Annotated in this window: 49 protein-coding genes, 2 tRNA genes and 1 pseudogene (1 of these 52 cut by a window edge); 14 read left to right on the top strand and 38 right to left on the bottom strand. The window is 69.0% G+C overall.

Annotated elements, in window-relative coordinates; genetic code table 11:
• Positions 1 to 2,118 carry the 3' portion of an RNA degradosome polyphosphate kinase gene (locus ASG69_RS17380; RefSeq protein WP_231476464.1) on the top strand. 12 nt of this gene lie to the left of the window's left edge, so only the last 2,118 of its 2,130 coding nucleotides appear in the window; the start codon falls outside the window, past its left edge; it ends in the stop codon at positions 2,116 to 2,118.
• A gap of 9 nt (positions 2,119 to 2,127) precedes the next feature.
• Positions 2,128 to 3,063 (top strand): NUDIX hydrolase, encoded by a 936-nt coding sequence (locus tag ASG69_RS17375; RefSeq protein ID WP_056445456.1) that lies wholly within the window; start codon positions 2,128 to 2,130, stop codon positions 3,061 to 3,063.
• A 77-nt stretch (positions 3,064 to 3,140) separates the two neighbouring features.
• Here the strand turns inward: ASG69_RS17375 and ASG69_RS17370 are convergent, their stop codons facing one another.
• The 3 genes from ASG69_RS17370 to leuC form a co-directional block, all read right to left on the bottom strand.
• Positions 3,141 to 3,851: an HU family DNA-binding protein gene (locus tag ASG69_RS17370; RefSeq protein ID WP_027507003.1), complete on the bottom strand. Its 711-nt coding sequence runs from the start codon at positions 3,849 to 3,851 to the stop codon at positions 3,141 to 3,143.
• Positions 3,852 to 4,013: 162 nt separating this feature from the next.
• Entirely contained in the window at positions 4,014 to 4,622 is a 609-nt protein-coding gene (gene leuD, locus ASG69_RS17365) for a 3-isopropylmalate dehydratase small subunit (protein WP_027507004.1), read from the bottom strand.
• A 54-nt stretch (positions 4,623 to 4,676) separates the two neighbouring features.
• Positions 4,677 to 6,095: a 3-isopropylmalate dehydratase large subunit gene (leuC, locus tag ASG69_RS17360; protein ID WP_056445459.1), complete on the bottom strand. Its 1,419-nt coding sequence runs from the start codon at positions 6,093 to 6,095 to the stop codon at positions 4,677 to 4,679.
• Between the two features lie 61 nt (positions 6,096 to 6,156).
• Between leuC and ASG69_RS17355 the strand changes: the two genes are divergently transcribed.
• Positions 6,157 to 6,858 (top strand): IclR family transcriptional regulator, encoded by a 702-nt coding sequence (locus ASG69_RS17355; protein ID WP_027507006.1) that lies wholly within the window; start codon positions 6,157 to 6,159, stop codon positions 6,856 to 6,858.
• Positions 6,859 to 6,902: 44 nt separating this feature from the next.
• On the opposite strand, the gene ASG69_RS17350 is transcribed toward ASG69_RS17355, so the two are convergent.
• From ASG69_RS17350 to ASG69_RS17325, 6 genes are all read right to left on the bottom strand, one after another.
• A complete protein-coding gene (locus ASG69_RS17350; protein WP_200933843.1) occupies positions 6,903 to 7,733 on the bottom strand; it encodes a glycosyltransferase family 2 protein in 831 nt (276 codons plus the stop codon).
• 108 nt (positions 7,734 to 7,841) lie between these two features.
• Positions 7,842 to 7,914, bottom strand: a tRNA-Glu gene (locus tag ASG69_RS17345).
• Between the two features lie 83 nt (positions 7,915 to 7,997).
• Positions 7,998 to 8,069, bottom strand: a tRNA-Gln gene (locus tag ASG69_RS17340).
• Positions 8,070 to 8,156: 87 nt separating this feature from the next.
• Complete coding sequence (locus ASG69_RS17335) at positions 8,157 to 9,143, bottom strand: YihY/virulence factor BrkB family protein (protein ID WP_037187043.1); 987 nt, start codon at positions 9,141 to 9,143, stop codon at positions 8,157 to 8,159.
• Between the two features lie 36 nt (positions 9,144 to 9,179).
• The gene (gene gltX / locus ASG69_RS17330; protein WP_027507009.1) at positions 9,180 to 10,664 is read right to left on the bottom strand and encodes a glutamate--tRNA ligase; all 1,485 of its coding nucleotides are present in this window, start codon (positions 10,662 to 10,664) and stop codon (positions 9,180 to 9,182) included.
• Positions 10,661 to 11,431, bottom strand: a complete 771-nt coding sequence (locus ASG69_RS17325) for a fumarylacetoacetate hydrolase family protein (RefSeq protein ID WP_027507010.1) — start codon at positions 11,429 to 11,431, stop codon at positions 10,661 to 10,663. The genes gltX and ASG69_RS17325 overlap by 4 nt, the downstream gene beginning before the upstream one ends.
• A 131-nt stretch (positions 11,432 to 11,562) precedes the next feature.
• On the opposite strand from ASG69_RS17325, the gene ASG69_RS17320 reads away from it, so the two are divergent.
• Complete coding sequence (locus ASG69_RS17320; RefSeq protein ID WP_200933842.1) at positions 11,563 to 12,768, top strand: MFS transporter; 1,206 nt, start codon at positions 11,563 to 11,565, stop codon at positions 12,766 to 12,768.
• On the opposite strand, the gene ASG69_RS17315 is transcribed toward ASG69_RS17320, so the two are convergent.
• From ASG69_RS17315 to ASG69_RS17295, 5 genes are all read right to left on the bottom strand, one after another.
• Positions 12,757 to 13,770: a 3-isopropylmalate dehydrogenase gene (locus ASG69_RS17315; protein WP_056446202.1), complete on the bottom strand. Its 1,014-nt coding sequence runs from the start codon at positions 13,768 to 13,770 to the stop codon at positions 12,757 to 12,759. The two genes, ASG69_RS17320 and ASG69_RS17315, sit on opposite strands and share 12 nt — an antisense overlap.
• A 26-nt stretch (positions 13,771 to 13,796) precedes the next feature.
• Positions 13,797 to 15,392: a phosphoglycerate dehydrogenase gene (serA, locus tag ASG69_RS17310; protein WP_056445463.1), complete on the bottom strand. Its 1,596-nt coding sequence runs from the start codon at positions 15,390 to 15,392 to the stop codon at positions 13,797 to 13,799.
• A gap of 147 nt (positions 15,393 to 15,539) precedes the next feature.
• Complete coding sequence (ilvC, locus tag ASG69_RS17305; protein ID WP_027507014.1) at positions 15,540 to 16,541, bottom strand: ketol-acid reductoisomerase; 1,002 nt, start codon at positions 16,539 to 16,541, stop codon at positions 15,540 to 15,542.
• 79 nt (positions 16,542 to 16,620) lie between these two features.
• On the bottom strand, positions 16,621 to 17,124 hold the full coding sequence (ilvN, locus tag ASG69_RS17300) for an acetolactate synthase small subunit (protein ID WP_027507015.1): 504 nt from the start codon (positions 17,122 to 17,124) through the stop codon (positions 16,621 to 16,623).
• A complete protein-coding gene (locus ASG69_RS17295; RefSeq protein ID WP_051613648.1) occupies positions 17,121 to 19,049 on the bottom strand; it encodes an acetolactate synthase large subunit in 1,929 nt (642 codons plus the stop codon). The genes ilvN and ASG69_RS17295 overlap by 4 nt, the downstream gene beginning before the upstream one ends.
• Positions 19,050 to 19,323: 274 nt before the next feature.
• Here ASG69_RS17295 and ASG69_RS17290 point away from each other — a divergent pair, with 274 nt between their 5' ends.
• On the top strand, positions 19,324 to 19,815 hold the full coding sequence (locus tag ASG69_RS17290) for a PH domain-containing protein (protein ID WP_162246770.1): 492 nt from the start codon (positions 19,324 to 19,326) through the stop codon (positions 19,813 to 19,815).
• A 69-nt stretch (positions 19,816 to 19,884) separates the two neighbouring features.
• Here ASG69_RS17290 and ASG69_RS17285 read toward each other — a convergent pair whose 3' ends face one another.
• Positions 19,885 to 20,718 carry a DoxX family protein gene (locus tag ASG69_RS17285; RefSeq protein ID WP_197027855.1) on the bottom strand — a complete coding sequence of 278 codons (834 nt, stop codon included), beginning with the start codon at positions 20,716 to 20,718 and terminating at the stop codon, positions 19,885 to 19,887.
• Between the two features lie 58 nt (positions 20,719 to 20,776).
• Between ASG69_RS17285 and ASG69_RS17280 the strand changes: the two genes are divergently transcribed.
• Positions 20,777 to 21,919, top strand: a complete 1,143-nt coding sequence (locus ASG69_RS17280; protein WP_027507017.1) for a PQQ-dependent sugar dehydrogenase — start codon at positions 20,777 to 20,779, stop codon at positions 21,917 to 21,919.
• A 60-nt stretch (positions 21,920 to 21,979) separates the two neighbouring features.
• On the opposite strand, the gene gatB is transcribed toward ASG69_RS17280, so the two are convergent.
• From gatB to gatC, 4 genes are all read right to left on the bottom strand, one after another.
• Positions 21,980 to 23,497, bottom strand: coding sequence for an Asp-tRNA(Asn)/Glu-tRNA(Gln) amidotransferase subunit GatB (gatB, locus tag ASG69_RS17275; protein ID WP_056445465.1), 1,518 nt, complete (start codon positions 23,495 to 23,497; stop codon positions 21,980 to 21,982).
• A 44-nt stretch (positions 23,498 to 23,541) separates the two neighbouring features.
• A complete protein-coding gene (locus ASG69_RS17270) occupies positions 23,542 to 24,573 on the bottom strand; it encodes an ATP-dependent 6-phosphofructokinase (RefSeq protein ID WP_027507019.1) in 1,032 nt (343 codons plus the stop codon).
• Positions 24,574 to 24,670: 97 nt separating this feature from the next.
• Positions 24,671 to 26,167 (bottom strand): Asp-tRNA(Asn)/Glu-tRNA(Gln) amidotransferase subunit GatA, encoded by a 1,497-nt coding sequence (gatA, locus tag ASG69_RS17265; RefSeq protein WP_056445468.1) that lies wholly within the window; start codon positions 26,165 to 26,167, stop codon positions 24,671 to 24,673.
• A complete protein-coding gene (gene gatC, locus ASG69_RS17260; RefSeq protein WP_027507021.1) occupies positions 26,167 to 26,463 on the bottom strand; it encodes an Asp-tRNA(Asn)/Glu-tRNA(Gln) amidotransferase subunit GatC in 297 nt (98 codons plus the stop codon). Before gatC ends, gatA begins: the two co-directional genes overlap by 1 nt.
• A gap of 173 nt (positions 26,464 to 26,636) precedes the next feature.
• On the opposite strand from gatC, the gene ASG69_RS17255 reads away from it, so the two are divergent.
• Positions 26,637 to 27,287 carry an amino acid-binding protein gene (locus tag ASG69_RS17255; protein WP_027507022.1) on the top strand — a complete coding sequence of 217 codons (651 nt, stop codon included), beginning with the start codon at positions 26,637 to 26,639 and terminating at the stop codon, positions 27,285 to 27,287.
• Here the strand turns inward: ASG69_RS17255 and ligA are convergent.
• From ligA to ASG69_RS17215, 8 genes are all read right to left on the bottom strand, one after another.
• Positions 27,231 to 29,381 (bottom strand): NAD-dependent DNA ligase LigA, encoded by a 2,151-nt coding sequence (gene ligA / locus ASG69_RS17250; RefSeq protein ID WP_056446203.1) that lies wholly within the window; start codon positions 29,379 to 29,381, stop codon positions 27,231 to 27,233. The genes ASG69_RS17255 and ligA overlap by 57 nt on opposite strands.
• Before the next feature lie 62 nt (positions 29,382 to 29,443).
• A complete protein-coding gene (locus ASG69_RS17245; RefSeq protein ID WP_056445471.1) occupies positions 29,444 to 30,469 on the bottom strand; it encodes a methionine synthase in 1,026 nt (341 codons plus the stop codon).
• Complete coding sequence (mnmA, locus tag ASG69_RS17240; protein WP_056445474.1) at positions 30,466 to 31,575, bottom strand: tRNA 2-thiouridine(34) synthase MnmA; 1,110 nt, start codon at positions 31,573 to 31,575, stop codon at positions 30,466 to 30,468. The genes ASG69_RS17245 and mnmA overlap by 4 nt, the downstream gene beginning before the upstream one ends.
• Before the next feature lie 30 nt (positions 31,576 to 31,605).
• Complete coding sequence (locus ASG69_RS17235) at positions 31,606 to 32,814, bottom strand: cysteine desulfurase family protein (RefSeq protein WP_056445477.1); 1,209 nt, start codon at positions 32,812 to 32,814, stop codon at positions 31,606 to 31,608.
• A gap of 70 nt (positions 32,815 to 32,884) precedes the next feature.
• Positions 32,885 to 33,796 (bottom strand): lysophospholipid acyltransferase family protein, encoded by a 912-nt coding sequence (locus ASG69_RS17230; protein WP_156380554.1) that lies wholly within the window; start codon positions 33,794 to 33,796, stop codon positions 32,885 to 32,887.
• Positions 33,793 to 34,632, bottom strand: coding sequence for a GNAT family N-acetyltransferase (locus tag ASG69_RS17225; protein WP_056445480.1), 840 nt, complete (start codon positions 34,630 to 34,632; stop codon positions 33,793 to 33,795). The genes ASG69_RS17230 and ASG69_RS17225 overlap by 4 nt, the downstream gene beginning before the upstream one ends.
• Before the next feature lie 124 nt (positions 34,633 to 34,756).
• Positions 34,757 to 35,713, bottom strand: a complete 957-nt coding sequence (locus tag ASG69_RS17220; RefSeq protein ID WP_027507028.1) for an electron transfer flavoprotein subunit alpha/FixB family protein — start codon at positions 35,711 to 35,713, stop codon at positions 34,757 to 34,759.
• A gap of 50 nt (positions 35,714 to 35,763) precedes the next feature.
• A complete protein-coding gene (locus ASG69_RS17215) occupies positions 35,764 to 36,564 on the bottom strand; it encodes an electron transfer flavoprotein subunit beta/FixA family protein (RefSeq protein WP_056445483.1) in 801 nt (266 codons plus the stop codon).
• 256 nt (positions 36,565 to 36,820) lie between these two features.
• Between ASG69_RS17215 and ASG69_RS17210 the strand changes: the two genes are divergently transcribed.
• Genes ASG69_RS17210 through ASG69_RS17200 form a run of 3 tightly spaced genes read left to right on the top strand, consistent with a single transcriptional unit; the run spans position 36,821 to position 40,388 of the window.
• Complete coding sequence (locus ASG69_RS17210) at positions 36,821 to 37,606, top strand: class I SAM-dependent methyltransferase (protein ID WP_056445486.1); 786 nt, start codon at positions 36,821 to 36,823, stop codon at positions 37,604 to 37,606.
• 29 nt (positions 37,607 to 37,635) lie between these two features.
• Positions 37,636 to 39,144, top strand: a complete 1,509-nt coding sequence (locus ASG69_RS17205; protein ID WP_200933849.1) for a 1,4-alpha-glucan branching protein domain-containing protein — start codon at positions 37,636 to 37,638, stop codon at positions 39,142 to 39,144.
• Complete coding sequence (locus ASG69_RS17200; RefSeq protein ID WP_056445492.1) at positions 39,141 to 40,388, top strand: glycosyltransferase family 4 protein; 1,248 nt, start codon at positions 39,141 to 39,143, stop codon at positions 40,386 to 40,388. The genes ASG69_RS17205 and ASG69_RS17200 overlap by 4 nt, the downstream gene beginning before the upstream one ends.
• A gap of 1 nt (position 40,389) precedes the next feature.
• Here ASG69_RS17200 and ASG69_RS17195 read toward each other — a convergent pair whose 3' ends face one another.
• A complete protein-coding gene (locus tag ASG69_RS17195; RefSeq protein ID WP_027507033.1) occupies positions 40,390 to 41,133 on the bottom strand; it encodes an acyltransferase in 744 nt (247 codons plus the stop codon).
• A 126-nt stretch (positions 41,134 to 41,259) separates the two neighbouring features.
• Between ASG69_RS17195 and ASG69_RS17190 the strand changes: the two genes are divergently transcribed.
• A complete protein-coding gene (locus ASG69_RS17190; protein WP_081821448.1) occupies positions 41,260 to 42,585 on the top strand; it encodes an outer membrane protein assembly factor BamB family protein in 1,326 nt (441 codons plus the stop codon).
• Here ASG69_RS17190 and ASG69_RS17185 read toward each other — a convergent pair.
• From ASG69_RS17185 to ASG69_RS17165, 5 genes are read right to left on the bottom strand one after another with little or no spacing between them, the layout of a single operon-like run.
• On the bottom strand, positions 42,570 to 43,757 hold the full coding sequence (locus tag ASG69_RS17185; RefSeq protein WP_027507035.1) for a THUMP-like domain-containing protein: 1,188 nt from the start codon (positions 43,755 to 43,757) through the stop codon (positions 42,570 to 42,572). The two genes, ASG69_RS17190 and ASG69_RS17185, sit on opposite strands and share 16 nt — an antisense overlap.
• A gap of 7 nt (positions 43,758 to 43,764) precedes the next feature.
• Entirely contained in the window at positions 43,765 to 44,775 is a 1,011-nt protein-coding gene (locus ASG69_RS17180) for a class I SAM-dependent methyltransferase (RefSeq protein WP_027507036.1), read from the bottom strand.
• 33 nt (positions 44,776 to 44,808) lie between these two features.
• Positions 44,809 to 45,588, bottom strand: a complete 780-nt coding sequence (locus ASG69_RS17175) for an enoyl-CoA hydratase/isomerase family protein (RefSeq protein ID WP_056446209.1) — start codon at positions 45,586 to 45,588, stop codon at positions 44,809 to 44,811.
• Positions 45,589 to 45,598: 10 nt separating this feature from the next.
• Entirely contained in the window at positions 45,599 to 46,417 is an 819-nt protein-coding gene (locus tag ASG69_RS17170; protein WP_056445495.1) for an NUDIX hydrolase, read from the bottom strand.
• Entirely contained in the window at positions 46,414 to 47,250 is an 837-nt protein-coding gene (locus ASG69_RS17165) for an ABC transporter ATP-binding protein (RefSeq protein WP_027507055.1), read from the bottom strand. The genes ASG69_RS17170 and ASG69_RS17165 overlap by 4 nt, the downstream gene beginning before the upstream one ends.
• Positions 47,251 to 47,293: 43 nt before the next feature.
• On the opposite strand from ASG69_RS17165, the gene glgX reads away from it, so the two are divergent.
• Entirely contained in the window at positions 47,294 to 49,459 is a 2,166-nt protein-coding gene (gene glgX / locus ASG69_RS17160) for a glycogen debranching protein GlgX (RefSeq protein WP_056445497.1), read from the top strand.
• Between the two features lies 1 nt (position 49,460).
• Here the strand turns inward: glgX and ASG69_RS17155 are convergent, their stop codons facing one another.
• The 3 genes from ASG69_RS17155 to ctaD all read right to left on the bottom strand — a co-directional run bounded on the left by ASG69_RS17155 (position 49,461) and on the right by ctaD (position 53,365).
• The gene (locus tag ASG69_RS17155) at positions 49,461 to 50,249 is read right to left on the bottom strand and encodes a peptidyl-tRNA hydrolase (RefSeq protein ID WP_056445500.1); all 789 of its coding nucleotides are present in this window, start codon (positions 50,247 to 50,249) and stop codon (positions 49,461 to 49,463) included.
• Positions 50,246 to 51,496 carry a phosphoserine phosphatase SerB gene (serB, locus tag ASG69_RS17150; protein WP_027507041.1) on the bottom strand — a complete coding sequence of 417 codons (1,251 nt, stop codon included), beginning with the start codon at positions 51,494 to 51,496 and terminating at the stop codon, positions 50,246 to 50,248. Before serB ends, ASG69_RS17155 begins: the two co-directional genes overlap by 4 nt.
• An 81-nt stretch (positions 51,497 to 51,577) precedes the next feature.
• Positions 51,578 to 53,365 carry an aa3-type cytochrome oxidase subunit I gene (gene ctaD, locus ASG69_RS17145; protein ID WP_027507042.1) on the bottom strand — a complete coding sequence of 596 codons (1,788 nt, stop codon included), beginning with the start codon at positions 53,363 to 53,365 and terminating at the stop codon, positions 51,578 to 51,580.
• A 244-nt stretch (positions 53,366 to 53,609) separates the two neighbouring features.
• Between ctaD and ASG69_RS17140 the strand changes: the two genes are divergently transcribed.
• Complete coding sequence (locus ASG69_RS17140; protein ID WP_027507043.1) at positions 53,610 to 54,680, top strand: ABC transporter substrate-binding protein; 1,071 nt, start codon at positions 53,610 to 53,612, stop codon at positions 54,678 to 54,680.
• A gap of 24 nt (positions 54,681 to 54,704) precedes the next feature.
• A complete protein-coding gene (locus ASG69_RS17135; RefSeq protein WP_056445503.1) occupies positions 54,705 to 55,178 on the top strand; it encodes an NUDIX hydrolase in 474 nt (157 codons plus the stop codon).
• A gap of 290 nt (positions 55,179 to 55,468) precedes the next feature.
• On the opposite strand, the gene nrdF is transcribed toward ASG69_RS17135, so the two are convergent.
• Together nrdF and ASG69_RS17125 are read right to left on the bottom strand one after the other, a co-directional pair.
• On the bottom strand, positions 55,469 to 56,434 hold the full coding sequence (gene nrdF / locus ASG69_RS17130; RefSeq protein WP_056445506.1) for a class 1b ribonucleoside-diphosphate reductase subunit beta: 966 nt from the start codon (positions 56,432 to 56,434) through the stop codon (positions 55,469 to 55,471).
• 177 nt (positions 56,435 to 56,611) lie between these two features.
• Positions 56,612 to 57,652: pseudogene (locus tag ASG69_RS17125) on the bottom strand (hypothetical protein).
• Between the last annotated feature and the right edge of the window lie 19 nt (positions 57,653 to 57,671).

Here is a 57,671-nt window from a genome sequence, read left to right as displayed (position 1 = left end):
GCACCCTCCGCACCCACGGCACCGCCGGCCGCGACATCGGACACCGCGGTGCCGGTGGACCTGCTCCCGGAGGACCGCTATCTCAACCGCGAGTTGAGCTGGCTCGACTTCAACTCACGGGTGCTGGCACTTGCGGAGGACTCGTCGCTGCCGCTGCTCGAGCGGGCGAAGTTCCTCGCCATCTTCGCCAGCAACCTCGACGAGTTCTACATGGTGCGGGTGGCCGGCCTCAAGCGCCGCGACGAGACCGGCCTGTCCGTCCGCTCCGCCGACGGACTCTCCCCCCGCGAGCAGCTGGCGTTGATCGCCCGGCGCACCCAGGAGATCGCCGACCGTCACGCCCGCACCTTCATCGACCGCATCCTGCCGGAGCTGGCGAACGAGGGAATCTCGGTCATCCGGTGGTCGGAGGTCACCTCCGACGAGCGGACCCGTCTGACACGGTATTTCACCGAGCAGGTGTTCCCCGTCCTCACCCCGCTGGCCGTGGATCCCGCCCACCCGTTCCCGTACATCTCCGGACTGAGCCTCAATCTCGCTGTGACGGTGAAGGACTCGACCACGGGCGGCGAGCACTTCGCCAGGGTGAAGGTCCCGGACAACGTCGATCGGTTCGTGCAGTTGCACCGAGGCGACGTCGGCGCCGTGCCCGCGTTCCTTCCCATGGAGGAGCTCATCGCGGCGCATCTCGACGTTCTGTTCCCGGGACTCCAGATCGTCGAGCACCACGCCTTCCGCATCACGCGCAACGCCGATTTCGAGGTGGAGGAGGATCGGGACGAGGACCTCCTGCAGGCCCTCGAGCGCGAACTCGCGCGCCGCCGTTTCGGATCGCCCGTGCGCCTCGAGGTCGCGGACGACATGACCGACCACATGCTCAGCCTGTTGCTGCGCGAGTTGGACGTCGATCCCGGCGACGTCATCCAGGTGCCGGGACTGCTCGATCTGTCGTGCCTCATGCAGCTCTACGGCGTCGACAAGCCCGTCCTGAAGGACGCACCGTTCGTGCCGGCGACGCACCCCGCCTTCGGAGAGCGCGAGACTCCCAAGTCGATCTTCTCCACGCTGCGCGACGGGGACGTGCTGCTGCATCACCCGTACGACTCGTTCTCCACCAGCGTGCAGCGCTTCATCGAGCAGGCGGCAGCCGATCCGCACGTGCTCGCCATCAAGCAGACCCTCTATCGGACGTCGGGCGACTCCCCCATCGTCAACGCGCTGATCGCCGCGGCAGAGGCCGGCAAGCAGGTCGTGACTCTCGTGGAGATCAAGGCGCGCTTCGACGAACAGGCCAACATCGCCTGGGCACGCAAACTGGAGCAGGCCGGCGTGCACGTGGTCTACGGGTTGGTCGGCCTGAAGACCCACTGCAAGACGTGCCTCGTCGTCCGCCGCGAAGGCGACACCATTCGCCGGTACTGCCACATCGGCACCGGCAACTACAACCCCAAGACCGCCCGACTCTACGAGGACGTGGGTCTCATCACGGCCGCCGACGAGATCGGCGCCGACCTCACCGACTTGTTCAACTCGCTCACCGGTTACTCGCGCAAGGAGCAGTACCGGAACCTCCTCGTCGCGCCGTTCGGTGTGCGGGCGGGAATCGTCGAGCGCATCGAGGCCGAGGTGCGGGCGCACAAGGACGGCGCGAAAGCCCGAATCCGCCTGAAGGCCAACGCACTCGTCGACGAGCAGGTGATCGACGCGCTGTACTGGGCGTCCACCGAGGGCGTCCAGGTCGAGGTGGTCGTGCGCGGTATCTGCGCTCTCAAACCGGGCGTACCCGGTCTCAGCGAGAACATTCAGGTGCGGTCGATTCTCGGACGGTTCCTCGAACACTCGCGTGTGTTGCACTTCGAGGCGATCGACGAGTTCTGGATCGGCAGCGCGGACATGATGCACCGCAACCTCGATCGACGCGTGGAGGTCATGGCTCAGGTGAAGGACCCGAAGCTGTCCGGTCAGCTGAACTCGATGCTCGACTCGGCCATGGACGTCACGACCCGCTGCTGGGTACTGCAGTCCGACGGCGCCTGGACGGCGTCCCCCGCGAGCGGCGAGACGGTGCGGGATCACCAGGTGTCCCTCATGCGCCAGCGTCGCTACACCGGATCGTGAGGTGGGTCGATGAGCAGCTCACGCGCATCGAAGACGCCTGATCCGGTCCAGGCCGCGGGTGCGGTGCTGTGGCGTCCGGGCCCCGAGGGCGACGAGCCGATGGTGGCGCTGGTGCATCGACCGCGCTACGACGACTGGTCCCTTCCGAAGGGCAAGGTCGAGGCCGACGAGGTACCCGCTGTCGCCGCCGTCCGAGAAGTGTGGGAGGAGACCGGTTTCCGGTGCGTTCTCGGACACGGTCTCGGAACCACCACCTACCCGCTGCCGCGCTCGAAGAAGATCAAGCAGGTGGACTACTGGGCAGCTCGAGTCGTGGACGGCGAGTTCGCCGTCAACGACGAGGTCGACGAACTGCGTTGGCTCACACCCGCCGAGGCTCGTGATCTCGCGACCTACGAGGCGGACCGGGACGTCGTCGGCCGTTTCGCGCAGCACCCGGTCCCGACGAGTACGGCTGTGCTGGTGCGCCATGCGCGGGCGGGGAGCAAGGCTCGCTACAAGGGGGACGACGCCGAACGGCCTCTCGACAGCGTCGGGGTCCGCCAGGCGGCCGCACTGGTTCCTCTGATCCAGGCCTACGGCGGCACCGACGGATTCACCGCCGAGCGTGCTCGGTGCGTCCAGACCATCGCGCCGTGGGCCGAGTCCGTCGGAGTCGATCTGGCCCTGGAGCCCACGCTGACCGAGGAGGGGTACGCGCAGGATCCCGACAAGGGACGTCAGCGCGCACGCGAGATCATCGCCTCGACGTCCGGCGTCCCGGTGATCTGCAGTCAGGGCAAGGTGATTCCGAACCTGATGGAGTGGTGGGCCGAGAGCGACGGCGTCGAACTCTCCCGCACCCGATCACGCAAGGCCAGCGTTTGGGTGCTCAGCTTCGTCGGTGGTGTGCTGGTGGCAGCGGACTACACCGATTCGCCACTCCCGCGTAGCCGGCACGACTGAACTGCCGGCACGGCCGACACGAACACGAAGGAGCCCCGGACCGATGGTCCGGGGCTCCTTCGTGCCGAACGGGAACGTTACTTGCGTGCAGTACGTTTCGCCGGCGCCTTCTTGGCGGGCGCCTTCTTCGCGGGCGCGGCCTTCTTGGCCGGGGTGGTCTTCTTGGCTGCAGTCTTGGCCGGTGCCTTCGTCGCTGTGGTCTTCTTCGCGGCGGCCGTGGTGGTCTTCTTGGCTGCCGTCTTGGCGGGTGCTTTGGTGGCGGTGGTCTTCTTCGCCGCTGTCTTGGCCGGTGCCTTGGTGGCGGTGGTCTTCTTCGCCGCTGTCTTGGCCGGTGCCTTGGTGGCCGTGGTCTTCTTGGCCGCCGTCTTGGCGGGAGCCTTGGTCGCCGCCTTCGCGGGAGCCTTGGCCGCGGTCTTCTTCGCCGCTGCCGTCTTCTTCGCTGCCGCAGTCTTCTTCGCGGGGGCTGCGGAGGCGCCACGCTTCACGGCGGGGCCCGTGGCGGACAGCTTCTGGCCACCGGCGATGACGGCCTTGAACTGAGCACCGGGACGGAACGCGGGAACGGACGTCGGCTTGACCTTGACGGTCTCGCCGGTGCGCGGGTTACGAGCGACGCGGGCCGCACGGCGACGCTGCTCGAAGACACCGAAGCCGGTGATGGTGACCGACTCGCCGCGGTGCACGGCGCGCACGATGATGTCGACGATGTTCTCGACAGCGTCCGTGGCGCTCCGGCGATCCGCGCCTGTCTTCTCGGTCAGGGCGTCGATCAGTTCTGCCTTGTTCATCGGTGATTCCTCCGCATACTGATTGGCCCGTCGTCGGACCGACTGAGTACCACGGTAAACCGGAAATGCGCACGAGTCCACGAGCCACGCCAAAACAGTCTGTTCGGCTGTAATCGTCGCAGCCACAATGAGTGTCGCGGGAAGGACCTTTTCGGCCCGGAATCACCGAGCCTGATCGGGCGCCGGAAGTGTCTTCGGCTTCCATTCCGGACGCGACTTCTCGAACTCGGAAATGGCCTCTACCTGGCGTAACGTCAGCGCGACGTCGTCCAGCCCCTCCAGCAGACGCCACCTCGTGTAGTCGTCAATATCGAAGCGCACCACCAGTGTTCCGGCGCTGATCGTCTTAGTCTCAAGGTCGACGGTGAGTTCCGTCCCGGGGCGCTCGTCGAGCAATTTCCACAGCAGTTCCACATCCGATTGCTCGACAACGGCGGCCAGCAGACCCGCCTTTCCGGCGTTTCCGCGGAAGATGTCGGCGAATCTGGACGCGATCACGGCCCGGAATCCGTAGTCCGAGAGTGCCCACACGGCGTGCTCCCGAGAGGACCCGGTGCCGAAATCGGGTCCGGCGACGAGAACCGAACCCTTGTCGAACGGCGGGGTGTTGAGGACGAAACCGGGATCGGTGCGCCACCCCGCGAAGAGCCCGTCCTCGAAACCCGTTCGGGTCACGCGCTTGAGGTACACGGCGGGGATGATCTGGTCGGTGTCGACGTTGCTGCGGCGCAGCGGGACACCGATTCCGGTGTGCGTGGTGAACGATTCCATGACGAGCTCCTGACGGGGCGTACGAGGGACGGGGCGGACGGATTCTCGGTCGACTCAGCCGAGATCGGCGGGAGCCGACAACCGTCCACGCACCGCGGTGGCGGCGGCGACGGCCGGTGAGACGAGGTGCGTACGGCCGCCCTTGCCCTGGCGCCCTTCGAAGTTGCGGTTCGACGTCGAGGCCGATCGCTCACCCGGAGCGAGCTGATCGGGATTCATGCCGAGACACATCGAGCACCCCGCCTGGCGCCATTCCGCCCCTGCGGCAGTGAAGATCGCGCCCAGTCCCTCGTCCTCGGCCTGTGCGCGCACGCGCATCGAGCCGGGAACGACGAGCATCCGCACACCGTCGGCAACGGTACGGCCGTCCAAGATCTTCGCTGCCACACGGAGATCCTCGATCCGACCGTTGGTGCAGGACCCCAGAAAGACGGTGTCGACCGTGATGTCGCGCAACGGCGTGCCCGGCTCGAGACCCATGTAGGTGAGCGCCTTCTCGGCGGACTGACTCTCGCCCTCGTCGAGGATCTCGGCCGGATCGGGTACCGACGCACTGAGGGGGGCGCCCTGACCGGGGTTGGTGCCCCAGGTGACGAACGGGGTCAGCGCCGACCCGTCGATCCGCACTTCCTTGTCGAAGACGGCACCGTCGTCGGTGACGAGCGTGGACCAGTCGGCGACGGCCTGCTCCCACAGCTCACCGGAGGGAGCGTGCGGCCGACCCTTGATGTACTCGAACGTGATCTCGTCGGGGGCGATCATGCCCGCGCGCGCGCCCGCCTCGATGGACATGTTGCAGATGGTCATCCGCGCTTCCATCGACATCTTCCGGATGGCCTCGCCGCGGTACTCGATGACGTAGCCCTGCCCACCGCCCGTACCGATCTGTGCGATGACCGCCAGGATCAGGTCCTTGCTGCCGACGTCGTCACCGAGCTCGCCGTCCACCGTGACCGACATGGTCTTGAAGGGGCGCAACGACAGTGTCTGGGTCGCCAGCACGTGCTCGACCTCACTGGTGCCGATGCCCATCGCGAGGGCGCCGAACGCGCCGTGCGTCGAGGTGTGGCTGTCCCCGCACACGACAGTGGTTCCCGGCTGCGTCAGACCGAGCTGGGGCCCGATGATGTGCACGATGCCCTGCTCGATGTCGCCCATCGAGTGCAGGCGGATGCCGAACTCCTCGCAGTTGCGCCGCAGGGTGTCCACCTGCGTCCGGGAGACGAGATCCGCGATCGGCTGGTCGATGTCGACCGTCGGGACGTTGTGGTCCTCCGTCGCGATCGTCAGATCGGGCCGTCGCACTGGCCGACCGGCCAGACGCAGTCCGTCGAACGCCTGCGGGCTGGTGACCTCGTGCACGAGGTGGAGATCGATGTAGACGAGATCCGGCTTGGTCGCGTCACCCTCACCACCGCCGCGAACGACGACGTGCTGATCCCAGACCTTCTCCGCCAGGGTCTTCGCTGCCATGACTCCACCTTTCGACCGACGACGATCACCATCTCACGTTGTGAGACGCTAGTATCGCTACATGGGACAGCATAGCGGCATCGGCGTTCTGGACAAAGCAATGAGCGTTCTGCAGGCTGCGTCACTCGAACCGTGCAGCCTCGCCGACCTGTGTTCCGCCACCGGGCTCCCCCGCGCCACCGCGCATCGGCTCGCCATCGGACTCGAGACGCACCGCATGCTGAGCCGCGACGCCGACGGACTGTGGCGACCGGGGCCGGCGCTCGCCGAACTCGCGCACACCGCCGAGGACCCTCTTCTCGACGCCGCGGCCACGGTGCTGCCACGGCTGCGCGAGATCACCGGGGAGAGCGTGCAGGTCTACCGCATCGACGGCACGGTGCGCGTGTGCGTGGCCTCCATGGAACCTCCCACCGGGCTGCGCGACACCGTGCTCGTCGGCGCCCGCCTCCCCCTCACCGCCGGCTCCGGCGCCAAGGTGCTGTTGGCATGGGCCGACCCCGCACTACAGCGCAGCGTCCTCCCCGACGCAGCCTTCGGTGAGCGAGTGCTAGCCGAGGTACGCAAGCGCGGCTGGGCGCAGAGCGCCGCCGAGCGCGAGCCCGGCGTCGCCAGCGTCGCCGCACCGATCCGCGGACGCGACGACCGCGTGGTCGCCGCGATCTCCGTGTCCGGCCCGATCGACCGCATGGGGCGCCGCCCCGGAGCGCGCTGGGCCGCCGACCTTCTCGCGGCCGCGGACGCCGTGCAGAAGCGCCTCTGAGGCGGAGCCCGGCCGATCCGGGGGGTTCGGTCTCGCGTACCGGATCAGCCGTGCGAACGCTCGCCCCACCGTTGGCTCCGACGCTGCGCCGACCGGGTCACCGGAACGTGCCCTCTCGACGAGACGGCGTCGGAGCGCTCGAACTCGTGCACTGTCGGCTGCGGCGTGGACAGCCACTTCCTCACGTTGCCCCGGTGCAGGCGCAGCACACCGCCCACCATGCCCACCGCAGACTTGGCGAGATACTTGCGGTTGCCCATCATCGCGATGGCCGTTGCGCGGCCGAAGTGGTTGATGAACGCGCGCTCGGTGACATAGCTGCCGAATCCCTCTGCTGTGGCGCGGATGCAGAAGTCGACGTCCGCACCCCAGCCCGTGGACCCGAAGTTGCGTTCGTCGTACCCGCCGAGTGCGAGCCAGGTGTCCTTCGTGATCGTCACGGCGGTTCCGTCCACGGCGAAGCACTTGCGGTACCGGTCGACCGGGACGTAGTCCTTGGCGGGCCCCGAGTACGTCGTCTTCATGTCTCGGTGGCCATAGGCATCGTCGTAGACCGGCACGACGATGCCCGCATCGAACGGCAGTTGCGGGTCGGTCACCGCGTCGAGGAACCCGCGGGACAACCGCGTGTCGTTGTTCAGCGTCATCGCATGGGTGTGGCCGTCGCTGAAGGCGATGCGGAACCCGAGGTTCGACCCGCCGGCCCAGCCGAGATTGCGGCCGGGCGTGACGACGCGCTCGTCGGCGAGCGGGATGTAGTCACCGCGGTTGTCGATGATCACGAAGGTGGCGTTCTCCCGCCGCAGATCCTTCACCAAGGCATGGGTGTATTCGATCTGGCCGTAGACGGGAACAGCAATCAGTAGTGAAGACACACAAACAACGTACGACAATCGGACACTCGCCCACCAGTCGAACCAAACCATCTGGTACCGCATCGACGAAAACGAGGACCACCGCATCGCGGTGGTCCTCGAGTGTTGTAGCCCCGACGGGATTCGAACCCGCGCTACCGCCTTGAGAGGGCGGCGTCCTAGGCCGCTAGACGACGGGGCCAGGATCTTCATCTGTGAATCAGGTGGAGCAACCGGGAGAGCATAACCGGCCGAGAGCATCCGACGAAATCGGGTGTTTCTCTGCTGGGGTACCAGGACTCGAACCTAGAATGGCGGTACCAGAAACCGCTGTGTTGCCAATTACACCATACCCCAATGGCCTGGTCCGGCCGCGTTCTCCGGGCCGTTTCGAGCCGTGGAGAACACTACCAAACACCATCCCGCATTCACCAAATCGGCTGGTCAGCGGGCTGAGTCGGTCGACTGCGACCCGTCGGGCTCGCCGAAGGTGACCTCGATCTCCTCGAAACCCTTGCTTCGCTGCGCCTCCGCCTGCGCCGTGTACGCGTCTCGATCACCGTCGGTCAGTTCGACGTTGTCCGTGAACGGGGTGAGCAGAGCGCGCGGGTGCAACCTGTCGGTCCGCACGACGTTCACCTCGATGCACAGCACCAACACCAGCGAGGAGATGTAGAGGAACGCGAGCAGCCCGAGGACGATCGCGAACACACCGTTGGTGGTGTCCGCACCGCCGACGACGCGTTGGACGTACAGCCCACCGAAGGACTGCAGGGCCTGCCACAGCAGCGCGCCGATGACGGCTCCGGGAAGCACGTCGCGCACGCTCACCGCACGCGTGGTCCCGAGCCGGAACGCCACGACGAACGTGGCGGTGTTGAGCACGATCGCCGCGATCGTGACGAGCACCTGTGCGACCGTGCCGAAGAAGCCCGCCGCGTTGAAACCGTTCAGGACCGTGACGCCGATGACGGCCGTCCCGACGGTCAGCAGCAGGCCGAAGCCGCGCACCCGCGCCCGGACGGGATCGGGGCGATCGTTCTTCGGGACGGACCAGGCGACGTTCATCGCGTTCTGTGCGGCCACCGCCACACCCAGGCCGCCGTAGAGCGATCCCAGGACACCGATGACGATGGCCCCGGTCCCCCCGCTCAGCCCTTCCGGTTGGCCGAGTTGTTCACCGATCAAGGGGATCTGGCTCATGGCCGAATCGATGATGCGTTGCTGCAATTCGGGATCACCGGCCAGGACGATGCCCAGGACGGTGGAGAACAGCAGCAGCAACGGGAACAGCGAGATGAAACCGAAGTAGGCGATGAGCGCTGCCAGGTAGCCGCCCTGGTCGTCGAAGAACTTGTAGAACACGGCCAACGGGAATCCCATGGCGGGATGCCGCTGCTGAAATCTGTCGATCCGATCGGTGAAGCTCATCACCACACCCTTTCGCCCGAACTGCCCCTAGTCACCTCAGACGATCGACGCACGGGCCGACCGCAACCGGGCCAGCGTCAGCTCCCGGCCCAGCAGCACCATCGACTCGTACAGCGGTGGGCTGATGTGGGAACCGGTCACCGCCACGCGCACCGGCGCGAACGCCTTACGCGGCTTCAGCTCCATCTCGTCGATCAGCGCGACCTTGAGAGCCGACTCCAAGGCCTCCGCAGTCCACTCCGGTGCGCCCTCGACGGCGCTCACCGTCGCGTCCAGAACGGGTGCCGCGTCGGCGCCCAGATTCTTGGCTGCCGATGCCGGATCGACCGTGAACTCGTCGGCGGGGGCAAGCAGGAACTTCAGCAGTCCCCAGGCGTCGGACAGCACGACGATGCGCGTCTGCACCAGTTCCGCGGCCTCGGCGAACGCTGCGTCCGACACCCCGATCGGATGGCCGTGCGTCTCGAGATACGCCCGCAGGCGCGCGGCGAAGTCGGCCGGCTCGAGCAACCGGATGTGTTCGGCGTTGATGGCGTCGGCCTTCTTCTGATCGAAGCGGGCCGGGTTCGAGTTGACCGTCGAGATGTCGAAGGCACCCACCATCTCGTCGAGCGAGAACACGTCCCGGTCCTCGGAGAATCCCCACCCGAGGAGAGCCAGGTAGTTCAGCAGACCTTCAGGGACGAACCCGCGCTCCCGGTGCAGGAAGAGATCGGCCTCGGGGTCGCGCTTCGACAACTTCTTGTTGCCCTGCCCCATCACGAACGGGAGGTGCCCGAACTGCGGAATGCGTTCTGCCACACCGATGCGCACGAGGGCTTCGTACAGCGCGATCTGACGCGGGGTCGAGGACAGCAGATCCTCACCGCGCAGGACGTGCGTGATCTTCATCAGCGCGTCGTCCACGGGGTTCACCAACGTGTACAGCGGGACACCGTTGCCGCGTGTGAGCGCGAAGTCGGGGACCGTGCCGGCGCGGAACGTCGTCTCGCCGCGCACGAGGTCGTTCCACGACAGATCGTGATCGGGCATACGCAACCGGACGACGGGCTTGCGTCCCTCGGCGCGGAAGGCCTCCCGCTGCTCGTCGGTCAGCGTGCGGTCGTGATTGTCGAAGCCCAACTTCGGATCCCGGCCGGCCGCGAGATGCCGCGCCTCCACCTCCTCCGGTGTGGAGAAGCTCTCGTACGCCTCCCCCGCGTCGACGAGCTGCTGCACCACGGCGAGGTGCTGATCGCGGCGCAACGACTGCCGGTACGGCTCGTACGGCCCACCGACCTCGGGACCCTCGTCCCAGTCGAGTCCGAGCCACCGCAGTGCGTCGAGCAGCGCCTGGTACGACTCCTCGGAATCACGTGCCGCGTCGGTGTCCTCGATGCGGAACACGAACGCGCCGCCATGATGGCGGGCGAACGCCCAGTTGAACAGCGCCGTGCGCACCAGCCCGACGTGCGGGGTTCCGGTGGGCGACGGGCAGAACCGGACGCGGACGTCGGATGCGGGAACGCTCGCGGCGGTCACTTGTCCACCACCGGATTGGTCAGCGTGCCGATGCCCTCGATCTCGACGGACACGCTCTCGCCCGCCACGATCGGCCCCACGCCTTCCGGGGTGCCGGTCAGGATGACGTCACCGGGAAGCAGCGTCATCACCGACGAGATCCACTCGATGATCTTCGGCACGTCGTGCAGCAGGAGCGACGTGCGGCTGTTCTGCTTCACCGCGCCGTCCACCGTGGTGGTCAGAGCGAGATCCGAGGCGTCGAGCGAGGTCTCGATCCACGGGCCGAGTGGGCAGAAGGTGTCGTAACCCTTGGCGCGGGTCCACTGACCGTCGTGGCGCTGGTTGTCGCGGGCCGTGACGTCGTTCGCAACGGTGTAGCCGAGCACCACGTCGAGAGCGCGTGCTGCCGGGACGTCCTTGCACGGACGGCCGATGACCACCGCGAGCTCACCTTCGAAGTGGACCTCGGACGACGTCGGTGGACGCACGATGTTCGCACCGGGTCCGACGATGGACGTGTTGGGCTTGATGAAGATGACCGGGTCCTCGGGTGCGTCAGAGCCCATCTCCGCGGCGTGCGCCGCGTAGTTCTTGCCGATGCAGATCACCTTGCTGGCCAGAATGGGCGCCAGCAGGCGGACATCGGCCAGGGACCAGCTCCGGCCGGTGAAGGTGGGTGTGCCGAAGGGATGTTCCGCGATCTCTCGCGCCGTCCTCTCGTCTCCGTCGCCTTCGATGGCGACGAATGCAACACCGTCGGGACTCGCTACTCGACCAAGACGCATGGCGGAAGTCTATCGAGCGGCGTCGAGCGGACACCGGCGGGCGACGAACGACGATCACGTACGGGGTAGCATCGGCGACCGGGAGTTCAGCAGGCGAGAATGGTGTCCCATATAGTGAGAACGGAGCCGGAATGAGTCGCGTCCAGCGCTACACCACGTCCACGGCGGGTCGGTGGGCGATGCTCGTGATCGGCATGCTCGCGACGGCCTCCACGGCACTGCTTCTCAACGGCGCCGCCTTCCTCATCCCCGCACTTCGGGATCAGCGCGGACTCTCGCTCGCGTCGGCGGGTCTCGTCGTGGCGATGCCGACGGCCGGCATCGTCCTGACGCTGTTCGCGTGGGGCGCCGTCGTCGACCGCGTGGGCGAACGGCGATCCCTGATCGCTGGTTCCGTGCTGACGTCGGTGGCCGCCTTCTGCGCCGCCGCGACGGAGTCCACGGTGGCGCTGGCCGTCTTCCTGCTGCTCGGCGGCATGGCCGCCGCCAGTGTGAACTCCGCCACCGGACGCGTGGTGGTGGGGTGGTTCCCTCCCCACCGCCGCGGCCTGGCGATGGGCATCCGGCAGATGTCACTCCCTCTCGGAGTCGCACTGTCCGCGTTGCTGATTCCCGGTATCGCGCGCGATCACGGAGTGGGAGCCGCGATGCTCCTTCCCGCGGTCGCGTCCGCCCTCTCCGCTCTCGCCTGCCTCGTCGGTGTGTTCGATCCGCCGCGGCCCTCCCGATCGGCCGCCTCGAGTGCCGATCTCCTCGCCAACCCCTACCGCGGGCGTCGCGATCTCTGGCGCATACACGGTGCGTCGGTCGCGCTGGTGGTGCCGCAGTACGTGGTGTGGACGTTCGCCCTCGTCTGGCTCGTGGACCAACGGGCCTGGTCCCCCGAGGCCGCCGGTGTCCTGATCACCGTCTCGCAGATCCTCGGAGCGGGAGGACGCATCGCCGCCGGCGCAGTGTCGGACCGGGTGGGCAGCAGACTCGGACCGATGCGGTGGGTCGCCGTCGGCGTCGTGGCCGTGATGGCCGCGCTGGCGATCGCGGACGCCGCGGGCCTCGCGGTATCGGTGGTGATACTCGTGGTCGCGTCGGTGGCGACGGTGTCACCCAACGGGCTCGCATTCACCGCGGTGGCCGAGCGGGCGGGTCCGTTCTGGAGCGGGCGAGCACTCGGCGCGCAGAACACCAGTCAGTTCATCGCCGCGTCGGCGGTTCCCCCGGTGTTCGGCGCCCTGATCACGCACACGTCGTACGCGGTGGCGTTCGGGGTGTCCGCGGCGATCGCGCTTCTCGCGGTACCGACCATTCCGCGAGAAGCGCGAGACCGACTACACCAGTGAGGCGATCCGATCGCCGATCGTCGCGGTCGTGCCCGGGTCCCCGGCGGTGCGCGTCGCCAGGTCCTGCGCGACGGCGGACTCGACGCGCGCCGCCGCCTCGGTCTCGCCGAGATGTGCGAGGAGGAGCGACACAGACAGGATGGCGGCCGTCGGATCGGCGATTCCCTTGCCGGCGATGTCCGGTGCACTGCCGTGCACGGGCTCGAACATGCTCGGATTCGTGCGCGTCGCATCGATGTTCGCGCTCGCGGCCAGACCGATACCACCGGCGACCGCGGCCGCGAGATCGGTGATGATGTCGCCGAAGAGATTGTCGGTGACGATCACGTCGAAGCGGCCCGGGTCGGTCACCAGGTGGATCGTCGCCGCGTCGATGTGCTGGTACGCCACCTCGACGTCGGGGAACTCGGCGGCGACCTCGTCGACCGTCCGCTTCCACAGCGATCCCGCGAACCCCAGCACGTTGGTCTTGTGCAGCAGGGTCACGTGCTTGCGACGACCCATCGCTCGCGCGAAGCCGTCACGGACCACGCGCTCCACACCGAACCGCGTGTTGAGGCTGACCTCGGTGGCGACCTCGTGCGGAGTGCCGACGCGGATGGCGCCGCCGTTGCCCGTGTACGGGCCCTCGGTGCCCTCCCGCACGACGACGATGTCGACCGGCTTGTTGCCCGCCAACGGACCGACGACACCCGGGTACAGCTTGGACGGGCGCAAGTTGATGTGGTGATCCAGCGCGAATCGCGCGGTCAGCAACAAACCGCGCTCGAGCACACCGCTGGGCACCGACGGATCACCGATGGCGCCGAGCAGGATGGCGTCGTGGCCGCGGAGCTCCTCGAGAACCGACGGCGGCAGGATCTCCCCCGTCGCGTGATAGCGCCGTGCACCCAGGTCGTACTCCGTGGTCTCCGCACCGGGCGCGACCACCTCGAGCACCTTGAGCGCCTCGGCCACCACCTCCGGTCCGATGCCGTCTCCGGCCACGACACCCAGCTTCATCGAAGTCCCCTCGTTCGGCGTCGACATCAGGACAGGTCGACCAGCTCGATGGTCGTCGCGCCCACGGAGGCGGCGATGGCGTCCCGAACGTCCTGCGCCACATCTCGATCGACGCGCAGCAGGATGGTGGCGCCACCGCCCTCCGCGTCCTGGCTGAGTGCCGCGGCGGCGATGTCGACACCGGCGTCGCCCAGGGCGGTGCCGATGCGTCCGAGCGAGCCGGGACGGTCGTCGTACGTCACGATGAGGTTCTTGCCCTCGGCGCGCAGATCGAAGTTGCGGCCGTTGATGTTGACGATCTTCTCCACGTGCTGGGGACCGGTGAGGGTGCCCGCGACGTTGACGACGGTCCCGTCGCCGTAGACCGCTCGGACGTCGACGACGCTCCGGTGGTTGGGGCTCTCGCTGGCCTTGGTCACGTCGGCCGTGACACCACGCTCCTCGGCGAGCGACGGTGCGTTGACGAAGGTGACCGCGTCCTCGATGACGGCGGAGAACAGTCCCCGCAGCGCCGACAGCTTGAGGATGTCGACGTCCTCGGACGCCAGCTCACCGCGCACGTCGACGGACAGCGACGTCGGGAGCTCGTCCGACAGGGCACCCAGCAGGACGCCCTGCTTGCGCACGATGTCGAGCCACGGCGCGACCTCCTCGCCGACGGCACCGCCGGAGACGTTCACCGCGTCGGGCACGAACTCGCCGGCGAGGGCGAGCAGGACGGACTTGGCGACGTCGGTGCCGGCGCGGTCCTGGGCCTCGGTGGTCGAGGCACCGAGGTGCGGGGTGACGACGACCTGCGGGAGCTCGAACAGCGGGCTGTCGGTGCAGGGCTCGCTCGCGTAGACGTCGATACCCGCGGCGAAGACGTGGCCGCTGGTGATCGCGTCGGCGAGAGCCTGCTCGTCGACCAGTCCACCGCGGGCGGCGTTGACGACGATGACGCCCTTCTTGGTCCGGGCGAGCGCCTCCTTGCCGATCAGACCCTTGGTCTCGGGGGTCTTCGGCAGGTGTACGGAGAACATGTCGGCACGCTCGAGAAGCTCGTCGAGGCTGACCAGCTCGATACCGAGCTGCGCGGCACGAGCCGGCGAGACGTAGGGGTCGTACGCGATGATGTGCGTCTCGAACGCGGCGAGACGCTGCGCGAAGAGCTGACCGATACGGCCGAGCCCGACCACGCCGACGGTCTTGCCGAAGATCTCGACGCCGTTGAACTTGCTGCGCTTCCACTCGTGCTGACGCAGTGTGGCGTCGGCGGCGGGGATCTGGCGAGCAGCCGAGAGCAGGAGCGTCACCGCGTGCTCGGCGGCGGTGTGGATGTTGGACGTGGGGGCGTTGACGACGAGCACGCCGCGCTCGGTGGCTGCGGGGACGTCGACGTTGTCCAGGCCGACGCCGGCGCGGGCGACGATCTTGAGCTTGGTACCGGCAGCGAGCACCTCGGCATCGACCGTGGTCGCGGAGCGGACCAGGATGGCGTCGGCATCGGGGACCGCGGCGAGGAGGGCCGGACGATCCGGACCGTCCACCCACCGGACCTCGACTCCGTCGCCGAGAGCCTCGACGGTGGACTGCGCAAGTTTGTCGGCGATGAGGACGACGGGGCGGCCTGGCTGGCTCACGTGGAGAACTCCCTGATCAGGTGACGGAGAAGAGGTGTGGTTCCGGATTCGTGCGGGCGTCAGCCTAGTGGCCGAGCCGCGACCCGACGCAGGGCACCCGAGGTCGAGGAACTCGACCGCGGGTGCCCCGTGTCAGGAATGCGAGAGTCAGGCCGTCTCGGTGATGGGACGGTCGACCCAGCTCATGAGGTCGCGCAGCTTCTTGCCGGTGACCTCGATGGGGTGCTCGGCGTTCTGCTTGCGCAGGCCCTCGAGCTCGGTGTTGCCGTTCTCGACGTTGGCCACGAGGCGCTTGGTGAACTCGCCCGACTGGATGTCGGCCAGGATCGCCTTCATGCGCTCCTTGGTGCCGGCGTCGATGACGCGCGGCCCGGAGAGGTAGCCACCGAACTCCGCGGTGTCGGACACCGAGTAGTTCATGCGCGCGATGCCGCCCTCGTACATGAGGTCGACGATGAGCTTGAGCTCGTGCAGCACCTCGAAGTACGCCATCTCGGGCGCGTAGCCGGCCTCGACCATGACCTCGAAGCCGGTCTTCACCAGCTCCTCGGTACCGCCGCACAGCACGGCCTGCTCACCGAAGAGGTCGGTCTCGGTCTCTTCCTTGAACGTGGTCTTGATGACCCCGGCACGCGTGCCGCCGATGCCGCGGGCGTAGGACAGCGCGAGAGCCTGGCCCTCACCCTTCGGATCCTGGTCGACGGCGATGAGGGCGGGAACACCCTTGCCGTCGACGAACTGACGGCGTACGAGGTGGCCGGGTCCCTTGGGGGCGACCATGCCGACGGTGATGTTGGCCGGGGCCTCGATGAGCTTGAAGTGGATGTTCAGGCCGTGGCCGAAGAACAGCGCGTCGCCGTCCTTGAGGTTGGGCTCGATGTCGTCCTTGAAGATCTGCGCCTGGGCGGTGTCCGGAGCGAGCAGCATGATGACGTCGGCCCACTCGGAGACCTCCGCCGGCGTGCCCACGCCGAGGCCCTGCTCGGCAGCCTTGTCACGCGACTTGGAGCCTTCCTTCAGACCGATACGGACGTCGACGCCCGAGTCGCGCAGGCTGAGCGAGTGCGCATGGCCCTGGCTTCCGTATCCGATCACAGCGACCTTGCGGCCCTGGATGATCGAGAGATCGGCATCGTCGTCGTAGAACATCTCGACTGCCACTGTGGTTTCCTCCTACATCTGTCCCGGTCGTATGTGACCGGGTAATCGAAACTACTGGGTTGGGTGACTAGCGGGACGCGGTGATGGACTTCGGTCCACGACCCACCGCGACGACGCCGGACTGGACGATCTCGCGAACACCGTACGGGTCGAGCATCCGGAGCAACGCCTCGAGCTTCGAGCGGGTACCGGTCGCCTCGACGGTGACTGCCTCCGGCGAGACGTCGATGACCTTGGCGCGGAACAGGTTCACCGTCTCGATGACCTCGCTCCGCACGCTCGCGTCGGCGCGGACCTTGATGAGCACGAGCTCACGAGCGACCGACGAGTCGGCTTCCTGCTCGACGATCTTGATGACGTTGACGAGCTTGTTCAGCTGCTTCGTCACCTGCTCGAGCGGGAACTCGTCGACCGTGACGACGATGGTCATGCGCGAGATCTCGGGAACCTCGGTGCCGCCCACCGCGAGGGAGGCGATGTTGAATCCGCGGCGCGAGAACAGCGACGCCACGCGTGCGAGCACGCCCGGCTTGTCCTCGACGAGCACGCTCAGGGTGTGACTGGTGCTCACAGGTCGATGCCTTTCGAATTCGCGCCCTGGGCCGCCTCGGTGACGTCGCCGACCGAGCCGGGCTCCTGCGCCGCTTCCTCGTCGTTGTCGAACAGCGGACGGATGCCGCGGGCGGCCATGATCTCGGAGTTGCCGGTGCCCGCAGCGACCATCGGCCACACCTGGGCGTCCTTGCCAACGATGAAGTCGATGACGACCGGGCGATCGTTGATCGCACGCGCCTGCGCGATCACCGCGTCGACGTCCTCCTCACGCTCGCACCGCAGTCCGACGCATCCCAGCGCCTCGGCGAGCTTGAGGAAGTCGGGGATGCGGACGGCGCCGTGCGTGCCGAGCTCGGTGTTGGAGTAGCGCTCCTCGTAGAAGAGCGTCTGCCACTGCCGCACCATGCCGAGGTTGCCGTTGTTGATGACGGCGACCTTGATCGGGATGCCCTCGACCGCACAGGTCGCGAGCTCCTGGTTGGTCATCTGGAAGCAGCCGTCACCGTCGATGGCCCAGACCTCGGTGTCGGGCAGACCCATCTTGGCGCCCATCGCGGCCGGGACCGCGTAGCCCATCGTGCCGAGTCCACCCGAGTTGAGCCACGTCCGCGGCTTCTCGTAACTGATGAACTGAGCGGCCCACATCTGGTGCTGTCCGACCCCGGCGCAGTAGATCGCGTCGGGTCCGGCGAACTTGCCGATCGACTGGATCACGAACTCGGGCGACATCGCACCGTCCGACGGACGGTCGTAGCTCAGCGGGTAGGTGCGCCGCACGTTGTCGAGGTAGGTCCACCAGTCGGCGAGATCCAGCGCGGTGCCGGTGGCCTGGTCCGCGCGGATCGCCTCGATCAGCTCGACGATGACCTCGCGGCAGTCACCCACGATCGGCACGTCGGCGAACCGGTTCTTGCCGATCTCCGCAGGATCGATGTCGGCGTGGACCACCTTCGCCTCGGGGGCGAACGAGTCGAGCTGCCCGGTCACGCGGTCGTCGAAACGAGCGCCGAGCGTGATGAGCAGATCGCTCTTCTGCAGTGCGGCGACCGCGGCGACCGTTCCGTGCATGCCGGGCATGCCGAGGTTCAGGTCGTGGCTGTCCGGGAAGACGCCCCGCGCCATCAGCGTCGTCACGACGGGGATGCCGGTGAGCTCCGCCAGCTCGAGGAGCTCGGGCGACGAGTTCGACTTGATGATGCCGCCGCCGCAGTACAGCACCGGCTTCTTCGCTGCCGCGATGAGCCGCGCGGCCTCACGCACCTGCTTGCCGTGCGGCTTCGTCACCGGGCGGTAGCCCGGCAGCTTCATCTCCGGCGGCCACGAGAAGGTGGTCTGCGCCTGCAGGACGTCCTTCGGGATGTCGACGAGCACCGCGCCCGGTCGTCCGGAGGACGCCAGGTAGAAGGCCTCGGCGATCATGCGCGGGATGTCGAGCGGGTCGGTGATGAGGAAGTTGTGCTTGGTGACGGGCATCGTGATGCCCGAGATGTCGGCTTCCTGGAAGGCGTCGGTACCGATCAGCGCGCGGCCGACCTGTCCGGTGATGGCGACGACCGGGACGGAGTCCATCTGCGCGTCGGCCAGCGGCGTCACCAGGTTGGTGGCGCCGGGACCGGACGTCGCGATGCACACGCCGACGCGGCCGGTGGCCTGCGCGTAGCCGGTGGCGGCGTGGCCGGCACCCTGCTCGTGTCGCACCAGCACGTGCCGGACCTTCGCCGAGTCGAGCAGCGGATCGTAGACGGGAAGTACGGCACCACCGGGAATGCCGAAGACGACGTCGACCTCGAGCTCCTCGAGTGCGCGGACGACGGACTTCGCTCCGGTCACGCGCTCGGGCGCGAGGGGACGACGCTGCGGCGTCGCGGACGGAGTGGGACGATCGGCGGCGGGCGGAGCCTTGCGTGGTGCCGGGCCGGGCCGGGCGGTGGGTGCGCTCACTGGTGCTTCCTTAGAACTTCATCCGGGCAAGAAAAAACCCTCGCCAGCAGATGCTGTACGAGGGTGGCGCGTCGTGGCTGAGCGTGAAGACGTTTCGGCTCAGGCGACGACGCGCCTGCCGATTACGAGGAACTCTTCACGCTTCACGCGTGTGACGTTAGGCGCGTGATGCGGTGCCAGTCAAACTTACCGAACTCGTTGTCCCATTATGTGGGATGGCGTTATGCAGTGCGAAGATGGAGGGGTGTCGTCTTCGCAGCAGTCCGAACCACCGGTGACAGTCTCCCATACCGAGAGCCCCACTTCCGACGCCTCCCCCGCGGCCCCCACGGTGTTCCGCATCCCGGCCCTGGCGCTGTCCGGCGTGGCGCTGTTCCTGTTCGGGGTCACGTTCCCCGTGGTCGGGGCGCCGGAGCTCTTCGGGTGGATGCTCGCGCTCCCGGTCCTGCTGGGGTACTGGATCATCCGCGTCCGGACCACCGTCACTCCGGAGCGGTTCGTCTCGCGCAGGGCGTTCCGTTCCACCACGGTGCCGTGGTCGTCCGTGACGGGACTGCTGTTCCCGAAGCTCGGGTGGGGCAAGGCGACCCTCGAGGACGGCTCGACCGTCCGGATGCCGGGCGTGACCGTCGACAAGCTCCCGCTTCTGTCCGCGGCGAGCGGCGGCGCGGTGCCGGATCCGTCGCCGGTCGAGGAGCCCGCTCAGGACGAGCCGGTCGAGGCCGAGTCCGCCGTCGAGCAGGACGAGGCCGAACCGCGGGCCTGAACGACCACAACTCGGCCGGATCGACGGAATCCCGTCGATCCGGCCGAGTTGTGGACGGTGACGCACGGATCAGGCGAAGGGGTCGGCGCCGTTCAGGAAGATCCACAGCGCTGCAGCACCGCCGATGCCGATGGCCAACGCGAGGAACGACCCGATGAAGGGGCGGCGCGCCCATCCACGTCCGCCGTCCACGGCGATCCGTCCGGGGCCCGTGAGGATGATGGACGCCGACGCCAGCACCAGCAGCGTCTCGTACTCGACACCTGCAGGGGCGAAGAACTGCAACCCCGGCTCGCCGACCTGACGCACGAGCCAGGCGTTGATCATGACGGCGAGGACTGCGGCACCCGCGAGAGGCGTGGCCAGGCCGAGGATCAGCAGCGCACCGCCGGCGACCTCGCCGACCGCACCGAGAATGGACAGCAGACGTGCCTGGTCGTAGCCGGACCCGGCGACGATCTCCTGGAAGCCCGAGAGCCCGGGACCGTCGAACCATCCCGTGAGCTTCTGCAGACCGTGCACAAGCACGATCGCGCCGACGCTCACGCGCAGGATCAGCAGTCCGAGATCGAGCGTGCCGCGACGCTCCGGGACCACCTCGGGCCGCACCTCGGCCGGGGTCGCCGTGCGGTCGGTTCCTGCCACCGGGATCGCGCGCGTCGCGCTGTCGTCGTAGGCCGGTTCGGTGCGACTCGCCGTCGTCGTGTCACCGGGGTAGCCGGTGAGCTTCTCGGTGGGATGCGCGGTACGCGACCGGTCGGCGTCGAGTTCGTCGTCGGTGCGCGGGAGCTGTGCTCCGCTGCCCCCGCCTATCCGCTCGGTCGGCTGGTCGTAGGGACTCGCCGCCGGCTCGTAACCGGACGGGGAACGGCCTGTGTCATCGGACTTCTCACTCACGTGCATCAGCGTAGATGCGGCGGGCCCGTTCCCGGCGCAGGCGCGACCCGTACCGTGGGATCTCATGACAGTGGGTGGGACTCGGCGCGCGGCCCGGCGATCGTTCGTGCTCGGCGCGGCGGTGATGGCGATCGTCACGGCCTCCGCGGGATGCGCACGCTTCGACGACTCCGCCTCGACGGAGTTCTCCCCCGAACCCACGTTCGGCGCTGCCGACATCGAACCGGTGGAGCCGGGAGCGCCGGGTTCCAGCACGCCGCCCGCGCCGTCACCGGCCACCGGGCCCTGCGTGGATCCGGATCCCAACGTGGTCGCGACCTGTCTCGACACCCTGTCCGGCCTCGTCGTCCTCCCCGGCGGGGCATCGGCCCTGGTCGGCGAGCGTCGCACCGGCACCATCTTCCAGGTGGCTCCGGGCCAGGCACCCCGACCCGTCGTGACCGTCCCGGTCGACGGCGACGGCGACGGCGGACTGCTCGACATCACGCTGTCCCCCACCTACGACGAGGACCGCCTCCTCTACGCGTACATCACGACGGCGACCGACAACCGCGTGGTACGCATCGCGGCGGGAGACGTCCCGAAGACCGTGCTCGCCGGCATCCCCCGCGGGACCACCAGCTCGGGTGCCCTCGATTTCTCGTCACCCGACGAACTCCGGGTGATCACCGGCGACGGGGGCGATCCCGCCGCTGCGGCGAACCCGGCGTCGCTCGCAGGCAAGGTTCTGGCCGTCACCGACCCGCGTGTCGACTCCACCTCGGCTCCCCGCGTCGTCATGAGCGGCATCGGCCGCGCCGGCGACGTCTGCATCGACGCCACGGGCAGCACCTGGGTGACCGATGCGACGGCCACCGAGGACCGGCTGTCCCGCATCACGCCCGAGGGTGCCGTCGTCAGTCCCGTGTGGACGTGGCCGGACAAGCCGGGCGTCGGCGGATGCGCGGCCGCACCCGGCTCGGTGGCCGTGTCGATGTCCGGTGCCCGTGCGCTGGCACTGGTTCCCGTGGACCCGGACACCAACGCGGTGACGACGCCGCCGACCCTCACCGCACAGGACCGGTACGGCCGCCTGCGTGGTGCGTCGCTCGGCGCTCAGGGCCAGGTGTGGGTGACCACCGTGAACAAGGACGGCGGCCAGCCGGTGCCGACGGACGACCGAGTGGTCATCGTGCCGGTGCCGGCCGGCGGCGGCGGGAGCGACTAGCGGGAAGGCCGGAGGCCGGTCGGTCGGTCGGCGGGGAGGCCGGTCGGTCGGTCGGACTCTCTAGCTGCAGGCGGCGATGACGAGTTCCTTGACTCGCGCGGGGTCGGCCTGGCCCTTGGTCGCCTTCATGACGGCACCGACGATGGCGCCGGCGGCCTGCACCTTGCCGCCGCGGATCTTCTCCGCGACGGAGGGGTTGGCCGCGAGCGCCTCGGACACGGCCGTCTCGAGCGCCGAATCGTCTTGCACGACAGCGAGTCCGCGTGCCTCGACGACGGCGTCGGGGTCACCCTCACCATCGAGGACACCGTCGACCACCTTGCGGGCGTTGGCGTTGGTGAGTGTGCGGTCGGCGACCAGCGCGGCGACGCGGGCCACCTGAACCGGGGTGATCGCCAGGTCCGCGAGGTCGACGCCGCGGGTGTTGGCCTGCTGCGACAGGTACGCCACCCACCAGCTGCGGGCGGCGTCGGGTGTCGCACCGGCGTCGACGGTCGCGGTGATGAGGCCGAGCGCATCGGCGTTCACGACGTCGCGCATGACGAGATCGGACCAGCCCCACTCCTTCTGGATGCGAGAGCGGGTGATCCACGGCGCCTCGGGAATGGTGGCGCGCAGTTCCTCGACCCAGGCGGCGTCCGGGGCGACCGGCTCGAGATCGGGCTCCGGGAAGTAGCGGTAGTCCTCCGCGGTCTCTTTCTTGCGACCGGGCGCCGTGCTGCCGTCGGCCTCCTGGAAGTGCCGCGTCTCCTGCACGATCTCGCCGCCCTCCGCGAGAACTGCTGCCTGACGGCGCATCTCGTAGCGGACGGCGACCTCGACGCTCTTGAGGGAGTTGACGTTCTTGGTCTCGGTCCGGGTGCCGAACTCGGTGGCGCCCTTCTCCATCAGCGAGACGTTGGCATCGCACCGGAGCGAGCCCTGGTCCATCCGCACGTCGGACACGCCGAGCTCGCGGATCAGTTCCCGCAGCGCCGTGACGTAGGCGCGGGCCACCTCGGGCGCGCGGTCGCCGGCGCCCTCGATGGTCTTGGTGACGATCTCGACGAGAGGCACACCGGCCCGGTTGTAGTCCAGCAGTGAGTGACTCGCTCCGTCGATGCGACCGGTGGCGCCGCCGACGTGCAACGACTTGCCGGTGTCCTCCTCCATGTGGGCGCGCTCGATGTCGACCCGCCACGTGGACCCGTCGTCGAGCACCACGTCGAGATAGCCCTCGGTGGCGATCGGCTCGTCGTACTGCGAGATCTGGTAGTTCTTCGGCTGGTCCGGGTAGAAGTAGTTCTTCCGCGCGAACCGACCCCACGGCGTGATGGAGCAGTTCAGCGCGAGGCCGATCCGGATGGCGGACTCGACGGCAGCCGCGTTGACCACCGGCAGCGCACCCGGCAGGCCGAGGCACACCGGACACACCTGGGTGTTGGGCTCGGCACCGAACTCGGTGGGGCACCCACAGAACATCTTGGTGGCGGTACCGAGCTCGACGTGCACCTCCATGCCCAGCACGGGGTCGTACCGGGAGATCACCTCGTCGTAATCCATCAGGCTCGTCGAGTGCGATGAGGTGGCAGCAGTCATGGTGCCGAGTTTACTGCGGACCGGTGGGCCGAACCCCCTCGGTGTCAGCCGAAGAAGGCGGCCGCGTCCAGGTAGCGACTCTCGGGAACCCGCTTGAGCTGGCGGACGGCCTCCTCGAGGTCCACCAGGCCGATCTCGGCGCCCTGGAGGGAGACCATCTTGCCCTTCTCCCCCGCGTGCACGGCGTCGACGGCGTTGACGCCGAAACGGGTGGCGAGGACGCGGTCGTACGGAGTGGGCTTGCCGCCGCGCTGCACGTGGCCCAGCACCGTGGTGCGGACCTCCTTGTTGATGCGGCGTTCGATCTCGACGCCCAATTGCTGTGCGACACCGGTGAACCGGACGTGGCCGAACTCGTCGATTCCTCCGTCGCGGATCTCCATCGACCCCTCCTTGGGCGTCGCTCCCTCGGCGACGACGCAGATGAAGTGGGAGTCCCCGCGCTGGAACCGCTTCTTCACCAGATCGCACACCTCCTGGACGTCGAAGGGCTGCTCGGGGATCAGTGTCATGTGCGCGCCGGACGCGAGGCCGGAGTGCAGCGCGATCCAGCCGGCGTGCCGCCCCATCACCTCGACGAGCATGACGCGCTGGTGGGACTCGGCGGTGCTGTGCAGCCGATCGATCGCGTCGGTGGCGATGGTGAGTGCCGTGTCGAAACCGAACGTGACGTCGGTGCAGTCGATGTCGTTGTCGATGGTCTTGGGAACCCCGATGACGGGCACGCCCTCCTGCGACAGCCAGTGTCCGGCGGTCAACGTGCCCTCGCCGCCGATGGGGATGAGCACGTCGATGCCGTTGTCGTCCATCGTCTGCTTGATCTGGTCGAGCCCCGCCCGCAGCTTCTCGGGATTGACGCGTGCGGTCCCCAGGATGGTGCCGCCCTTGGTGAGCAGTCGATCGTTGCGATCGTCGTTGCGCAGTTGGATACGACGGTCCTCGAGCAGGCCGCGCCAGCCGTCGAGGAATCCGACCACCGATGACCCGTAGCGGGCGTCCGCCGTGCGTACGACGGCCCTGATGACCGCGTTGAGTCCCGGGCAGTCGCCGCCGCCGGTAAGTACTCCGATACGCATGGGTCGGTGCCTCTCGTTCGCGGGTGTCGACGCGGGGTCGCCGCGCACGATGCTCGTCACCATCTTGCTACCTCCGGCGCGCGGAGGCACGGTCGGATCAGATCGCGGACGGCTGGGGAAACTCTCCCCGTGCGGCTTCGTACGCCGCACCGACCCGGTAGAGGCGATCGTCCGCCATCGCCGGAGCCATGATCTGCAGCCCGACCGGGAGACCGTCCGCGAGACCGGACGGCACCGACATGGCCGGGTGACCGGCCAGGTTGGTCGGCAGGGTGCAGAGGTCGTACAGGTACATGGCGATGGGGTCGTCGACCTTCTCGCCCAGCGCGAACGCCGTCGACGGGGTGGTGGGCGACACCAGGACGTCCACCTTCTCGTAGGCACGATCGAAGTCCCGGGCGATGAGCGTCCGGATCTTCAGAGCCTGGCCGTAGTACGCGTCGTAGTAGCCTGCGGACAGCGCATACGTCCCGATCATGATGCGGCGCTTGACCTCCGGGCCGAACCCGGCGGCACGCGACATCGCCATGACCTGATCGGCACTGTGCGTTCCGTCGTCACCGACCCGCAGTCCGTAGCGCATCGCGTCGAAGCGGGCGAGGTTGGACGACACCTCCGACGGGAGGATGAGGTAGTACGCGGCGAGGGCGTGATCGAAGTTGGGGCACGACACCTCCACCACCTCGGCGCCCAGCGAGGTGAGCACCTCGACGGCGGCGTCGAAGGAGGAGATGACCCCCGGCTGATATGCGTCCGAGTGCAGTTCCTTGACGACGCCGACGCGCACGCCCGTCAGATCTCCACCCGCGCCGCGGCGCGCGGCCGCGACGACGTCCGGCACCGCCGCGTCGACCGACGTCGAGTCGCGGGGGTCGTGTCCGGCGATGACCTGGTGCAGCAGCGCGGTGTCGAGCACCGTCCGCCCGCAGGGACCGCCCTGATCCAGGGAGGAGGCGCAGGCGATGAGCCCGTACCGGGAGACGCCGCCGTACGTCGGCTTGCACCCGACGGTTCCGGTGACGGCGGCCGGTTGCCGGATCGAGCCACCGGTGTCGGTACCGATGGCCAACGGTGCCTGGAACGAGGCGAGCGCCGCGGCCGAACCGCCGCCCGATCCACCCGGCACCCGAGTGGTGTCCCACGGGTTCAGGGTGGGTCCGTACGCGCTGTTCTCGGTGGACGACCCCATCGCGAACTCGTCCATGTTGGTCTTGCCCAGCAACGGGATTCCCGCGGCACGCAGCCTCGCGGTGACCGTGGCGTCGTACGGCGAGACCCATCCCTCGAGGATCTTCGAGCCGGCGGTGGTGGGCATGTCCGTGGTGGTGAACACGTCCTTCAGCGCCAACGGGACGCCGGCCAACTCCGACGCGGGCGTCTCACCCGCGTCCAACGCGTCGTCGACGCGCTGGGCGGCGGCGACCGCCTCGTCCCCCGCGACGTGCAGGAAGGCGTGCAGCGTTCCGTCGACCTCGGCGATGCGATCGAGGTGGGCGCGAGTGACCTCCACGGCGGAGACCTCGCGGGTGCGGATCTTCGCGGCCAGGTCGGACGCGGTGGACCGGATCAGATCGGTCTGCTCGGCGGCGGTCATCACTCTTCTCCCAGGATGCGCGGCACCGCGAAGCGGCTCTGTTCGGACGCGGGCGCCTCGGCGAGGGCACTGTCCGGGCCGAGACCCGGGACGATGACGTCTGGCCGGGTGACGTTGGTCACAGCGAGCGGACTCGCTGTGGCGTCGACGTCCGAGACGTCGACCTCCGACACCGCCTTCACGTGGCCCAGAATGGCGTCGAGCTGACCGGCGAACGCATCGAGTTCGTGCTCCTCGAGCGCGAGCCGGGACAGTCGTGCGAGGTGGGCGACCTCGTCGCGGGATATGGCAGACACGTCCGTCAGGCCCCCTTCGATTCGTAACGCATGCCGAGCAGCCTAGTTCGTGGCGACCACCCCACCGTCACGGCCTCGCGTCGCGGCGAGGGACGGCGAGCCCCGCCGTCCTCCACCTTCCCGTGGGCCGCGTGCGACTCGATGGAGACGGCGTCGAGTGCGAGGATGTCGGCGTGTCGTATCTCCTGCGGGTCCAGTTGCCCGACCGTCCGGGCAGTCTCGGGTCGCTCGCCGTCGCCCTGGGTTCGGTGGGGGCCGACATCCTGTCGCTCGACGTCATCGAACGCGGAGCCGGATTCGCGGTGGACGATCTGGTGGTGGACGTCGCGCCGGGCGCCCTCCCCGACACACTCATCACCGCGGCCGAGAAGCTCACCGACGTCCGCGTGGACTCCATCCGTCCCTACGCCGGCATCCTGGACACACACCGCGAGCTCGAGCTCATCGATCAGGTGGCCACGGCGCACGACGACCGTCTGCAGGTGCTCGTGGACGGTGCGCCGCGGGTCTTGCGCGTCGGATGGAGCACCGTGGTGGGCATGTCGGATCACGGTCCGGCCGTCATCGTCGGCAGCTCCGGGGCGCCCGAGTCGCGGGCCGACGACATGCCGTGGATGCCCCTCGAGAAGCCGGCAGTCCTCGACCCGACCGGAGCATGGGTTCCGCAGTCGTGGAAGGACATGGACACCACACTGGCCGCGGCGCCACTCGGATCGTCGGGCACCGTGCTGGTGCTCGGACGACCCGGCGGACCGGACTTCCGACCGTCAGAGATCGCCCGGCTCGGCTACCTGGCCGGCATCGTCGCCACCGTCCTCGGCTGAGTCCGCCCCGGCGACCAGCGCGCGGGCCGCGTCGGGCCCCTCGCCGAGCAGCGTGCGGAACCCGTCCTCGTCGAGCACCGGAACACCGAGTTCGAGCGCCTTGTCGTGCTTGGATCCGGGCGCGTCGCCGACGACCACGAACGCCGTCTTCTTCGACACCGACGAGGCCGCCTTGCCGCCGCGGGCCAGGATCGCCTCCTTCGCGTCGTCACGCGTGAACGTGGCGAGCGATCCGGTGACGACGATCGACAGACCGTCGAGCGTGCGCTCGATACTCTCGTCGCGTTCGTCCTCCATGCGCACGCCCGCCGCCGACCACTTCTCCACGATGGCGCGGTGCCAGTCGACGTCGAACCACTCGACGACTGCGCGGGCGATGGTGGGGCCCACCCCGTCGGCGGCGGCCAGTTCCTCCTCAGTCGCCGCCCGGATGGCCTCGAGCGACCCGAAGCGGGCGGCGAGGGCGCGGGCGGCGGTCGGCCCGACATGGCGGATCGACAATCCGACGAGCACCCGCCACAGCGGCTGATCCTTGGCTCGCCCCAGGTTGTCCAGCAATCGCCGACCGTTCGCGGACAGCGCTCCCGCCTTGGTTCGGAAGAGATCCGTCCGGGTGAGCTGGTCCTCGGTGAGATCGAACAGATCGCCCTCGTCCTCGATCACCTGTGCGGACAGCAGCGCCGTCGCGGCCTCGTACCCCAACACCTCGATGTCGAATGCACCACGGCCCGCGACGTGAAAGACCCGCTCCCGCAACTGTGCCGGGCACGAGCGCGAGTTGGGGCAGCGGATGTCGGCGTCGCCCTCCTTGGCCGGTGCGAGCTCGGTTCCGCACTCGGGGCAGTGCGTCGGCATGACGAACTCCCGCTCGTCCCCGGTGCGCGCGTCGACCACCGGACCGAGCACCTCCGGGATCACCTCGCCCGCCTTGCGGATGACCACGGTGTCACCGATCAGCACGCCCTTGCGCACGACCTCGGACGCGTTGTGCAACGTCGCCAGGGACACCGTCGACCCCGCCACGAGTACCGGCTCCATGAACGCGAACGGCGTCACTCGCCCGGTGCGACCGACGTTGACCCGGATGTCGAGCAACGTCGTGGTCGCCTCCTCCGGCGGATACTTGAAGGCGATGGCCCAGCGGGGTGCGCGGGACGTGGATCCGAGTCGGCGGTGCAACGCCATCTCGTCGACCTTCACCACGAGGCCGTCGATCTCGTGCTCGACCGAGTGCCGGTTCTCTCCCCAGTACTCCATGCGTTCGACCACCGCGTCCACGCCCTGCACCAGTGCGGTGTGAGTCGAGACCGGCAGACCCCAGGCGGCGAGCGCGTCGTACGCGACGGACTGGGCGGCGGGGGCGAAGCCCTCCATCCGGCCGAACCCGTGACAGATCATGCCGAGCCGCCGCCGCGAGGTGACCGCGGGGTTCTTCTGCCGCAGCGACCCCGCGGCGGAGTTGCGCGGGTTGGCGAACGGCGGCTTGCCCTGCTCGACGAGAGAGGCGTTGAGCGCCTGGAAGTCCTCGAGCCGGAAGAACACCTCGCCCCGCACCTCGAGCAGCGTCGGGACCGGGAACCCGTCCGACGGGGTGAGCACCTCGGGGATGTCGTCGATGGTGCGCGCGTTGAGCGTCACGTCCTCCCCGGTGCGTCCGTCACCGCGGGTGGCGGCGCGCACCAGTCGGCCGTTCTCGTACACGAGATTGAGCGCGACACCGTCGATCTTGACCTCGCAGAGGTAGTGCAGGTTCTCCCCCGCCTCCACCTCGACCCTGCGAGCCCAGGCACGCAGCTCGTCCGCGTCGAACACGTTGTCCAGGGACAACATTCGCTCGAGGTGGTCGACAGCCGTGAAGTCCGTCTCGAAGCCGCCACCGACGAGCTGCGTCGGCGAGTCGGGCGTCCGGAGATCCGGATGCTCCTCCTCCATCGCCTGCAGGCGCTTCAGCAACTCGTCGAACTGCCCGTCCGAGATGATCGGCGCGTCCCGCACGTAGTACCGGAACTGGTGACCGCGGACCTCCTCGGCCAGCGCGTCCCACTCCTGCTTCTGCTCGGGTGAGGCCGGGACCAGGTCCGGCGGTGTCTCGATCTCGTCCACGATCGCAGACTATCGGAGCGCTCCGACACCGTTCCCGGTGACGAAGGCCGGTGTCACAGCGCGTCGGGATCCTCGGTGAAAGCAGCGCGGACGTCGCGCAGCACCGTCAGAGCGTGCCGGGCCCACGGCAGGCTCGCGCCGGACAACCCACACGTGGGTGAGACGGCGACGCGCTCGGCGAGGTACCGCCTCGGGAAGCCCAACCGATCCATCAGTTCCACTGCGGGCGCCGCACTCTCGCGCCACGCCGGGTACTTCTCCGGGTCGGTTCCCGGCACCACCCCCAGGACGGCGACACCGCCGCTCTCCAGGTAATCGCCGACCGCGTCGTACCGCGACGTGGGCAGCAGGGACAGATCGAACGAGACGCCGTGCACCCCGCTGCGTCCGAAGACCTCGAACGGGACGTCGGCGGAGCACGTGTGCACGATCACGGGTCGGTTCACCCGCTGCACCACCGAGCCCAGCAGGTCGGCCACCTCCGGCGCCGGCACCGCGGCGATCTGCTCGAGGCTCGTCACGCCCTGCAGGCGACCGGCCAGCACGGCCGCGATGCGAGGTTCGTCGAACTGGACGACCACCTCGGCGCCGAGCCGCCTCGCGACCTCGTCGGCGTGCGCGGCCACTCCCTCGGCCAACGACCCGGCGATGTCGCGCACCGCACCGCGGTCGGTCAAGGCGCGGTGACCGAAGGCCAGCTCGATGTCCGCGGCCATCGTCAGCGGGCCCGCGGCCTGCACCTTGACGGCGCGGCCGGATCCGCGCAGCCCGGCCAGTTCCCACTGCTCCTCGAGAACGTCGAGGTCCTCCGTCAGGAAGTCGCGGGCCCGGCGGCTCGTCGTACTCGGCCGTCGGCTCACGCGGTATCCGCTGGTGGCCGCATCGATCTCGATGTCGACCAGCAGCACGCCGGTGCGCCCGATCATGTCGGCGCCGAGACCTCGCGCCGGGAGTTCCACGACGTGCGGCAGGTCGGGGAGCTCGCCGATCACCGTCGTGACGGCGTTCGCGATGTCCGTTCCCGGCCACGAGCCGACGCCCGTCGCCACGCCTGCCAGAGCGGCAGCAGGATCCGTCACGGGCGAGCGGACGCGGTGAGTGGCGACTCGGCGGAGGTTCCCGCGATGGTGCCGCTGCCGACCACGATGTCGCCTGCCGGGTCGGGGCGGTACAGCACGGCTGCCTGACCACGTGCGACTCCGGTGAGCGGGGACCGCAGACCGATGCGCAGGGTGTCGCCGTCGACACGAGCGACGGCGTCCGCGAGTCCGCCGTGTGCCCGGACCTGGACGACGCAGTCCACGTCGCCCTCGGGCGGCGTGCCGGACGTCCAGACGGGTGTGCTCGCATCGATGCCGTACACGTCGAGGCGGCTCGCCGAGCCGACCCGGACGGTCCCGGTCTCGGGCTCGATGGAGGTGACGTACCGCGGCTTGCCGTCGGCGGCCGGTCCCTCGACGCCCAGGCCCTTGCGCTGGCCGACGGTGAACCCGTGCACACCGTCGTGCTCGGCGAGCACCGCGCCGGAGTCCGCGTCGACCACCGATCCGGGGCGCACGCCGATACGGGCGCCGAGGAACGCCCGGGTGTCGCCGGACGGGATGAAGCAGATGTCGTGACTGTCGGGCTTGTCCGCGACGGCGAGACCGCGGCGGGCGGCCTCGTCACGCACCTCCGCCTTCGGGGTGTCCCCGATCGGGAACAGGGCACGGGACAGCTGGCGCGCGGTGAGGACGCCCAGCACGTAGGACTGGTCCTTGTCGGCATCGACCGCACGACGCAGCACGCCGTCCTCGAGCCGGGCGTAGTGGCCGGTGGCGACCGCGTCGAAACCGAGCGCCTCGGCCCGATCGGCGAGCGCCGCGAACTTGATCTTCTCGTTGCAGCGCAGGCACGGGTTCGGGGTCTCGCCTGCGGCGTAGGACGCGACGAAGTCGTCGATCACGTCCTCCTTGAACCGATCCGCGAAATCCCAGACGTAGAACGGGATCCCGAGCACGTCCGCGGCGCGGCGCGCGTCCCCGGCGTCCTCCTTGGAGCAGCACCCGCGCGACCCGGTGCGCAGAGCGCCGGGAGCGGTGGACAGCGCCAGGTGCACCCCGACCACCTCGTGGCCGGCATCGACGGCACGCGCCGCCGCCACGGCGGAATCGACGCCGCCGCTCATCGCTGCCAGAACTCTCATGTCACCACTCTTCTCGTCTCGACGTTCTCGTCATCTCGAACTGGACGCCATGCCGGCGGCCCGCGCACGTTCGACGACGCGCGGCAGGACCTCGAGCAGTGCGTCGACATCGGCGTCGGTGCTGGTGTGGCCCAAGGAGAACCGCAGTGATCCGCGGGCATCGGCCGCATCGACGCCCATCGCCAGCAGCACATGACTCGCCCGCGCGACACCCGCCGTGCACGCGGATCCCGTCGAACACTCGACACCGGAGGCGTCGAGCAACATCAACAGTGAATCGCCCTCGCATCCGGGGAACGTGACGTGCACGTTGCCGGGAAGTCTGTCCGCGCCGCGGGCACCGTTGACCGACGCGCCGGGCACCGCGTCGAGGACACCCTCGATGACACGCTCGCGCAACGCCACGAGCCGCGCCTCGGTGTCGGCCCGTCCGGCGACGGCGACGTCGAGGGCGGCCGCCATGCCCACGGCACCTGCCGTGTCGGGCGTCCCGGACCGGACGTCGCGTTCCTGACCGCCTCCGTGCAGCAGTGATTCGCAGGGCACCGAGCGTCCGAGCAGCAGCGCGCCGACGCCCTGGGGTCCGCCGAACTTGTGTGCCGCGATGGACAGCGCGGAGAGACCACTGGACGCGAAGTCGAGCTCACGGACACCGGCCACCTGGACCGCGTCGCTGTGCATGGGCACGTCGAACTCGGCCGCGATGGCAGCGAGTTCGCGGATCGCCATGATGGTGCCCACCTCGTTGTTCGCCCACATGATCGACACGACGGCGACCTCGTCGGCGTGCAGCTCGAGTTCTCGGCGCAGCGTCGACGGGAGGACGCGGCCGTCGGCCTCGACCGGCAACCAGGACACCGCGGCGCCCTCGTGACGTTCGAGCCACTCCACGGCATCGAGCACGGCGTGATGCTCGACCGAGCTGGTGATCACGCGGACGCGACGAGGATCACGCGCTCGGCGTGCCCAGAAGATACCCTTGACCGCCAGATTGTCGCTCTCGGTGCCGCCGGAGGTGAAGATGACCTCGGACGGACGAGCGCCCAGCGCCGCGGCGATGGACTCCCGCGACTCCTCGATGCGGCGGCGGGCCGTGCGCCCCGATCCGTGCAGGGACGACGCGTTTCCCACGGTCCGATGGATCTCCGTCATCGCCTCGATCGCCGCGGGGACCATCGGAGTGGTCGCGGCATGATCGAGGTACACCGGCGTTCCGGGCACACGTGGGGGCTGTGGCATGACGTGGTCCAGGATAACCGGTCGCGGACCCCGCCTCTCCCCCGCGCGAGCACGCCCGAACTGCCGTGCGTCAGCTCGCCCGCACGACGGTTCCGGCGTACTCACCGGGGCGGACCGGCTGGGCGAGCCGATCCCGGCGCGGCAGTCGCGTGCGGGTGACGCGCAGGGGCGGAACTGCCCTCTCGTCCTGGTGTCGGCGCACGGCCAACTCCGCGCTGCGCGCCAGCAGTCGACGATCGTCGATGGGCGCGATGTCCTCGCACACCCGCACGGCGGCACGGACGCCCTTGAGCCGCAGGATCCTCGACATCGACTCGCCGATGGTCTCGTCGCCCACGAAGGCGGTGGCCGTCGTCGGACGGTGGTCGACGTCGCGGTAAGTGACTGCGATCGGCCGCACCACCGCACCGGCGTCGATGGCCGCCTGGAACAGGGCGGGACGGAACGATCCGTAGGCGGTTCCGCACCAGGTGGTGCCCTCGGGGAAGACGACCACCGTGGCTCCCGATCGCAAGGCCTCGGTCACCTCGTCGACGGTGCCGGGCAGGGAGCGGAGTCGCTCACGGGCGATGGGGACGACCCGCACGATGCGTGCGAGCAGACCCAGGACGGGCCAGTCCACGAGGTCCGCGCGGGCGACGAAGCGGCACGGGAAACAGGCTGCCAGCACCAGGACGTCCGTCCAGGACACGTGATTGGCGACGACGAGCGTTCCGACGCCGGTGGGCTCGGCCGTGCGGTCGCCGACCAGAGTCACCCGGACACCGAGCGCGCCGAGGAGTCCCCTGGCTCCGGCACGTGCGGTGGCGCGTCGACCGCCCGCCGGCAACACCCGGCCCGCCAGCAGGAGCGGGACCACGGCGAGCAGCACCGCCACCAGGACGCAGCGCACCACCACGCGTGCGGTGCCCACGGTCGCCGAGACCGCCGGATGGCACCCCGTCCCGCACGGGCTGGCGGGCATCCAGGCGTGTGTCGTCACGCGTGCGACTCCGCGGTCGCCGCGGCCGAGCGGAGCCGGTCGAGATAGCGGACGTTGGCGTCCTTCATGTGCAGGAGGGTGACGAAGTCCGCGACGCCGAAATCGGGATCGTGGGCCGGCTCCCCGCAGATCGAGGCGCCCATGCGCAGATAGCCGCGCATCAGGGCCGGCACCGAGGTGCGGGCGGGCGCCGTCATGTCGGCGAGGGCGACACCGTCGACGCGCACGGGGGTCCGGGGATACGCGCGGACCTCGGAGCGGTGCCGCTTCTCGACGAGGTCGTACACGCCCTTGACGTGCGCGCCGTCCGGCTCCCCGTCGCCGAGTGCCATGGGGACCGACACACAGCCCATCACCCGGTCGTAGCCACCGAGGTCGATGTACCGGAGGATCCCGGACCACATCAGCGCCAGCACCGAGCCGGATCGATGGCCCTCCAGGACGCATGCACGACCCATCTCGACCGTCCGCAACTCGTGTGCACGCAGTTCGCTGATGTCGAACTCCGTCGCCGTGTAGTACCCGCCGGCGCGCTCCGCACCGTCCGGCGTGAGCATGCGGTAGCAGCCGACACGATCGCCGGTGCGGTTGTCGACGACGAGCAGGTGATCGCAGTGGTCGTCGAAGCGGTCGGCGTCGAGGCCGCCGTCGAAAGTGGTCGACTCGTACCCCGCTTCCGAGCCGAACACGGTGGCGCGCAACCGCTGCGCCGCGAGCACGTGTTCCGGGGTGGATCCGAGAACGAGTGAGTGGTGCTTGTCGGAGACGAGCACGTGCTCGTCGGCCGAGGACGGGGTGATGACGGTCGGTGCCGAGTCGCACACATCTGATGTCATGGCACATAGATCTATCGAGCCCACTCGACGGCACTCACAACACGACGTGACCGGAAGGTGCACGAACGACGAAAGCCCCGCTACCGACGAACGGTAGCGGGGCTCTCGGGTACTGCTGAGGGGATCAGCCCTTGCGCTTCTTCACTGCCTCGGCGAGCTGAGGCGTGACGTCGAAGAGGTCGCCCACGACGCCGAAGTCCGCGATCTCGAAGATCGGTGCTTCCTCGTCCTTGTTGACGGCGACGATCGTCTTGGACGTCTGCATGCCGGCGCGGTGCTGGATCGCACCGGAGATGCCGAGCGCGACGTACAGCTGGGGCGAGACGGTCTTGCCCGTCTGACCCACCTGGAACTGGCCCGGGTAGTAGCCCGAGTCGACGGCTGCACGCGACGCGCCGACGGCCGCACCGAGCGAGTCGGCCAGGTCCTCGACGACGGAGAACTTGTCCGCGCTGCCGACACCGCGACCACCGGAGACGACGACCGACGCCTCGGTGAGCTCGGGGCGGTCGCCGCCGGCGACGGGCTCACGCGAGGTGACCTTGACGACGGCCTCCTCCTGCGCGGGAACCTCGACGTCGACACGCTCACCGGCACCGGCCTGCGGCTCGGCGTCGATGGCACCCGGGCGGAGCGAGATGACCGGGACGTCGCCGTTGGTCTTCGCCTCGACGGTGAACGCGCCACCGAAGATGGAGTACGTGGCGGACTTGTCGGCGTTGATCGCCACGACGTCCTGGTGCAGTCCGGCACCGAGGCGAGCGGCGAGACGACCCGCCACCTCCTTGCCCTCGATGCCACCGGACGTGAGGATCGCGGCGGGCGAGACCGACTCGGCCAGGGACGACAGCACGTCGACCTTGGGCGTGACGAGGAAGCCGTCGACGTCGGCGGACTCCGCGACATAGATCTTCGCGGCGCCGGCCTCGGTGAGTGCGGCGGCGATCGCGTCGGTGGTGCCCGGCGCTCCCGTGACCACCGCGGACGGCTCACCCAGAACGCGGGCGGCCGTGATGAGCTCGCTGGTGACCTTCTTCAGTGCCCCGTCTGCGTGCTCGACGAGTACGAGTACCTCTGCCATGGTGTTTCTCCTGTACTGCAGTGAGACGAATGTGTGCTGGTGACGGGGATCTAGATGATCTTCTGCGCGACGAGGTACTCGGCGACCTTGGTTCCGCCGTCGCCCTCGTCGTTCACGCGCTCACCAGCGGTCTTCGGCGGCTTCGGGGTCACCGTGGTGACGGTGGTGCCCGCGTTCGCGACGCCCACGGTCTCCGGATCGACGCCGATGTCGGCGAGGGTGAGGACCTGCACCGACTTCTTCTTGGCGGCCATGATGCCCTTGAAGGACGGGAAGCGCGGCTCGTTGATCTTCTCGGTGACGCTGACGATCGCGGGGAGATCCGCCTCGAGGCCGAAGATGCCCTCGTCGGTCTCGCGCTCGCCGCTGACCTTGCCGTCGGCGACGACCAGCTTGCGCATCTGGGTCAGCTGCGGGATGCCGAGGTACTCGGCGATGATGGCGGGGACCGCGCCGATGCGGCCGTCGGTCGCCTCGTTGCCGGCGATGACCAGATCTGCGGCCTCACCGTTCTCGAACTCCACCTGGCCGAGTGCGGCAGCGAGAGCCCACGCGGTCTGGATGGCGTCGGAACCGTGCATGGCCGGATCGTTGACGTGCACAGCACTGTCCGCGCCCATGGAGAGGGCCTTGCGGATGGCCTCGGTCGCGCGGTCGGGTCCTGCCGAGAGAACCTTGACCTCGCCGCCGTCGCGCTCCTTGATCAGGAGTGCCTCCTCCACGGCGCGCTCGTTGATCTCGTCGAGCACGGCATCGGCCGCGTCGCGGTCGAGCGTGTAGTCGCCGTCCGAGAGCTTGCGCTCGGACCACGTGTCGGGAACCTGCTTGATCAGTACGACGATGTTCGTCATGGGTCTTCGTCGACCTCCTGTGTCCTGTCTCGGTGAATCAGGTCTTGATCTCGTAGCGCGGGGCCCGAAACGTATTCGGAGTTCACGCTGCGCGCGGTGGGCCGAAGCCCCGGAACCGACGTGTCACGGACGTTACCCCATTCGTGGTTACTGATGGGTAACTTACTCCTGTCGGGCCGATAAATCACCCCCCGGGGCCCCTCGGACCGCCGACCGGCGTCGCTCGACCGGGCAGGTGGGAACTACTGTCGCCCGGATGAACGACGCCGCGACCGACACGACCGTGTCGACCGAGACACCCCTCCCGCTCACCGGCGAGCGCACCGTGCCCGGCATCGCCGAGGAGAACTACTGGTTCCGTCGGCACGAGGTCGTGTACCGCCGTCTCGCACCGGCCTGCGCCGACCGAGTGGTGCTCGAGGCGGGCTCCGGCGAGGGCTACGGCGCCGACATGATCGCGCGGACGGCGACACGGGTGATCGGTCTCGACTACGACCGCAGCGCCGCCGAACACGTCGCTCGCCGGTACCCGTCGGTCGCCATGACCCGAGGCAACCTCGCGATGCTGCCGCTGCGCGGCGAGAGCGTCGACGTCGTCGTCAACTTCCAGGTGATCGAACATCTGTGGGACCAGGCCGAGTTCCTGCGGGAGTGCCTCCGGGTTCTGGTTCCCGGCGGCGTCCTCCTCGTCAGCACTCCCAACCGCATCACGTTCTCCCCCGGCCGGGACACCCCGCTGAACCCCTTCCACACCCGCGAGCTCGCACCTGCGGAACTACGGGAACTACTGTCCGACACGGGATTCGAGATCGACTCGATGACCGGAGTGCATCACGGCGAGCGACTGCGCGAACTCGACGCGACCCACGGCGGATCGTTCATCGACGCGCAGATCGACCGCGCGCTCGCCGGTGAGCCGTGGCCCGCGACCCTCGTCTCCGACGTCGCCGGCATCACCGTCGACGACTTCGACATCCACGCCGAGGCGATCGACGAGAGCCTGGATCTCGTCGCGGTGGCCCGGAAACCGTCCAGCACGTGACGAGCGCGACCTCGGCCGACGAACCGGGCATGTTCGCGCTCGTCCTGCACTCCCATCTCCCGTGGCTCGCCCACCAGGGGCGGTGGCCCGTCGGGGAGGAGTGGCTCTACCAGTCGTGGGCAGATTCGTACCTGCCCGTGGTCCGCGAACTGCGGACCCTGGCCGACGAGGGCCGCACCGATCTGCTGACCCTGGGCGTCACCCCGGTACTCGCCGCCCAACTGGACGATCCGTACAGCCTCGACGGGATGCATCACTGGCTCGGCAACTGGCAGCTCCGCGCCGCCGAAGCCGCCGGGTCCCGTGACCCGGACCGCCGCGCGCTCGGTCACCGCGAACACCGGCGATCGGCTGCCGCTCTGCACGAGTTCGAGACCCGCTGGCGCCACGGCGGCGCCCCCCGACTGCGCGAACTGGCCGACTCCGGCGCCGTCGAACTGCTCGGTGGGCCGTCGATGCACCCGTTCCAACCTCTGCTCGACCCACGACTGCGGACGTTCGCGCTCCGCGAGGGACGCGCCGACGCCGTACGCCGGTGGGGCCGCGGCACCGAGGGCATCTGGGCACCCGAGTGCGCCTTCACCGCAGGGATGGAACTCGACTACGCCGCCGCGGGCGTCGGACACTTCATGGTCGACGGCCCGGCTCTGCACGGAGACACGACGTGCGGCCGTCCGGTCGGCGACACCCACGTCGTCGCGTTCGGTCGCGATCTCCCGGTCAGCTATCGCGTGTGGTCACCGAAGTCCGGTTATCCCGGTCATTCCGCGTACCGCGACTTCCACACCTACGACCACGACACCGGGCTGAAGCCGTCCCGGGTCACCGGCAGAAGCGTCGCGGGCCCGGACAAGGCACCGTACGAACCGGAGCGCGCCGCAGCAGCCGTCCGCTCGCATGTCGAGGACTTCGTCGACGTGGTTCGCCGCCGGATGCGCTCCGAACACGCGCGCACCGGGTCCCCGGCACTGGTGGTCGCCGCCTTCGACACCGAGCTCTTCGGACACTGGTGGCACGAGGGCCCGGCATGGTTGGCCGGCATCCTGCGTGCGCTCCCCGAGGCCGGCATCCGCGTCGGGACACTCGCGGGCGCGAAGCGAGACGGCTACGTCGGTGACCCCGTCGACCTCCCTGACACCTCCTGGGGCAGCGGGAAGGACTGGCGGGTGTGGGCGGGCGATCCCGTCCGCGACCTGGTCGATCTCAACGCCGAGATCACCGCCACCGCGCTCGACGCCGTCGACGCGGCACCCCCCGGCGGTCTGCGAGACCGTGTCGCGGACCAGATCCTGCGCGAGACGATGCTCACCGTCTCGAGCGACTGGGCCTTCATGGTGAGCAAGGACTCGGCCGCGCAGTACGCCCGCGACCGCGCCCACAAGCACGCTCACGCGGTGCGCGAGATCGCCGACGCCCGCGTGCACGGGCATCACGCACGAGCCGCCGACCTTGCATCCGGGTGGAACCAGGCGGACGATCTGTTCCCGGACCTCGATGCGCGGCGTCTGCAACCGACGGGTCGGGAGGTGCGGGCGTGAAGGTCCTGATGATCTCGTGGGAGTACCCGCCCGTGGTGGTCGGCGGCCTCGGTCGCCACGTCCACCATCTCGCGGTGGAACTGGCCGCGGCCGGACACGAGGTGGTGGTCCTCTCCCGCCGCCCCACGGGTTCCGACGCGGCGACCCACCCCACCGTGAGCTCGGTAGCCGAGGGCGTGCTCGTCGTCGCCGTGGCCGAGGATCCGGCGCACTTCACCTTCGGAGTGGACATGCTGGAGTGGACGCTCGCGATGGGTCACGCGATGGTGCGCGCCGGCCTCGCACTCTCCAAGCCCGGCATCGGCGAGGGGTGGGTTCCCGACGTCGTCCATGCCCACGACTGGCTGGTGGCGCACCCGGCGATCGCGCTCGCCGAGTACTACGACGTCCCGCTGGTCTCGACGATCCACGCGACGGAGGCCGGACGCCACAGCGGATGGGTCTCCGGCCGCGTGAACCGCCAGGTGCACTCCGTGGAATGGTGGCTGGCGCACGAATCCGATTCCGTCATCACGTGTTCCGCGGGAATGGAGGACGAGGTGGTCCGCCTCTTCGGTCCGCTTCCGTCCCCGGTCCACGTGATACGCAACGGCATCGACACCCGGACCTGGACGTACCGTCCTCGCGCGGCGCGCACCGGCGCCCCGTCCCTGCTCTTCGTGGGTCGGTTGGAGTACGAGAAGGGGGTGCAGGATCTGATAGCGGCACTCCCGCGTGTCCGACGGACGCACCCCGGCACCACGCTCACCGTCGTCGGCGACGGGACCCAGCTCGACCACCTCGTCGATCTGGCGCGTGTGCACCGGGTGCGCCGGGCGGTGACGTTCGTCGGATCCCTCGGCCACGACGGCGTTCTCGCGCATCTGCACCGGGCGGACGCGCTGGTGCTGCCGAGTCGATACGAGCCCTTCGGCATCATCGCCCTCGAGGGCGCCGCGGCCGGCACACCGCTCGTCGCCTCCACCGCGGGCGGCCTGGGCGAAGCCGTCGTCGACGGCGTCACCGGGATGTCCTTCGTTCCCGGCGATGTCGGCTCCTTGGCGACGGCGGTGCGGCGCACACTCGACGACCCCGCTGCGGCACGTACCCGGAGTGACGCGGCACGTGCGCGACTCACGTCCGACTTCGACTGGCACTCCGTGGCCCGCGAGACCGCCACGGTCTACTCCACCGCGAAGCGCCGGGTGCGCTTTCCGCTGGGCAGGCCCACGATCAGCGAACGTCCACTGCCCGAACGGGACTGAGTCACTCGCTCCCGAGCGACTTCTTGCGGGCGATGTCCTCCAGTGCGGCGACGTACGCCGCGCGGTCCTCCGCGCCGGCCTCCCAGTCGGTGCGACGGTTCCGGACCACTCGTGCGGGTGCGCCGACCGCGATCCCGTAGTCGGGCACGTGACCCTTGACCACCGCGTGCGCGCCCAGGACGCAGCCGCGACCGACGACGGTCTCCCGCAGCACGGTCACCTTCGCGGCGATCCACGTGTCCGGGCCGATCCGCACCGGCGACTTGACGATGCCCTGATCCTTGATCGGCACCGTGATGTCCTCGGTCCGATGATCGAAATCGCAGATGTAGCACCAGTCGGCGACGAGGGTGGACGCACCGATCTCGATGTCGAGATAGGTGTTGACGACGTTGTCCTTGCCGAACACCACCTTGTCACCGATGCGCAGCGACCCCTCGTGGCAGCGGATCGCGTTGCCGTCACCGATGTGCACCCAGCGACCGATCTCGAGTCGCGCCAGCTCGGGCGTCGCGTGGATCTCGACGTTCTTGCCGAGGAACACCATTCCGCGCAGCACCACGTGCGGGTTCGCGGCCTTGAAACGCGCGAGGCGGTAGTACCGCACCAGGTACCAGGGCGTGTACGCCTTGTGGCCGATCACCCAGCGCAGCGACGCGAGCGTGAGGAAGCGCGCCTGGTCGGGGTCACGTCGCCGCGATCCTCGCCACCGGGTGCGCAACGGCGCGTTCCACATGCTGGTCATGGGCGGCACATTACTGTCGGCGCCGCCGCAGGGAACCCGGGGGCCGACCACCGGGGGTCGGAACCGTGACGCATCGTTTCAGCCGTTAGTCTCGTGCGAGCCGATCACCCGACATCAGGAGAGTGCATGCACGACGAGAACCCGCGTACCTCGGTGCGCACTCGTCGAGCCGGTGCCGCTCTCCTCGCGGTCGGCGCCCTCGCCCTCGGGGCCTGTGGCAGTGACTCCGGGCCCATCGACATCCTGGGCGACGAGGGCTGGCGCGGCGGTCTCGCCGACGCCCACAACTCCGCCTCCGTGACCACCGAGGGCAGTCGCTCCCTCGCTCTCGACTGGACCCGCCCTCTCGGCGCTCCGACGTCCACACGTCCCTCCGTCGCGCCCAACGGTCAGATCACGGTGACGATGACCGGAGACGCCGGCTGCGCGCTCGGATCGTTCCAGGGCGAGACCGGACGCAAGCGGTTCTGCAACTCGCTCGGACCCTCCGGCGTCTCGTCGACCGCGGTCGCCGACTCGGCGTCCAACCTCTACGCCGGTGACGACGGCAGCATGAGCTCGATCAACCAGAACGGTCAACTGCGCTGGCGCACACCGGTCTACGGAGTACCGCGCACCCCGCAGTTCCTGCCCGACGGCAACGTCCTGGTGGTCACCCAGTTCGGTCAGATCAACGTGCTGAGCAACCAGACCGGGAACGCGGTCGCACCCGTACTGGACCTGAACCCCAATCCCACGCCCCTGGACGCGCCGAACACCACGCTGCGGCCCGCGGACGACGGTCTGCTGGCCTGCCTGGGCGGTGGGCCGGACTGCGCCGTCGCGGCGGCACCGGCCGTCGATCTGGAGTCCTCGACCGTCTACCTCGTCCTGTGGCGCGCCGGCGCCATCGCTCCCCAGCTCGTGGCGCTGTCCTACACCGGCGGGGACTCCCCCGGCCTCACCGAGGCGTGGTCGTCGCCCCTGCTTCCCGCCGCCGTGACGTCGAGCCCCGTGGTGTCACCCGACGGTGACCGTGTGTACCTCACGGACGTCGAGGGCACCGTGCGTGCGTACTCCACCGAGGACGGCTCCGAGATCTGGTCCTACTTCGTCGGTGACCGCGCGGCAGGAAGTGTGTCCGTCGCTGCGGACGGCACCATCGTCCCCGCGGGCGGCGCGGGGTCGCATCTGCGGGCGATCCGCGATGCGGGCGAGCGACCCGAAACGGTCTGGGAGCGGCCAGATCTCGTGACACAGGGTTCCTCCGCACTGGCGGGTGGCACCACGGGCTACACGGTGGTCGGCGAAGGTGACGGGCTCGCACTCGTCACCTTCGACACGGCCACCGGCGAGACGGTCGACACCGACGCGCTCCCCGGCGCCGAGGGCTACAGCCCCGGAGTCGTCGTCGGCTCGGACGGCGAGGTGGTCGTCCCGACCGCGCTGGGATCCCTCTACTCGTTCCGCTGAGGCCCGGTACGCGGCCCGCACACGAAGGCCACCCCCGAGCGCCCGATCCGGGTGATCACGAGCCCCAGCGGCACGGTGCCCCGGAGATCGAGCCGGGGGCGCAGCAACGCGGGATCGACGTCGATGCCGCGGACGAGAATCTCGAGCGACCCGCATCCCAGCTCCGCGAGCCGCTTGCGCAACACCTTCTCGGTGAAGGGCAACCTGTCGAGGATCTCGAAGCCCGTCGTCCCCTCCGGTATCGCGTCTCCCGTGAGGTGCGCGATGCGTGGATCCAGTTGCCACAGTCCATGTCTCGCGGCGTAGTGGCGCACGAGACCGGCCCGCACGACGGCGCCGTCGGGATCGACGATGTACCTGCCAGGGGCACGATCGTCGTCGATGGCGTCCGAGTCGGCGTCCGTCACCTCCCACGCGGAACCGTCCGACCGGAGCACCGTCGCACGGCGACGCACAGCGGGGTCCGCCACCTCCCCCAGCCAGAGGCACGCCTCGCGGACGGCGCCGTCGAGGGAGACGAGTTCGACCTCGGCCCGCGTGTGTCGGCTCGTGAGGTCGAGACGGTCGACGTCGAGACCCGGTGCGCACTTGACCACCAGGTCGCGGCCGGCATAGGCGTCGAGGAGGTCCGGAAGCGGGGGTTCGAGGGCTGCGGGGTCGTGACGGCGGCGGCCGCCGGCGCGGCGGCCGGGGTCGGCGACGACGACGGTGCCGCGCGTGGTGGGGACCACCGCGTCGGCACGCAGCACGGCCACGTCGGGAACGTTGTGTCGTGCCATGGCCAACCGCACCGGATCGAGATCGCTGCCCACCACGATGTCCGCGACCGAGTGCAGGGTGTGCAGTTCGGTGCCGATCGAGCAGGTGACGTCGTGGATGCGACGTCCGCGCAGCCGCTCGGCCCGGTGCCGGGACACCTGTTCGGTGGTGGCCTGCTGCACCGCGTCGTCGGTGACCAACCACGTTCCGGCGAACGGCAGCTTGGTCGCGGCCTTGCGGCGCAGGGTGACCGTCTCGATCAGCGCGGCGGCGCGGTCACCGAAGGCGCTGCGGATCCGGCCGATGTCCGAGACCAGCGTGGCGGGTGTCAGCGCACGGTCACCGACCGCGGCCAGCGCGTCGGACGCCCCGGCCAGGTACTCGACGTCGTCGAGGTCGAACGAGTATCCCACCGACGCGTCAGAGCGCGCCGGTGTCCGGCTTCGTGCCCGTGATCATCACGTTGTAGAAGTAGCCACGGGGCACGACGTGGTGCAGCACGTTCTCGTCGAGCCAGGACAGCGACTTCCAGCCGTTGAACGCGAACCTCGCCCAGCCCCAACCCAGCTTCTCCGCCGGCACCGCCGCCTCGAAGGTGCGGACCGGCCAGCCCAGCAGCGCTGCGGCGAACTCCTCGGTCTTGGCCTGCACGTCGTCCGCACCCGCGGCGACGGCGATGTTCTCGAGCTCCGTCGGGTCGAAGGTGTGCAGATCGACGACGGCCTCGAGTGCCGCGGCACGGGACGACTCGTCCAGCTCCTGCTGCGGGCGACGCCAGTCCGCGAGGAACGGCAACCGCGTCGTGCGGGTCGTGGCCTCCCACGTGAGACGCCCCAGCCACCGCGCGTAGAAGTTGCCCACCGTCGTCGGCTCGCCCGCGAACACGAACCGGCCGCCGGGCTTGAGCACGCGCAGCACCTCGCGCAGAGACTGCTCCACGTCCGGGATGTGGTGCAGCACCGCGTGACCGACGACGAGATCGAACGTGTCGTCCTCGTACGGGATGGTCTCGGCATCGGCGACGCGGCCGTCCACGTCGAGGCCCAGGTTCTCGGCGTTGCGCAGCGCGACCTTGACCATGCCCGGCGACAGGTCCGTGACCGACCCGGTCGCGGCGACGCCGCTCTGCATGAGGTTGAGCAGGAAGAAGCCGGTACCGCAGCCCAGTTCCAGCGCGCGACCGTACGGCAGGGCCTCGGATCCGGCCACCGCGTCGAAACGGCCGCGGGCGTAGTCGATGCAGCGCTGGTCGTAGGAGATCGACCACTTGTCGTCGTAGGTCTCCGCTTCCCAGTCGTGGTAGAGCACCTGGGCCAGCTTGGTGTCCGACCGTGCGGCCTGCACTTCCTCGGCACTCGCGTGCGGGCGCGGCGCCGGATCCGACGGTGCGGTCGAGGCGGCGGTGTCGGTGTGCGGTTCACGAGCGGTCATGGAAGGGAACCCTATCTGAACGAGTGCGGGAGGCTAGTTGCCGGTGAAGTCGGCCTTGCCCGGGCCGTTCTCGAGGAACGACGCCATGCCGATCGCGCGGTCCTCGGTACCGAACAGCGAGGCGAAGACGTGCGCCTCGATCTTCAGGCCCGTCGCGAGGTCGGTGTCCAGACCCTCGTCGATGGCCGCCTTGGCTGCGGCGAGGGCGCGCGAGGCACCGCGGACGAACTGACCGGCCCACGTGCGCGCCGCCTCGTACACGGCATCGGGGGCCACCACCTCGTCCACGAGACCGACGGCGAGCGCCTCCTCGGCCCCGACGAAACGGCCGGTGAACACCATGTCCTTCGCGCGGCTCGGGCCGATCAGCCGGGCGAGTCGCTGGGTGCCGCCACCGCCGGGAATGACGCCGAGCAGCACCTCGGGGACGCCGAGCTTCGCGTTGTCGCCCGCGATGCGGCGATCGGCACCGAGGGCGACCTCCAGACCGCCGCCGAGGGCGTATCCGGTGATGGCGGCGACGGTGGGCTTCGGGATGGACGCGATCGCTCCGAGACCGGCCTGCAGAGCGCCGATCGCGTCGGTCATCTGACCCGCGGACATCTCCGCCATCTCCTTGATGTCCGCGCCGGCGGCGAACACCTTCTCACCGCCGTACACGATGACCGCCTTGACATCCGGATCCTCGGCGGCGGCCCGCGACACCTCGAGGAGCTCACCCTGCACCTGGCGGTTCAGAGCGTTCATCGGCGGCCGGGAGAGCCGGATGGTGCCGATGCCGTCGGTCACGTCGAGAGTCACGAATTCAGCCATGGCCAGCACGCTAGCTGTTCGACGTCCGCTCGGTGCGTGGGGGGAGGTCGGCGCGATACTCGTCGGCGCCGTCGAAGTTCACCCGCACGGATCCACCCGATCCGCTGATGACGGGCTGCACCGGCGCCAGATCGGCCTCTGCGGCCATGGCCTCGGCCACCGACCCGTGACCGGCGAGATGCCGCAGGCACGCCCAGGTGGGCGGCATCAGCATGCGGTCGCCGCGACGGAACTCGTCGAGGGCATCCGCGGGCCCCACCCACGCGGCGTCGACGGCCTCGGACGTCTCGCCGTCGGGACGTTGCCCGGACGGGAGCGCCGCGACGAAGAAGCGGGTGTCGTACCGACGGGTCGTCTCGCCCTCGGGCGTGATCCAACGGGCGTGCGGGCGCAGCAGATCGGAGCGCACCACCAGTCGGGTCTCGGCCAGGAACTCACCGAAAGAGATCTCATGCTTCTCGACGGCACGACGCCGGTCGGCGTGATCGGACGTGTCCGCGACGACGGTGTGCGCGTCGGGCCCGGCGAACAGGACACCGCACTCCTCGAAGGTCTCGCGCACCGCGGCGAGCACCAGGGCCCGCGCCGCGGCGTCGTCGACGGTGCCGAACCGTGCCGCCCACCACGCGGGTGACGGGCCGGCCCACCGGTCCTCCCCGTCCGCGGGCGTGCGATCGGTCGGATCCACACCGCCGCCCGGGAAGACCGTCATGCCGGCGGCGAACGCCATCCGTCCGACTCGCCGCTGCAGGAAGACCTCGAGCCCTGCCGGCGCATCGCGCAGCAGGATGACGGTGGAGGCGTCCCGCAGCGCGACCGGTTCGGTCACCGCGCTCGCCGATGGGACGACCGCGACCGCTTGCGCCGCGCGAAGAAGCGCCCGTCGGTGCGCTCGAGGGCGATGGCCTGACTGAACGCGGTGGACAGGTTCTCCTCCGTGATGACGTCGTCGATGAGACCCTGCGCCACGACTCCGCCCTCCTTGAGCAGCATCGCGTGGGTGAAGCCCGGTGGGATCTCCTCCACGTGGTGCGTGATCAGCACCGTCGCGGGGGCGTCGGGGTCGAGTGCGAGGTCGGTGAGGATGGCGACGAGATCCTCGCGGCCTCCGAGGTCGAGACCCGCGGCCGGCTCGTCGAGCAGCAGCAACTCGGGGTCCGTCATCAGAGCGCGGGCGATCAGGACACGCTTGCGTTCGCCCTCGGACAGCGTCCCGAAGGTCCGGCGAGCGAGATGCTCGATACCGGCCGTCTCGAGCATGTCGACCGCACGCTCGTCGTCCACCTCGTCGTACTTCTCACGCCAGCGACCGAGCACCGCGTACCCCGCCGACACGACCAGATCGGCCACCACCTCGTCGGACGGGATGCGTCCGGCGAGAGCAGAGGACGACAGGCCGATGCGCGGCTTGAGTTCCGAGATGTCGACGTGCCCGAGCGTCTCGCCGAGCACGTGCGCGGTGCCGGAGGTCGGGTAGATCTCCGCCGCGGCGACGCGCAGCAGCGTGGTCTTGCCCGCACCGTTCGGTCCGAGGACCACCCACCGCTCGTCCAGCTCCACGTTCCAGGAGACGGGGCCGACGAGGGTCGTCCCTCCGCGGACGACGGAGACATCGGCGAGTTCGACGAGCAGGTCTGGGTCAGGAGAGGACACGCCTTCCATCTTCCCGCACGCGCGGGGTGCATCCACGGCAGGATCAGCACGCGTGTCGCACGAACAGAACTCACCGAAGTCCGCCGCCGCGTCGGGCAGGCCCTTCCCGCTGGGCGCCCACCCCGTGGAGGGCGGCGTCTGCTTCGCCGTGCACGCACCCGACGCGCACGCCGTCGAGGTGTGTCTGGTGGACGGGTCGGGCCCCGACTCACGGGAGTCGCGTCACCTCCTCACCCAGCGCACGTACGGCATCTGGCACGGTGTGGTCGCCGAGGCCGGCGTCGGATCCGTCTACGGCTACCGCGTCTCCGGACCGTGGAATCCCGAGGCCGGTCACCGGTTCGATCCGCACAAGATCCTTCTCGACCCCTACGCACGGCGCATCGTCGGCAGCCTCGGCGACGCGCGAGCCCTCCTGCCGTATCGCGACGACCCGTTCGGACCGCAGTCGACGGTCGACTCACTGGGACACGCTCCCCTCGCGGTGGTCACCGCTCCCCTGCCGGCCTCGGACGCACCGCGACTCGAGACCGACTGGGACCGCACCGTCGTGTACGAGGTGCACGTCGGGTCGTTCACCGGTGCCCATCCGGACGTCCCCGAGAATCTACGCGGCACCTACCTCGGACTCGTTCACCCTGCGGTGCTCGAGCACCTTCGTACGCTGGGTGTGACGGCGGTGGAACTGCTTCCGGTGCACGCGTGCCTCACCGAACCCGGTGTGCGCGCCCGAGGGATGCGCAACCACTGGGGCTACAGCACCGGCTCGTACTTCGCCGTCGAACCGTCGTACGCCTCGGTCCCCGGCGCCGAGGTCACCGAGTTCCGCACGATGGTGGACACGCTGCACGAGGCGGGTATCGAGGTGATCCTCGACGTCGTCTACAACCACACCTGCGAGGGCGGTGTCGACGGCCCCTCCCTCTCGTGGCGCGGCCTGGACGCGCGCGGGTACTACCTGCTGGACGCCCGCGGTCACGACATCGATCTGACGGGATGCGGCAACACCGTCGACGCCGCGTCCCCGGCCGTCGTCCGGATGGTCTGCGACTCGTTGCGGTACTGGGTCACCGAACTGGGGGTCGACGGCTTCCGCTTCGATCTCGCCAGCACTCTGGGCAGGCCGGGCGGATGGCGCTTCGATCCGCACGCCCCGATGTTGAGCGCCATCGCCGCCGACCCGATCCTGTGCCGCGCCAAGCTGATCGCCGAGCCGTGGGACGCGACCGGGCCCGGGTACCAGGTCGGCGGGTTCGGCGGCGTGTGGAGCGAGTGGAACGACCGCTACCGAGACACGCTGCGCCGCTTCTTCGCCGGGCACGGCGGTGTGCGTGAGCTGGCGTCACGCCTCGCGGGATCCGAGGATCTGTTCGCGCCGACCGGACGCAGGCCGTGGGCGTCCGTCAACTTCGTCACCGCTCACGACGGCTTCACCGCGCGAGACCTGGTGTCCTACAACGCCAAGCACAACGAGGCCAACGGCGAGTCCAACCGCGACGGCACCGACAACAACCTCTCGGTGAATCACGGCGTCGAGGGCGAGACCGAGGACCCCGCCGTGCTCGCGGCGCGCGATCGACACGTGCGTGCGCTGCTGTCGACCCTGGCCCTGTCCACCGGGACACCGATGTTCCTGGCCGGCGACGAACTGGGACACACGCAGCACGGCAACAACAATGCCTACTGCGTGCCGCAGGAAACATCGGCCGCGGATGCGCACGCGATCGACTGGTCGAGACGGGACGACGCCCTGACGGCGACTCTGGGACGAGCACTGCGGCTGCGTCGATCGGCACCCGTTCTGCGCCAACAAGAGTTCTTCGCCGGTCGTGACACACCCAGCGGCGAACCGGATCTCATGTGGTTCGACCACGACGGGGCCGAGATCGTCGGCGATCGGTGGAACGACGATCACGCCCGTACCCTGCAGGCCTGGGTCGACGGATCCGACGTGCGCATCCCCGCGCTCCGACACGCAGGGGTCGAGGCGGAGACCTTCGATTCGGCTCTGCTGGTGGTGCACTCGGGAGGCGATGCGAACATCGTCCTCCCCGATCACCGTCGACACGGGCCGAACGAGGCTCCCGGTTACGTTCCCGTCTTCGACTCCGCGACACCCGACGGTCGACCGGTGGACGCGTCGCCCGTCACCGCGGGAAGCACCGTCCGAGTGGCCGGTCCGATCGTGCTCGTCTACATCTCGACGATCCCGTCCTGACTCAGGCGGTGCGCGGGACGTCCAGCTCGGCGATCACGGTCATCGACCCGGGGGCGACCTCCGTGTAGCCCGCGTCCCGCACGCCGACGGCGGTGCCGCGCTCGCACTCGGCCGCGAGGCGAGACCAGGTCTCGGCATCGGCATCACGGACGCTGACGGCCCACTGCGCGTCCTGCCACGCCCGGACGTCCTCGACCGTCATGGCACCGGCAGCGAGCATCACGGCGTGTCCCACCTGGGCGGCGGTCTTGCCGACGGTCATCTCGAGCTCCGCGTCCACCCAGAGCCGCACGGCACCCTCGGCGTGCGATCCCGGGTCGTCGGCCGGCAGGTCGGTGCCTCCAACCTGGAGCTTGCGCAGCCTCGGGTCCAGATCACCCACACGGCACGGCACATAGGCCCGAGCCGACGCCCCGCCCACGTCGACGGTCACGCCGTCCACCTCCTGCGCCGCCGTCCACTGCGCGCCCCGCGCGCGACGGGACACCTTGCGGATCCGCGCACCCAGCCACGCCGTGTACTCCTCGTGCCAGGGACCGCCCGGGGCGATGCGCTCGTCCAGGCACACCTGCAGCGTCGCGGACGCCGCCGCGGCCAGCAGGTCGGACCGGGCCGGCGGATCGACCTTGGGGATGTGGAGCACCAGCGGCATCGCGCGCACGTCGGCAGGATCGGGCGGATCGACTCGCGAGCCGTAGGAACCGGCCGCACTCGTCCCGGCCACCAGCACCGCGTGGCGCTCCTCGAGGGTGGACGGCCGGACGTCCTCCAGGGGACCCTCGTCGATCACGGGATGGGGATGCGGCGAACCCCGCCGTCGAGGGAGTCGGCGGCCTCGATCTCACTGCGGGTGACACCGAGGACGAAGAGCAGCGCGTCGAGGAACGGATAGGACAGCGCCGCGTCCGCGACCTCGCGCAGCGCCGGCTTCGCGTTGAAGGCGATGCCGAGACCCGCCGCGGTGAGCATGTCGATGTCGTTGGCACCGTCGCCGACCGCCACCGTCTGCTCCATCGGCACGCCGACCTGTGAGGCGAACTGGCGCAGCGCCACCGCCTTCGCCGCGCGATCGACGACATCGCCGATCACGCGCCCGGTGAGCTTGCCGTCGACGATCTCCAGGGTGTTCGCCTTCACGAAGTCCAGTTCGAGCTCGTGCGCCAAGCCCTCAATCACCTGCCGGAAACCGCCCGACACCACGCCGCAGTGATAGCCGAGTCGTCGCAACGTCCGAATGGTGGTGCGCGCGCCCGGCGTGAGCTCGAGATCCTCGGCGACGTCGTCGATGACCGATGCGTCCAACCCGGCCAGGGTCGCGACTCGACGGTGCAGTGACTCCGCGAAGTCGATCTCGCCTCGCATGGCCGCCTCGGTGACGGCTCGGACCTCGTCCTCGACTCCGGCCCGCGCCGCGAGCATCTCGATGACCTCGCCCTGCACCAGCGTCGAGTCGACGTCGAACACGATGAGGCGCTTCGCTCGACGAGCCAGTCCGGACCGTTCGACGGCGACGTCGATACCGACTCCGGCAGCCACGGTCGCGAGCGCCGACCGCAACGCCTCGTCGGCCTCGTCGCTCGACAGCCCGCCCTCCTCCTGCGGACGGGCCGAGACCAACAGCTCGAGTCCCGTGACCGGGTAGTCGGCGATACCGCGGATCGAGTCGATGTTGGCGCCCTGTCGCGCGAGTTCGCTCGACAGCACGCTGATGGCTCGCGCGGTGACGGGCCGTCCCAACACGACGACGACGTGGGTGGAGAGGGGCGAACGACCGTGCGCTCCCCCGACCTCGACGTCGACGTGGACACCCACCGTGCCCATGGCCTCCTCGAGGTGCTCCTGCAAACTCTCGACGTCCCCGGGGCAACTGCCCAGGACACCGAGCGTCAGGCGACCGCGAATGACCACCTGCTCCACGTCCACGACGCTGACGTCGTGTCGCGCCAGCGAGGCGAAGAGCACGGATGTGACACCGGGCTTGTCACCGCCGGTGACCGTCACGAGCACGGACGTCGGCGGGGGTGGTGTCTCCACCATCGAGGTATCTCCTTGTCACACGAAAAGCCCCTCACCGTGAGGAGAGGGGCTCGTCGCTGGAACGGTCGTGGAACGAGAGGACTACTTGTCGCGGTCGCCCGAACCTTCGTGATCGCTGGTCGCGATCGGCGCGCGGCGTGCCTGCTCGAGCACCTCGGTGGTCTTGCCTCCACCGTGGCCCGGTCCCACATGCGCTTCGTCTCGCATGCGTTCGACCATGTGCGGGTAGTGCAGCTCGAACGCGGGGCGCTCGGAGCGGATACGCGGGAGCTCCACGAAGTTGTGGCGCGGCGGCGGGCAGCTGGTCGCCCACTCCAGGGAGTTGCCGTAGCCCCACGGATCGTCGACCGTGACGACCTCGCCGTAGCGGTAGCTCTTGAAGACGTTCCAGAGGAACGGCAACGTCGAGGCGCCGAGGACGAAGGCACCGACCGTCGAGATCGAGTTGAGCACCGTGAAGCCGTCGGACGGGAGGTAGTCCGCGTAGCGACGCGGGAATCCCTCGGCGCCGAGCCAGTGCTGCACCAGGAACGTGGCGTGGAAGCCGACGAAGGTGGCCCAGAAGTGCCACTTGCCGAGAGCCTCGTCCATCATCCGGCCCGTCATCTTCGGGAACCAGAAGTAGATACCGGCGTAGGTCGCGAACACGATCGTGCCGAACAGCACGTAGTGGAAGTGCGCCACCACGAAGTAGGAGTCGGTGACGTGGAAGTCGATGGGCGGGCTGGCGAGCAGCACACCGGACAGACCACCGAAGAGGAACGTGACCAGGAAGCCGACCGAGAACAGCATCGGCGTCTCGAACGTCAGCTGGCCCTTCCACATCGTGCCGATCCAGTTGAAGAACTTCACACCCGTCGGGACGGCGATGAGGAACGTCATGAAGGAGAAGAACGGCAGCAGCACCGCACCGGTCGCGTACATGTGGTGGGCCCACACGGCGATGGACAGCGCCGCGATGGCGATGGTGGCGTAGATCAGGCCCGTGTAACCGAACAGCGGCTTACGGGAGAAGACCGGGAAGATCTCCGACACGATGCCGAAGAACGGCAGCGCGATGATGTACACCTCGGGGTGACCGAAGAACCAGAACAGGTGCTGCCACAGCAACACACCGCCCGTGGCCGGATCGAACAGGTGCGCACCCAGGTGTCGGTCGGCCGCCAGTCCCAGCAGTGCCGCGGTGAGCAGCGGGAAGGCGAGCAGCACGAGGATCATCGTCACGAAGATGTTCCAGGTGAAGATGGGCATCCGGAACATGGTCATGCCCGGGGCACGCAGGCAGATGACCGTCGTGATCATGTTCACGCCACCGAGGATGGTGCCGAGGCCCGAGAGCGCGAGGCCCATGATCCAGAAGTCCGCGCCCACGCCCGGCGAGTGCACGGCGTCGGTGAGCGGCGTGTAGGCCGTCCAGCCGAAGTCTGCAGCGCCCCCGGGGGTGATGAAGCCCGCCGAGGCGATGAGTGCGCCGAACAGGTACAGCCAGTAGCTGAACGCGTTCAGACGTGGGAACGCCACGTCGGGCGCACCGATCTGCAGCGGGAGGATGTAGTTGGCGAACGCGAACACGATGGGCGTCGCGTACAGCAGCAACATGATCGTGCCGTGCATGGTGAAGAGCTGGTTGTACTGCTCGTTCGACAGGAACTGCATGCCCGGGAGGGCGAGCTCCGCACGCATGAGCAGTGCGAGGACGCCACCGAACAAGAAGAAGCCGAACGACGTGACCATGTACATGATCCCGAGCGTCTTCGGATCGGTGGTCGTCACCATCTTGTGGATGAACGATCCCTTGGGCCCCATACGGGGCGGGTACGGCCGTGAAGCCGTCAGCTCGGGGACTGGCTGGGGCGCTAGGGCAGTCACTGATCCTCCTGAAAGCGCGTCTCCCCGTGCCCGAGGTGGACGCATGAAATTCGTGCGCTCTATGGATCGTAACCCCATGACACACGAACTGCGGCACGGGTCCTACGAAGTGTCGTACTTCCACCCGGGTGTCGCATTTTCCGGCCCGTGGGAGGCCCTCTTCCGAAGGCCTCCACGACCGGAGCACGGCCTGCCCGCCACTCGCCGAGCGACCGGCTTCCGGACTGCCCGTAAGGTCTCGGCCATGTCGGATCGCTCTCGTCGTCACGCTCGATCGGTCGTCGCCCTCGCGACGATTCCCGCGATGCTCGCCCTCTCTGCCTGCGGCGACACCTCGAGTGACGACGCCTCCACCATCGTCCGGACCACCACGAACGTGGCCGGAGCCGGCGTCGTCGGCATCGAACGTGACACCGCCGGCCTGTGCGCGCTCCCGCAGCCGGTCGACTCGGTCGGTCAGCAAGGTGACACCCGGCTCGTCGTCGGCAGCGGCCGTGCGACCACGGTGCCCGCCGATCCGCAACGTGTCGTGGTTCTCACCATGACGGCACTCGACGCGTCGTGCGCCGTCGGCACCTGGGAGCGCGTCGTCGGCGCACCCACGGCGCCGCTCGCTCCCACCGCTCCCCCGTCCGGCCTGCTGCGCCCGGACTACCTCGGCACCGGCATCGCCGAGATCGCCGGCGTCGGACCCGAGGGCTCCCCCGACGTCGACGCGATCCGAGCACTGGCTCCGGACGTCATCATCGGCGGCGACGCCCTCGACCCCGCCGTCACCGCGCAACTCGACGGCATCGCCCCGACCGTTCTCACGCGCGCGTCGTCGTCGTGGCTCGAACGGTCCACGCTCGCGGCCGCGGCGATGGGACGACGTGACGCCGCCACCCGTGCGACGGAGCAGTACCGCGCACGCGCCGAGACCGTGGGCCGCGAGCAGAACTCCCGCATCACCGAGGCGTCTCTCGTGCGCTTCGGCGCCGACGGCACACAACTGCTCGGCGACGACAGCTTCGCGGGGCAGGTACTCGCGCAGGCGGGCGTGCGACGACCGGGGCCTCAGCTGGGCGAGACCCGCGCACTCCCGCAGGACGATCTGTCCGACGCGGAGGGCGACCTGATCTACGTCATGTTCGACGGACAGGCGGGGCTGGAACGCGGCACCGAGGTCATGGACTCGGACGCCTGGAAGGACCTCGGCGCCGCGACGGACAGTCGCGTGTTCAGCGTCGACGACACGGTGTGGTCGGGCGAGGGCCTCGTGGCTGCGGGCGCGGTCCTCACCGACGTGTCGAACACGCTGAACGGCTACGTCTGACGCGTCGGCGGTAGCGTTCCGGGAGTGCCGATACCCGAGTTCATCACCACCCTGCGCGCCAAGATCGGTCACGATCCGCTCTGGCTCTCCGGTGTCAGTGCCGTCGTGCTCGACGCCGACGATCGGCTGCTGCTGACGCGTCGCAAGGACAACGAGCTCTGGGCCGTGGTGTCCGGCGTCCTCGAGCCCGGCGAGGAACCCGGACCGGCCGCCCTCCGGGAGATCCTGGAGGAGACGGGCGTGACGGCCGAGCTCGTGCGGTTGACGAGTGTCGACGTCACCGAGCCCATCGTCTACCCGAACGGCGACCGCACCCAGTACCTCGACGTCTGCTTCCTCGCCCGGTACGTCGCCGGCGAGGCGCGGGTCGCGGACGACGAGAACCTCGACGTGCAGTGGTTCGCGCGCGATGCGCAGCCCGCGGACATCACCGACACCTCGACTCTCCGCATCGCGAAGGCGCTGGACCACGGCCCGGAGGCCTGGTTCCGGCGGTAGGTGGCGCCGGACCGTGCCGTCCTGCCGCGTCCTGTGTGCAGCGCTGCTCAGTGTCCGGCGCGCCCGACACCCTCACCGATTTCGGCCACCTTCACCGGTTACGACCGGTGAAGGTGGCTACAACCGTTGCAGGAGGGCGCAACGGCGCACGTGCTCCGGTTTCCGCAACCCGCTCCTGCTACAACCGAAGCGGGTTGCGGGAACCGGAGCACCTCGCACTCGAGACGTGCTCACCAGACATGACTCAGGGCACCACCCGCAAAGCGGACGGTGCCCCGAGGTGAGGTGGGTCAGAAGTCCCAGTCGTCGTCCTCGGTGTTGACTGCCTTGCCGATGACGTACGAGCTTCCCGAACCCGAGAAGAAGTCGTGGTTCTCGTCGGCGTTGGGTGAGAGCGCCGACAGGATGGCCGGGTTTACGTCGCACTCGTCCTTCGGGAACAGGCCTTCGTAGCCGAGGTTCATGAGCGCCTTGTTCGCGTTGTAGCGCAGAAACTTCTTGACGTCCTCAGTGAGGCCGACCTCGTCGTAGAGGTCCTGCGTGTACTCGGTCTCGTTCTCGTACAGCTCGAAGAGCAGATCGAACGTGTAGTTCTTCAGCTCCTCGCGCTCGGCGGGCGAGCGGGTCTCGAGTCCGCGCTGGTACTTGTAGCCGATGTAGTACCCGTGCACGGCCTCGTCGCGGATGATCAGGCGCACGAGGTCGGCAGTGTTGGTGAGCTTGGCCCGCGAGGACCAGTACATCGGCAGGTAGAAGCCCGAGTAGAAAAGGAACGACTCGAGCAGGGTCGAGGCGACCTTGCGCTTGAGCGGGTCGTCGCCCTTGTAGTAGTCCATGACGATGGACGCCTTGCGCTGGAGATTCGGGTTCTCCTCCGACCAGCGGAACGCATCGTCGATGTCGCGCGTGGAGCACAGCGTCGAGAAGATCGACGAGTAGGACTTGGCGTGCACCGACTCCATGAACGAGATGTTGGTGTACACCGCCTCCTCGTGCGGAGTGATGGCGTCCGGGATGAGCGACACGGCGCCGACGGTGCCCTGAATCGTGTCGAGCAGCGTCAGACCCGTGAAGACGCGCATGGTGAGCTGCTTCTCGTGGTCCGTCAGCGTGTCCCAGGACGGGATGTCGTTCGAGATCGGCACCTTCTCGGGCAGCCAGAAGTTGCTGGTGAGCCGATCCCAGACCTCGGAATCCTTGTCGTCGACGACGCGGTTCCAGTTGATCGCGGAGACGCGATCGATGAGCTTCACCATGGGTACCTACCTGCTGATCGATGACTCTGCTTCACGGCTGCACCTGCGGTGCGCCGGGGACTGCGAGAAATGCGGCCGTGGCCGCGAATTGTCACTGACGGCAACACTACCCGTTGTGGCATGCCCCGGGGGCCAACACAACACCGTGTGTCTCCGACCCGTGCGCCTCATGCGCGTTCAGAGATGCGCACGAGGCTCACAACGGGCGCAGCCCGACCACTCGCCTACCCACCCCTCACGACGGAGGACGGTCGTCACCTCACGTGCGACACCGCAGGGATCGTCGACCACCTCGTCGTACCCGAAGACCAGACGCGGGCGGCCGGCAAGTTCCGCGGCATTGTCGCGTCGACGGTCGCGGAAGGCCACGCCGGGCATCGCGTGGAACCGACGGCCGTCCAGGCGAACGATCAGGTCGACGCCGACGTTCGAATAGTCGACATCCTCGAACAATGTCCGCCCATCGACGCGAACAGGGCTCTGACGTGCACCGACGGGAAATCCATGCGCCTGCTCGACCTCGAGTGCGTACGCGAGTTCGAGAACGGACTGCACCCCGTCGGACATGTACCGCACAGCCTGTTCGAGGGCCACACGGTAGCGGTAGGGGCGACGCTTCTCGAGTCGCTCACGGATGTCGTCGAGGCGCACGATCCGACTGCTCACGGAGGACACCAGACTCGTCATCGCTTCGCGCGCAGTCGATTCGGATGTCGCAAGGTCGATCGCCGTGTCGGCCGCACGGGTTCTCGGTAGCGGCCCGTCGTGCACGATGTGTGCATGAGCGCGAAACCGATGCACCACGACCCCGGGATGTAGAACTGACCCGACGCGGGCCACCGGTCCCGTCGCCGTCACTCGGGAGCGAACCCTGGTGGGACTCTGGCACCGCGCCGAACGGCCGTAGGGAACCGTGACATGGGCGCGTGCACCCGATGAGACTCGCCGCAGACCCCACTCCTCCGCTGCGCTCCGGTGACTGAGCAAGGAGTCCGGGCCGCCGTAGAGCAGGGCGGCGCGCAGAGTCTGTTCCCGATCGAGCGGACCTGCTGCGATGGCTTAGACGCCCCGAAGAACGATCGCCCAGCGGCCCGACTCGACGTGCCGCCGAACTCTGTCTCGGCTGTAGCCGAGAGCCGTCACCTGCGATTGCGTGAACAGGCCTGACTGATCGTCCAGTAGTCGATGCAGTTCATGTTCGTCCCCCCGGATGCGCATGCGGGGATGGTGCACGACC

The organism is Rhodococcus sp. Leaf225 (assembly GCF_001426145.1).
Lineage (GTDB): Bacteria > Actinomycetota > Actinomycetes > Mycobacteriales > Mycobacteriaceae > Rhodococcoides.
Note: the sequence above shows the minus strand (reverse complement) of the source record. Positions and strands in the feature narration are given on the sequence as shown.

Bases quoted from the DNA above. Each gene is read 5' to 3' on its own strand.
- ASG69_RS17190 (WP_081821448.1), top strand. From the start codon at position 41,260: ATGCACGACGAGAACCCGCGTACCTCGGTGCGCACTCGTCGAGCCGGT.
- ASG69_RS17320 (WP_200933842.1), top strand. From the start codon at position 11,563: ATGAGTCGCGTCCAGCGCTACACCACGTCCACGGCGGGTCGGTGGGCG.
- ASG69_RS17325 (WP_027507010.1), bottom strand. From the start codon at position 11,431: ATGCGTCTTGGTCGAGTAGCGAGTCCCGACGGTGTTGCATTCGTCGCC.
- ASG69_RS17370 (WP_027507003.1), bottom strand. From the start codon at position 3,851: ATGAACAAGGCAGAACTGATCGACGCCCTGACCGAGAAGACAGGCGCG.
- ASG69_RS17220 (WP_027507028.1), bottom strand. From the start codon at position 35,713: ATGGCAGAGGTACTCGTACTCGTCGAGCACGCAGACGGGGCACTGAAG.
- ASG69_RS17280 (WP_027507017.1), top strand. From the start codon at position 20,777: ATGACAGTGGGTGGGACTCGGCGCGCGGCCCGGCGATCGTTCGTGCTC.
- ASG69_RS17315 (WP_056446202.1), bottom strand. From the start codon at position 13,770: ATGAAGCTGGGTGTCGTGGCCGGAGACGGCATCGGACCGGAGGTGGTG.
- ASG69_RS17195 (WP_027507033.1), bottom strand. From the start codon at position 41,133: ATGACCAGCATGTGGAACGCGCCGTTGCGCACCCGGTGGCGAGGATCG.
- ASG69_RS17270 (WP_027507019.1), bottom strand. From the start codon at position 24,573: ATGCGTATCGGAGTACTTACCGGCGGCGGCGACTGCCCGGGACTCAAC.
- serB (WP_027507041.1), bottom strand. From the start codon at position 51,496: ATGGTGGAGACACCACCCCCGCCGACGTCCGTGCTCGTGACGGTCACC.
- mnmA (WP_056445474.1), bottom strand. From the start codon at position 31,575: ATGAGAGTTCTGGCAGCGATGAGCGGCGGCGTCGATTCCGCCGTGGCG.
- ASG69_RS17205 (WP_200933849.1), top strand. From the start codon at position 37,636: ATGTTCGCGCTCGTCCTGCACTCCCATCTCCCGTGGCTCGCCCACCAG.
- ASG69_RS17175 (WP_056446209.1), bottom strand. From the start codon at position 45,588: ATGGCTGAATTCGTGACTCTCGACGTGACCGACGGCATCGGCACCATC.
- ASG69_RS17180 (WP_027507036.1), bottom strand. From the start codon at position 44,775: ATGACCGCTCGTGAACCGCACACCGACACCGCCGCCTCGACCGCACCG.
- ASG69_RS17375 (WP_056445456.1), top strand. From the start codon at position 2,128: ATGAGCAGCTCACGCGCATCGAAGACGCCTGATCCGGTCCAGGCCGCG.
- ilvC (WP_027507014.1), bottom strand. From the start codon at position 16,541: ATGTTCTACGACGACGATGCCGATCTCTCGATCATCCAGGGCCGCAAG.
- ASG69_RS17285 (WP_197027855.1), bottom strand. From the start codon at position 20,718: ATGCACGTGAGTGAGAAGTCCGATGACACAGGCCGTTCCCCGTCCGGT.
- ASG69_RS17235 (WP_056445477.1), bottom strand. From the start codon at position 32,814: ATGCCACAGCCCCCACGTGTGCCCGGAACGCCGGTGTACCTCGATCAT.
- gatB (WP_056445465.1), bottom strand. From the start codon at position 23,497: ATGACTGCTGCCACCTCATCGCACTCGACGAGCCTGATGGATTACGAC.
- ASG69_RS17210 (WP_056445486.1), top strand. From the start codon at position 36,821: ATGAACGACGCCGCGACCGACACGACCGTGTCGACCGAGACACCCCTC.
- leuC (WP_056445459.1), bottom strand. From the start codon at position 6,095: ATGGCAGCGAAGACCCTGGCGGAGAAGGTCTGGGATCAGCACGTCGTC.
- ASG69_RS17335 (WP_037187043.1), bottom strand. From the start codon at position 9,143: ATGAGCTTCACCGATCGGATCGACAGATTTCAGCAGCGGCATCCCGCC.
- gatA (WP_056445468.1), bottom strand. From the start codon at position 26,167: ATGACCGCCGCCGAGCAGACCGATCTGATCCGGTCCACCGCGTCCGAC.
- ASG69_RS17215 (WP_056445483.1), bottom strand. From the start codon at position 36,564: ATGACGAACATCGTCGTACTGATCAAGCAGGTTCCCGACACGTGGTCC.
- ASG69_RS17355 (WP_027507006.1), top strand. From the start codon at position 6,157: ATGGGACAGCATAGCGGCATCGGCGTTCTGGACAAAGCAATGAGCGTT.
- leuD (WP_027507004.1), bottom strand. From the start codon at position 4,622: ATGGAATCGTTCACCACGCACACCGGAATCGGTGTCCCGCTGCGCCGC.
- nrdF (WP_056445506.1), bottom strand. From the start codon at position 56,434: ATGGTGAAGCTCATCGATCGCGTCTCCGCGATCAACTGGAACCGCGTC.
- ASG69_RS17140 (WP_027507043.1), top strand. From the start codon at position 53,610: ATGTCGGATCGCTCTCGTCGTCACGCTCGATCGGTCGTCGCCCTCGCG.
- ASG69_RS17225 (WP_056445480.1), bottom strand. From the start codon at position 34,632: ATGACATCAGATGTGTGCGACTCGGCACCGACCGTCATCACCCCGTCC.
- ASG69_RS17165 (WP_027507055.1), bottom strand. From the start codon at position 47,250: ATGGAAGGCGTGTCCTCTCCTGACCCAGACCTGCTCGTCGAACTCGCC.